Origin of the sequence: Arthrobacter sp. P2b, assembly GCF_900168295.1 — a bacterium.
Taxonomy (GTDB): Bacteria; Actinomycetota; Actinomycetes; order Actinomycetales; family Micrococcaceae; genus Arthrobacter.
In genome coordinates, this window is record NZ_FVZL01000007.1 from 1 (window position 1) to 55,746 (window position 55,746).

Consider the following 55,746-nt stretch of genomic DNA (forward strand, 5'->3'; position numbering starts at 1 on the left):
ATCCGGTGCCGCTCCCGAGAACCACGCCGCTACGCGGAGGTTTTCAAATGAGGCAACGAATCGGTCTACGCGGAGGTTTTCAACGAGTCAACGCGGGGGCTGGAGGATCATGCGGGCAAGGGCGTAGAATCCGTCCGCCCAGTAACTCCAAAGGAGACCTCCATGACGAACGAACAGTTGATCATTATCGGGTCCGGTCGGGCGGGGTACACCGCTGCCATCTATGCCGCCCGGGCGGGTTTGGAACCTTTGGTGCTGGCGGGTTCGGTGACCGCGGGCGGCGCACTGATGAACACCACCGAGGTGGAGAACTTTCCGGGGTTCCCGGGCGGGATCCAGGGGCCGGAGCTGATGGACGGGCTGCAGGAGCAGGCCGAGAAGTTCGGCGCGAAGGTAGTGTTCGACGACGTCACTTCCGTTGACCTGAAGGGTCACCTGAAGACCGTGGTCACCGGGGGCGGGGAAACCCACCAGGCGCCGACGGTGATCCTGGCTACCGGTTCGGCCTATAAGGAACTGGGTTTGCCGGAGGAGAAGAAGCTCAGCGGCCACGGGGTGTCCTGGTGCGCCACGTGTGACGGGTTCTTCTTCCGGGAACAGGACATCATCGTGGTCGGCGGCGGTGATTCGGCGATGGAGGAAGCGACGTTCCTGACCCGGTTCGCGAAGTCCGTGACCGTCGTCGTCCGCCGCGAGGAGCTCCGCGCCTCCCGCATCATGGCGCAGCGGGCCAAGGACAACCCGAAGATCAGCTTCGCCTGGAACTCCGCCGTCACCGCCATCCACGGCGACGGGAAGGTCACCGGCGTGACCCTCACTGACACCCGCTCCGGGGAAGCCCGCCAGCACGCCGCGACCGGGATCTTCGTGGCGATCGGCCACGTCCCCCGCACCGAACTGGTAGCCGGGCAGTTGGACCTGGACGCTGAGGGCTACATCATGGTGGATTCCCCCACCACGGTCACCAACATCTCCGGGGTCTTCGCCTGTGGGGACGCCGTGGACCACCGCTACCGCCAGGCCATCACCGCCGCGGGAACCGGCTGCGCCGCAGCCCTGGACGCCGAACGCTACCTCGCCGCCCTGGACGATGCGGACAGCATCGCCACGGCATTGGTCGAAGAACCGACCCACGCCTAAAAACCAGGAATACGGAAGGTTCGACCCGGCCAAAATGCTTGGCCCGCCCCACATTCATAAGTACACTTAGCATATTCACCGGGCGGGCTGGGGCCTGCAGTTTCGCTCCCCACGAGGGAGCCTGCGATGGCACGAAGGCGGCAACCATGCACGGAGACCGGCAGCCCACCCGCAACATCTGCGCTGAAGTGGCACATCTGGGCCTGCAGCTGCAGGCCATGGAAATTATTGACGAGATTCTCAGTGGAACCGAGCCCTGCGAAGCGGACGTCCGGAGCTCGCTGACCTGGCATGTGGAGCACAACCCCGGCCAGCCGCAACGGGCACTTCTGATGCACATGCTGAACCTACGGCGCAGCGGCCACAGCTGACACAGAAAAAACACCCTCCTGAAACACTCCGGCAACCTCGCCACGGCAAGCTGTGCCTACGGGGATACAACAGCAGGAGGCAGCCATGGAGGCACAACGAGTCAGTACCGGTCAGCTCCGCATCGGAGACCACATCGAGGCGTGGCACAGGGGCAAGCTGTTCCACCGGGGCCGGGTGACCGACGTCGTACCAGCCCTTGAACTGTTCTGGATACTGGACGCGAGGACCGGCACTCGGAAGCTGCTGGACCCCGAAGCCCTGGAGATCCGGCACGTGGAGGACCCGGCCCAGCCGCTTAACCGGCTCTCACCCGCATAAACCCGAGGCGGCCGGGGTACGGCCAGTGCTAGGAATGCTGCCGTTGCGGCAGCAACACCACGAAGGAGCACACCGTGATTGGATTCATCGTTGCCGGCCTGATCATTGGCGCACTGGCCCGCCTCATCAAACCCGGCAAGCAGAACCTTAGCCTGCTCGCCACCCTCCTGCTGGGCCTTGTGGGCTCGGTGATCGGCGGAGTGGTCGCGTCACTGCTGGGGACCGGGGACATCTTCGAGCTGAACTTCCTGGGCTTCATCGTGGCCGTCATCGCCTCGGTGCTCCTGGTGGGCACGGCAGAAGCAGTCGCCGGCCGCCGGAAGTCCGTGCGGCGCTGACTTATCCAGCGCGACTAGAGCAACGCGGGGTCACTCCCGGCCCAATCCGAAGCGAACATCGGGCAGGGAGTGACCTCGCGTTGCTGTTGTCAGGGGCGGTTTTGGTAGACGTCCGGGATTCCGTCCCGGTCCGCGTCCACCTTTTCCAGCTCCTCGGCGGCGCGGTACTGGCGGTTCCTTGTGCGCAGCACCACTGTGGCCAGCAGGGCGGCAAGCAGGGACGCCGTGAGGATTCCCACCTTGGCGTGGTCGTCATGCAGGCTTCCGTGGCCGAAGCTGAGCTCGGCCACCAGCAGTGACACCGTAAAGCCGATGCCTGCCAGGAGCGCCACACCAAACACGTCAATCCACTTGAATGAGCTGTCCAGGCTGGCCCTGGTGGCCTTCGTCAGGACCCACGTGGTGCCCAGGATGCCGATCGGTTTGCCCAGCACCAGGCCAACGATGATGCCCAGGGCCACAGGGTCCGCGAGTGCCGAGCGAAGTCCTTCCCAGCCGCCCACGGCCACGCCGGCGGAGAAGAACGCGAAAATGGGGACGGCAATGCCGGCGGAGATGGGCCGGAACCGGTGCTCGAAGATTTCAGCCAGTCCCGGGCCGGACCCGGGGCCGCCGCCCGCACGCGAGCGGATCACCGGGACGGCAAAGCCCAGCAGCACACCAGCCACCGTGGCGTGGATGCCCGAGGCATGCACCAACGCCCACACAACAACTCCCAGCGGCAGCAGGATGAACCAGGCCGCGGCCGCCTTGCGCCCGAAGAAATGCCGGTACTTCTGGGCCAGGAAGGTGTACAGCGCCAGAGGAACCAGGGCGAGGAGCAGGGGCGTGACCTGGATGTCGGTGGTGTAGAAGAACGCGATGATGCTGATGGCGATGAGGTCGTCCACCACGGCCAGTGTCAGCAGGAAGATCCGCAGTGCGCTGGGCAGGTGGGAACCGATGATGGCCAGCACGGCGACTGCAAAGGCGATGTCCGTGGCGGTGGGGATGGCCCAGCCGCGCAGCGTCTCCGGGCTGGTGAGATTCACGACGGCGTAGATCGCCGCCGGGACCACCACACCTCCCGCGGCGGCGGCCACGGGGACGATCGACTTGCTGATCTGCCGCAGGTCCCCGGCCACGAATTCGCGCTTGAGTTCCAGGCCAACGAGGAAGAAGAAGATGGCCAGCAGCCCGTCGGCCGCCCACGCACCCAGGCTCAGCTCAAGGTGCCAGGGCTCGTAACCCACCTTGAAGTCGCGAAGCGCGAAGTAGCTGTCCGATGCCGGGGAGTTGGCCCAAACCAGTGCGATCACCGCCGCGATCACCAGGAGGGCGCCGCCCACGGTTTCCTTGCGGAGGATCTCGCCGATGCGCAGCGCTTCGGCATAGGAGCCGCGGGACAGGATCGTGGATCCGCGGGGAGCGGCTGGCGGCGGTGTTGATGGCGGCGTGGAGCTCATGAAGGCGTCCTAACATGTGGAGTCGGCAAAATCATGCCGACCAGACTTCCCGGCGCACCTTCCGTCCATAGTACGGGCCCTGCCGCCAGCATGAAAATGCCGGATCACGGAAGCGCCGCGGGGGGCAGTGCCGACGGTTCCGGCTAGCTCGCCCGGCGCCGGCCCGCTAGAGAGACCCGGCCCTCGGCCTGGATGGCCCTGACGGCGGTGTCCAGATAGGTCCGGGTTTCCGTGGAGTTGGCCAGCTGTACCAGCTCCGCGGCCACCACAACCAGCTTGACGTTCCTGTGGCTGCTGGTGCTCACGAGCATCTTGAAAGCGTCGTCGGCGCCCATCTTCAGCTGGCCCATCAAGATGCCGCGGGCCTGGTCGATGATGCTGCGGGTGGACGTGGCACCGAGGACGGCGTCCCGGGCGATCTGCTCCGTTTCGCGCTGCAAGGTGGTGGTGAGGTCCACCATGACCCCTTCGATCACGGTGACCACGCCTTTATCGTTCATGATTCCGTCGCCGGATGTGAGTACCCGACGGGTCCGTCCGCGGGCGTCAATGATGCGGTGGTACATGCAGAAGTAGCCGCCGGTCTGCGCCACCTGGGCGACGATGGCCTCGCACCTGGGCCGGTCCTCCGGGTGCTTGTGGGCGTACAGCAGGTCCAGGGTGGGGACCACCTCGCCCCGCTGGTATCCGTGCAGCTGGTACATGCCGTCGGACCAGTGGATCTTCATCCCGTCCATGTCCACATGAAAAGTCCCCGCGACGCATTCGTTGTCACCAAGGGCACTCGAAAACGTATAAGGGCCGTTCAGGTCAGTCACGGGGCCACCTCCATGTAGCATCCAGCGCGCCCGCAGCAGGCCTGGTGGCTCCGTGGGCGTTCCTACCAGTATGGCCGGAGCGGGCCACAGTGGATAGGGCCGGACGCCCGCATGACGGGAACACCCGCCAGAAGCACGCCAATCAGAGCCTTGACTCAGATACCCCCCGGGGGTATATTCATGGTGTTGTCAGTGAAGTGGTATGTCCCGGCCGGTGCCCAGCACCGCCTTCACAGCCGTTCAACCCCAGCACCCATTAATCCTGCTCTAAGGAATGGAACTGACATGAACATCGAGAACCGCATCACCCTCCCCCTGGCTTCCTCCTCCGGTTGCAGCTGCTGTTCACCCGCAGCCCACGCACTCAAGCCGCCGGCCGCCGTCGGGATCCCCCGCGCCGCCGCCGAAACGCCCGACGCCGACACCCCCGCCCCGACGCTCTCTCACCTTTCGCAATAATCCGGGCGGCCCTCTCTCACTTTTCGCAGTGATCCGGCCGACGCTCTCTCACCTTCCGCGTCGCTTCTGACAGCCGCGGCTGTCCTCCGAGGAGGAAACCATGCAAGACCATACGCAGCACCACCATCACGACGACGGCAGCCGGGAAAGCCGTACGCTCACCGAAGCGCGCGTGTCGTCAGTCCCTGCCGGACACATGCACGGCAGTCACCCACAGCACAACGGCGATGACCACACCGTCCACACCCATGGCCAGCACGCCGGCCACAGCACCGCGATGTTCAAGAACCGGTTCTGGCTCACGCTGGCACTGTCCGTCCCCGTGGTCTACTTCAGCCCCATGGTGGGCCACATCTTCGGCTACATGGCCCCGATGTTCCCCGGCTCCGCCTGGATCCCGCCCGTCCTGGGCACCGTGATTTTCCTGTACGGCGGGCAGCCGTTCCTGAAAGGCGGGCTGCAGGAGCTCAGGGACCGCCGGCCGGGCATGATGCTCCTGATCGGCATGGCCATCACCGTGGCGTTCGTGGCCTCGTGGATCACCAGCCTGGGTATCGGCGGCTTCGATCTCGATTTCTGGTGGGAGCTCGCCCTGCTGGTGGCCATCATGCTGCTGGGCCACTGGATCGAGATGCGGGCCCTGGGTTCGGCGCAGGGTGCTTTGGACGCCCTGGCCGCGCTGTTGCCGGATGAAGCGGAACGGATCACCGAAGGCGGCACGGAAACCGTCGCTGTCTCCGTGCTCCGGCCCGATGACCTTGTCCTGGTCCGCTCCGGTGCACGGATGCCGGCCGACGGGACCGTGGTTGAAGGACAGGCCGAGTTCGACGAGTCAATGATCACCGGCGAGTCCAAAACGGTCGCCCGCGGCCCCGGCGACACGGTTGTGGCTGGTACGGTGGCCACGGATACCAGTGTCCGCGTGCGGGTGACCGCCGTGGGCGATGACACTGCACTGGCCGGGATCCAGCGCCTCGTGGCGGAAGCCCAGGCCTCGTCCTCGCGGGCCCAGGCCCTGGCTGACAGGGCCGCAGCTTTCCTCTTCTACTTCGCCACCGTGGCCGGCGTCCTGACCTTCATCGCCTGGACCCTGCTGGGCAGTGTCCCGGAGGCCGTCACCCGCGCCGTCACCGTGCTGGTCATTGCCTGCCCGCACGCCCTGGGCCTGGCCATTCCGCTGGTGATCGCGATCTCCACCGAACAGGCAGCCCGGGCGGGCGTGCTGATCAAGAACCGGATGGCGCTGGAGCGGATGCGGACCATTGACGTTGTCCTCTTCGACAAGACCGGCACCCTCACCACGGGCGAACCGGAACTTGTGGACATCGCCACTGCAGAGGGTGTGGATGCCGACCAGCTGCTGGCACTGGCCGCCGCCGTCGAATCCGACAGTGAGCATCCCGTGGCCCGGGCCATCGTGCGGGCCGCCGCCGCCCGCGGCCTTGAACTCCCCGCCGCCAGCGGCTTCAGCTCACTGACCGGTCGTGGAGTCCGGGCCGTGGTGGACGGCCGGACCGTGCACGTCGGCGGGCCCGCGCTCCTGCGCGAGCTTGCCGCCGTCGAACCCGCTGCCCTGGCCGCCACCACCCGCGGGTGGATGGACCGCGGTGCCGCCGTCCTGCACGTGATGGACGACGGCGGCCGCGTGCTGGGGGCGGTCAGCCTGGAGGATGCGGTGCGGGCGGAGTCGCGGCAGGCGGTTGCGGCGCTGCAGAACCGCGGCATCAAGGTGGCCATGGTCACCGGCGATGCCCGGCAGGTGGCAGAGGCCGTGGCTGCGGACCTGAAGATCGACGAGGTGTTCGCCGAGGTCCTGCCTGCGGACAAGGACAAGAAGGTGGCTGAACTCCAGGCCCGCGGCCTGAAGGTTGCCATGGTGGGCGACGGCGTAAATGACTCCCCGGCGCTGGCACGGGCCGAGGTGGGCATCGCGATCGGCGCCGGCACGGATGTGGCCATGGAGTCCGCCGGCGTGGTGCTGGCCGGCAACGACCCGCGGGCCGTGCTGTCCATGGTGGACCTGTCCCGGGCGAGCTACCGGAAGATGTGGCAGAACCTGGTGTGGGCCACCGGCTACAACGTGCTGTCCGTGCCGTTGGCCGCGGGCGTCCTGGCTTTCGCCGGGGTGGTCCTCTCCCCCGCGGCCGGTGCCGTGCTGATGTCCGCGTCCACCATCGTGGTGGCGCTGAACGCCCAGCTGCTCCGGCGCCTGAAACTGAACCCCGCGGCGGTACGTTAGACACAACGCCCCATCACCTTCCGCCGCTATTCACACAACGCCCCATCACCCGTGGTCACCAGACCCGCCCCTGCCGAAAGGAGGAACCGCCAATGCCTGGATCCATGCACGGCCTGGCGGCCCTCCTGGGCAGGGCCGCACTGCTGGCAGGTCTTTTGGTGATCGTGGCCGGAATCCTCGGCATGCACGTCATGACGGCCAGCCATTCTGCGCACGCGTCGCACCCCGTTACTCACGGAACAGTGCTGCAGGATGCCGCCGTCCTGCATGACCACAGCTCTGCACCGCGGCACACCTCTGCACACCACTCCACGGCCGGGCACTCTGCTGCGGACCGCCCGGGGCACGCGACGCAACCAAGCCTTGCACCGCCGTCGTGCGAAGGTTCCTGCCCGGGAATGCAAACCTCCGGTACGTCCTGCGTCCCGCTGGCCAAGGCCGGATCGCTCACCGTCGCTCCGCCCGAGCGATCCGCCGCCGCCAGTCCGGTCCTTGCGGGTCGCCTCGGTGGGGCAGGCATCTACTCCTATGTCCCGGCGAGCCCCACGCCCTGCGAACTGTCCATCAGCCGGACGTAAACGGGACTGCAGCGTGCTCCCGCACGCATTAACGACCCAGTCCAGTTACTTTCCTGAAGGACATTTCACGTGAACACGAAGATCAAAACCCTGTCCATTGCTGCCGCCCTGGCAGCCTCGCTCGGCCTTGCCGGGTGCGCCGCCAACTCCGGAAATCCCGGCAGCAACGGCATGCACGGCAGCGGCCATGCCAGCTCCAGCCCGATGTCCAGCATGATGCCGGATGCCGGCGCCGAGCATAACCAGGCGGACATCATGTTCGCCCAGATGATGATTCCGCACCACGCCCAGGCCGTGGAGATGAGCGACATCGTCCTGGCCAAGCCTGGCCTGCCTGCCGAGATCACGGCCCTGGCAACCAAGATCAAGGATGCCCAGGCCCCGGAAATCGAGACCATGACCGGCTGGCTCAAAAGCTGGAACGCGCCCGTGATGGGTGACCACTCCGGGCACGGGATGTCCGGCATGGTGGACGACGACGGTATCGATAAGCTCAAAGCCGCGTCGGGAGCGGACGCTGTCCGGCTGTTCCTGGAGCAGATGATCGGGCACCACGAAGGAGCCGTTGACATGGCACAACAGGAGATCGGCGCCGGCAAGTACCCCGAATCCATCCAGCTCGCCCGCGATATTGTCGCGGCCCAGGAATCCGAGATCGCCGAGATGAAGCAGCTCCTGGCCGGCCTCTGACCGGCCCTACCCCCGGACGCTCTCTCACCTTTTGCATCATTCCGGGCGACGCTCTCTCACTTTCGAGAAGAAAGCGAGAGAGCGTCGCTGCTTAACCTGCGAAAGGTGAGAGAGCGTCGCAGCGGCGCAAACAGGGTCAGGCGTCCCGGCTTTTGACGTGTTCGGGGAGGACGCCGATGCCGATGAAGCGGGCGGTGAAGCGGCGCAGCAGTGGTGAGGCGGCCCGGAGAAGCCGAACCGCCCAGCGGGGCGCGATCCGGCTGCCGGTGGTTGCCCTGACGATCACTCTGTGGGCGTTGCGTTGCAGCCGCTGCATGACCTTCACTGGCCATTCCCGCCGCCGTTGCACCCGGGCGAGTGTCGCCGTCGGGGCAGCTCCGGCCGCGAGGTCTGCCGCGATGGCGTTGGATAGGGCCACCGCGTCCTGGATCGCGAAGTTCACACCGACGCCGAACACTGGGGACATCGCGTGGGCGGCATCGCCGATCGCGATGAACCCGGGACGGTACCAGCCCCGGAGCCGGTTAATCTGGACGGTCAGCAGCTTGACCTGCTCCCAGTCGGTGAGGCTGCCGACCACCGGCCGCAGTACGGGCGCAGCGTGGGTGATCTGCTCGCGAAGGCCTTCAATTCCCGCGCCGCGAAGCTTGTCAAAACCGCCTTTCCGAATGACCATGCCCGACTGGTATCTGTCGCCGCGGTCAATCGTCAGGACCATCCCCCGCCGGGACAGGTATCCCAGGGTTGGGGGCGGCGCCTCCGGCGGTTTGGGAAGGCCGAACCACAGCACATCGATGGGCACCCCGAACTCCTCCGGAACCAGTCCGGCGGCGGCACGGAGGGCCGAAGCGCGTCCGTCGGCGGCAACGGTGAGCGTTGCGCGGATTTCAAGCGGACCGCCAGGTGACGTGGCCCGCACCCCGCGCACCTGGCCGTCCTCGATGATCAGTCCGGTGGCCTCGGTGAGCATGCGCAGCTCGAAGTTGGGAAACACCGCCACCTCGCGGGCCAGGAAGTTCAGGAAGTCCCACTGGGGCGCGAGGACCAGGAAGTTGTCAGGCGCCGGAAGGGTGGAGAAGTCCACGATGGTGAGGCGCTGGCCGTCAATCACAGCGTCCATGGTCGGCAGGCGGGTGAGCGGCAGTTCCAGGAACTTTTCCCTGAGCCCGAGTTCGCCGAGAAGGGTCACGGTGGACGGGTGCACGGTATCGCCCCGGAAGTCCCGCAAAAAGTCCGCATGCTTCTCAAGCACGGTGACACGCAGGCCGGCGCGCGCGAGCAGGTAACCGAGCACCATGCCCGCCGGCCCGCCGCCGGAAATTACGCAGTCGCGTTCGATACGGCTTGCAGTCATGTCATGGTGCCTTTCTCCGCATACTCCATGGTGGTGGGAGAGGAAATGAATTGGTAGTGCGAGAGGATCCGGGAAAACGCTGCGAAAGATGATAGAGCGTCGCTGGTTTAGCCGCAGGAGGTGATAGAGCGTCCCGGGTTTGGCCGCGAGAGGTGATGGGGCGCAGGGGTGCGGGCCGCAGGATATGAGGGGGCGTTGGGGCGGGGCGTGTTAAGTTGAAATGCACGGGCTGAACGGTCCGTGCACCGGCTGGGAAAAGAGAAATCTCCTTGGATACATCCGCACCAGTAAGAATCCTGACCGTCTGCACCGGCAACATCTGCCGCTCCCCCGTGGCCGAACGGCTGCTGCAGGCAGGGCTCAACCAGGTGGTGCCGGGCGGCTTCCAGGTGACCAGCGCGGGCACGCGGGCCATGGTGGGTGACCCCATGCAGCCCATCTCGGCCGACATCGTGCGCACCTTCGGCGGCGACCCGGAGAACTTCGTGGCCCGCCAGCTGAGCCCGAAGATCCTGCGAGGGGTGGACCTGGTGCTCACCATGACCTCCGGGCACCGCGGCGAAGTGCTGCAGCTGGACGCGTCGCTGCTGAAGCGGACGTTCACCATCCGGGAGTTCGCCCGCATGCTCGACGTCCTGGACGCCCGCGCGGAGACCAGCGCAGGCGGCCCGCCCGTTGTGGAGGAGTACGACGACGGCGACTGGCTGGGTGCCAACGCCGCCTTCTGGCGGGGCTTGCCGGCCCGGGCCGCCGGAGTACGGCACCTCGCCCTGCCGGCCGACGCAGCCGAGAACGACATCGTGGACCCCTACCGGCGCGCGCCGGAGGTTTACCGGCAGATGGAGGACGAGATGGCGCCCGCCATTGTTTCCATCCTCCGCCACGCCCGCCTCAACGCCCCGGTTCGCGGGAACGCGTCCACCACGCTGTAACGTTCCGGCGTCCACGCTCCGTTCCCGCGTCCCCGGCGGCACCCCGGCGGACGGGAAGACATCGTGTTGGCTGCCCACCATGACGTGGCGGGAATCTCCCTGGCATTCACAGGTGACAGTTTGGATAAGTCTGTAGCCAACGGGGGGTTGGTGGGCGGACACTGATCCCACCCAACACGATGAGGTGACGGCACCATGAGCATGCCAGGCGGCTCTGACCCATCCGGGGCCACGGGACCCGGCCCTTCCGACACGCATCCGCACGGCCTCGCATGGGTGGCCCACGGCCGGCGGCGCTGGATCGCGGCACTGCTGGCGCTGGTGCTGGCGGCAGCGGCCGTCGTCGCCGTCGTCAGCCTGAACCGCACCGGGTCCGAAGCCCAGCCGGCGGCCACCCAAACGCAAAGCGAAACACCCAGCCCCACGCCGTCGGAGACGCAGACGGAAACCACCCCCGCGCCTCCGCCGCCTCCACCGCCGCCGCCACCCATCCCGGAGCTGCCCGCTGCACCCATGAACGTGCTGGTGATCGGCAGCGACATGCGTGGAAATGCGAGAGAGGCAGCAGCCCACACGGCGGCAACCGGCCAGCCCCAGGACCAGCGCGCCGACACCCTGATGGTGGTCCACGTCCCGGCTGACCGGAGGGCACTCTATATCGTCTCGATCAACAGGGACACGTGGGTGGACATCCCCGGTTTCGGCGGGGCCAAGATCAATTCGGGCCTGCAGTACGGCGGCATTGACATGCAGACCGCCGCCGTCCAGTCGCTGCTGGGGATCGCCATCGACCACACCCTGATGATGGACTTCCACGGGCTCAAGGTCCTGATCGACGGGCTTGGTGGGATCGACGTCAACGTGCCCATCGCATTCCAGTCCACCCACGATACCGGGCACGTCTTCGCCGCCGGCGTGAACCATTTGGATGGGCAGTCCGCGCTGGAGTTCTCCCGGGAACGGTACGCGTTCGTGGACGGCGACTTCCAGCGGGTCCGCAACCAGCAGATCCTGCTCCGCGCCATCCTGGCCCGGCTCACGGCCGGCGGCGCCCTGAACGACGTCAACGCCGTCCGCGGGCTGGTGGATTTCGCCTCCTGCTGCCTTACCGTGGACAGGGCTTTTGACCCGGTCCAGGCCGCCATCCTCGCTTACAGCCTCCGCAACCTGGACGCGAATGCGATCGGCACCATGACCCTCCCGACGGCGGGTGCCGGGTTTGTTGCCGGGCAGTCCGTGCTGTTCCCCGATTACGGCGGCGTCGCAGCCGTCGGCGCGGCACTGCGGGAAGGCCGGATCGCAGAGTTCGCGAGGCCGTAAGACTATAGCCAGTGCAGTGAGCGCCGGGTTCAGTGCGCACGGACTGCCCCTGCGCACTGAACCCGGGCTTCACTGCGCACGGACGCCCGCTGTGGCGGGCCCGCGTCCTGTTCAACCCGGGCTTACCGGCCGTTCACCCGCGGGAAAGGATCCGTGCGCCGGGCGGCGACAGCCTGAGGGCATGACGTCGAACTCCCGTACTGAAATTTCCCGCCGCACCATCGTTAAGGGCTCCGTCCTCGCAGCCGCCCTGGCCTCCGTTCCGGCCGCCGCACAGGCCCAGACCACCCGCCAGTCCCCCGCCGGCGTGGCCCTGGTCCGCAACCGGCTCACCCTTCCCAGCGGCATCGCCACCGGGGACGTGACGTCGGATTCGGCCGTGCTGTGGTCGCGTGCGTCGGGCGCCGGCAGGATGACCGCCGTCCTGCGGGCAGTGAACGACGGCGGGGAGATCCTGCGCGGGCGAGGCGCCTTTGAGCGCACCCTCCGCGGCCCGCGGGCCACCCAGGCGTCCGACTTCACCGCCAAGATCCACGCCGGGAACCTGCCGTCCAACACCCGGTTCGCGCTCGAGATCAGCTTCGAGGACGACGGCGGCGCGGCCGGCGAGACGGTCCGCGGCACCTTCCGCACGGCCCCCGACGCCGGGACGTACAACGGCAAGGGCCGCACCGGCGGGACGAGCGCTGGCGGCGACGTCCCGCCGTCGTCCGCCCAAAGCTTTGTGTGGACCGGCGACACCGCCGGCCAAGGCTGGGGCATCAACGAGGACATCGGCGGGATGCGCGGCTACCGCGCCATGCACCAGACGCGGCCGGACTTCTTCATCCACTCGGGCGACACCGTCTATGCTGACGGGCCGCTGGCGGAGACTGTGGTGGAGAAGGACGGGCAGGTGTGGCGGAACCTGGTCACCGAGGAGGTGTCCAAGGTGGCCGAAACGCTCACCGAATACCGCGGCCGGCACCGTTACAACTCGATGGACGCCAACATGCGCGCGATGTTCGCCGACGTGCCCGTCATCGCCAACTGGGACGACCACGAGACCACCAACAACTGGTACCCCGGCGAAATCCTGGACGACCCCCGGTATACCGTCCGCGACGTCAACACCCTCGCCGCCCGCGGCCGGCAGGCCTGGCAGGAGAACATGCCGATCGCGGACTCCGCCGCGCTGTGGCGGCCGGGAACGTTCGACGACGCCGGCCAGTACCATCCCGCCCGCATCTACCGGAAGATTTCCCGCGGCCCGCAGCTCGACATCTTCTGCCTGGACATGCGCACGTTCAAATCCCCCAACACGGACGGCAAGGAGCCGTACGCCACGTCCGTCCTGGGGCAGGAGCAGGTGGACTGGCTGATCCGTGAGGTGTCGGCGTCGAAGGCCACCTGGAAGGTCATCGCCGCGGACCTGCCGCTGGGCATCATCGTTCCAGACGGTGCCGTCAACCAGGAGAGCCTGGCGAACCGCGACGCCGGTGCGCCGCTGGGCCGTGAGCTGGAGATCGCCGGGGTGCTCAGCGCGTTCCAGCGGAACCGGGTGAAGAACGTGGTGTGGCTGACCGCCGACGTCCACTACTGCGCCGCCCACCACTACTCGCCCGAGCGCGCTGCGTTCACCGACTTCGACCCGTTCTGGGAGTTTGTGGCCGGCCCCATCGCGGCCGGGTCCTTCGGCCCGAACGCCATGGACGGCACGTTCGGTCCCGAGGTGGTGTTCTCCAAGGCCGGCCGTTTCCCGGGCGAATCACCGCGCGACGGCGAGAACCAGTTCTTCGGGCACGTCCAGCTGGATGACGACACCTTTACCGTGAGCCTGCACAACGCCAACGGAGCCACGGTGTTCTCCAAGGTGCTGACGCCGGAACGGTAGCCGCGGCAGGACGCCGTCGTCCGTTTATTTTTCCGGCCCCGTGGGTACGCCGCTGGTAGTGTTCCTGCATTCGGCAAGGCAAGCGGACGGGGTGGTTTTTCGTGAACGACGACGGGCTGACACAGGCAGTGCAGGAGGCCGGCGCAGTGGAACTGCTGCTGATCCGGCACGGCGAGAGCGAAGGCAACGTTGCCGCCACGGAGGCGCGGCTGGCCGGGGCTGAGGTCATCGATGTGCCCGCCCGGGATGCGGACGTGGACCTGTCCGATACCGGGCGGGACCAGGCCAAGGCGCTGGGGACGGCGCTGGCCCGGATCGCCGAGGAGTTCCGGCCGGATGCTGTGTTTTCCTCCCCTTATGCACGGGCACTGCAGACGGCGGAGATCGCGGTGGAAACTGCGGGCTGGCGTGCAAAAGTGCGGACCGACGAACGGCTGCGGGACCGTGAACTGGGCATCCTGGACCGGCTCACCCGGCGGGGCGTCGAGGCGCGTTACCCGGAGGAAGCCGAGCGCCGGGAGTGGCTGGGCAAGCTGTACTACCGGCCGCCAGGCGGTGAGTCCTGGGCTGACGTGGCACTTCGGCTGCGCTCGGTCCTGGACGAACTGAACAACCTCGGCACCGGGCACCGGGTCATGCTGGTGTGCCACGACGCCGTGATCCTGCTGTTCCGGTACGTCCTGGAGGGCATGACCGAACGGGAAATCCTTGACCTCGCGGCCAGCACCTCGGTCCTCAACGCGTCCCTGACACGGTACGTGCGACCGTCCGGCGAGGGACCATGGACGCTTGAGAGCTTCAACGTGGCGGACCACCTGGCCGAACAGGGTGTCACAGTCACCGAGCATGCGGGGGACGCCAGTGTCCACCCGAAGTGATTCCGGTTCCCCTACCCTTGTGACCCCCTCGCTGCTGCGGGACTGGCCGCTGCCTGCGCCGGGCGAGGACAAGTACTCGCGCGGTTCGGTGCTGGTGGTCGGCGGGGCCCGGGCAACGCCGGGGGCTGCCCTGCTCGCCGGTACCGCAGCCCTGCGTGCGGGTGCCGGAAAGCTGACACTGGCCGTTGCGGAATCCGTGGCGGCGCAGGTGGGGGTTGCGCTGCCCGAATGCGGGGCCATGGGACTGCCGGAAACTGCCGATGGGTCCGTGACGGGTGAGGGCCTGGACCGCATCTCGTCCTACCTTGAGCGTGCCGATGCAATTCTTATTGGCCCGGGGCTGGACGACCCGGACCTCGCGGAGGAGATGCTGCGGTTGCTCTTGGAGCGGGAGGAATCCGACGGCGGGCCGGACGGCTCAGGAGGCCCCGCCGTCGTACTCGATGCCTACGCCCTGGGCGGCCTGGTCAAGCTCGAAGATCAACTGGAGCCGTGGCGGGGCCGGCTGATCCTGACGCCGAACCCCAAAGAGGCGGCGGTCCTGCTGGGGCGGGACATCGAGGACCTGGAAGCTGATGTGGCGTCGGTGGCCCGCCGCTTCGACGCCGTGGTGAGCTGCCAGGGCCTGATTGCGCGGCCGCCCGGTGACGCTCCCGAGGAGTCCGAAATGTGGAAGATCACCACCGGGTACGGCGGGCTGGGGACGTCCGGCAGCGGCGATGTTCTGGCCGGTGCCATCGCCGGATTGCGGGCCCGCGGAACCAGCGGCGCCCAGGCCGCGTGCTGGGGGACGCATCTGCATGCCGCGGCCGCCGACCGCCTGGCCAGTCGCCTGGGACCGCTCGGCTTCCTGGCCCGCGAACTCGCCGACGAACTTCCCGCACTGATGCTCGAACTCAACACCTGACGCCCCCTCACGAAAGCAACGCGGAGTCACTTTTGGCCCAATATCCCGACCGTATTGGGCCGGGTCTGACTCCGCGTTGCGTTCTCCAGCGGGGCTTCACATGGGATGGCCCCCGGACGGATCCGGGGGCCACCGTATCGGGAAGTTCAGGCGTAACCTGCCGGTGCGCATAAGCGCTGTGGCGTGCTCAGAATGGCAATCCGCCCAAAGAGGCAGTCAACAATCAGTACCCGACGTCCCGATCCTGGGGTCGAAACTAGGCGGCGATCTCTTGCTTTGCCCCCTTCGTTTCGATCTCGATCTTGCGCGGCTTGGCCTTCTCGGCGACAGGAATCCGCAGCGTCAGGACACCGGCGTCGTAGCTGGCCTTGACGTTGTCCGTATCCAGGGTGTCCCCGAGGATCAGCTGGCGGCTGAACACGCCGCGCGGCCGCTCGGAGGCGATCAACTCGGTGTCCTTGCCCGCGGGGTCCGGACGCTCGGCCCGCACCGTCAGGACATTCCGTTCCACATCCAGATCCACTGAATCCGCTGCGACGCCGGGCAGATCAAAGGCGACAACAAATTCCTGGCCCTCACGCCATGCGTCCATCGGCATGGCTGCCGGACGCGCTGCCGTACCGAGGACCTGCTGGGCCAGCCTGTCCAGCTCGCGGAACGGATCGGTTCGCATCAACATGGCTTCCCTCCTCGTAAGAGACGGTCCAACACATTTTTGGTTACCAGCCGATCTGTATTGGCTGATATAGATTTTTTAGCACCGCAGAAGGAGATCCGCAAGCGGTCCGGCAGGGAATTTTGGAAGATTTTTCGGCTGCTGCAGACGTGGCTGAGGGGCCCTTCACTGAGAGTGAAAGGCCCCTCAAAAGGTGCGCTTCTAGCTCCTGGTGGGGTCCGGGCGGAGCGGTGCAGGACCTGGGTCCGGCACCGGCAACGGGCCCGGCGGCTCAGGAGTGGGGAACGGATTCGGAGCCGGCGGCCCGGGATGGCCAGGCTGGGTGGGATCAGGAGATGGCCCGGGCTCGGGCGGGAACGGCTCGGGTTCATGCACTGGCGGGATGGTCATAAACTTCCCCTCTCACGCTGGGCGGATGTGCCTTGGCGTGAACAGGATACGCCTGCCGCCTGAACCCCACTAGGGCAGGTACGACGGCGGCGTGTTGTGGGATCCGCTGTCACTTATCGTCGTTCACGGCGCCGGGAACGACGATAAGTGACAGGGCAATGGGGCGTGGGAGGGTTTGGTGCCGCTCCCCCGGTAGCGAACGGCCCCGCCCATTGTCCGGGCTGGTGGCTATATTGAAGGAATGACCCAGACTCCGCTGCAGGATTCCGCCAGCACCCCCGCGTCCGCCACGGCCACGCCGCCGGTGGCCAAGAGAGTTCCCCTCGAACGGACGCATCACGGGGACACCTTCGTGGACAACTACGAGTGGCTGCGGGACAAGGAATCGGCCGAGGTAGTGGAGCACCTGAAGGCTGAGAACGCCTACCAGGAAGCCGTCACCGCGCACCAGGAACCGCTCCGCGAGGCCATCTTCCAGGAGATCAAGGGCCGCACCCAGGAGACCGATCTTTCCGTGCCGCACCGCAAGGACGGCTGGTGGTACTTCAGCCGGTCCGTCGAAGGCAAGGAATACGGGATCCAGTGCCGGGTCAGGGCCGCCGACACCGACGACAAAATCGCCGATTGGACCCCGCCCGCCGTCGAGCCCGGTGTGGAGATCCCGGGCGAGGAAGTCCTCCTGGACGGGAACGTGGAAGCGGAAGGCAAGCCGTTCTTCTCGGTGGGCGGCACGGCCGTGACCGTGGACGGCAACCTGTACGCCTACGCCGTGGACAACTCGGGGGACGAGCGTTTCACGCTCCGGATCAAGGACCTCCGCACGGGCGAACTGCTGCCGGATGTCATCGAGAACGTGTTCTACGGCGTCTCCTTCGCCCCCGACGGCACACGCATCTTCTACACCGTGGTTGATGATTCCTGGCGGCCGTACCAGGTGAAGGCCCACGTTTTGGGCACGCCCGTCACCGATGACGTGGTGGTCTACCAGGAGGACGACGCCGCCATGTGGCTGGGCTTCGAACTTTCCGCCGACCGCCGGTACCTGGTGCTGGGGATCGGCTGCTCCGAATACAGCGAGACCCGCCTGCTCCGGTTCGACGATCCCACGGGCACTGTCACCACCGTCATCTCCCGCAACGAACGGGTCCTCTACGAGGCCGAGCCGTTCCTGCTCGACGGCCCGGACGGCCAAACAACAGAGCGCATCCTCCTCACTCACAACCGCGGCGCCATTAACTCCATGGTCTCCCTGACGGACCCGGCCGAGCTGCAGAAGCCGCTGTCCGAGCAGCAGTGGCAGACCGTCGTCGAGCATTCCGACGATGTCCGCGTCAACGGCGCCGGCGTCACCTCCACGCACCTCATCGTCTCCATCCGCAAGGACACCATCGAGCGGGTCCAGGTCATGGGGCTGGCCGGGCTGGGCACGCCGGCCCAGCAGGCACCGGTGGAACCGGCATTTGACGAGGAGCTGTACACCGCCGGCGTGGGCGGTTCCGACTACGAAGCGCCGGTTATCCGGCTGGGCTACACCTCCTACTTCACGCCGTCCCGGGTGTATGACTTCGTGCTGCCCACCGCGGAGCGGCCCGCCGGCGAGCTGCTGCTGCGCAAGGAGAGCCCGGTCCTGGGCGGCTACGACGGCAGCGACTACGTGGCCACCCGCGAATGGGCGGTGGCCGGGGACGGCACCCGCATCCCGCTGTCGGTACTGCGCCACAAGGCCGTACAACAGGACTCGACGGCGGCCGGCCTGGTCTACGGGTACGGCTCCTACGAGCTGAGCATGGACCCCGGCTTCGGCATCGCCCGGCTGTCCCTGCTGGACCGCGGCGTGGTGTTCGTGATCGCACACATCCGCGGCGGCGGCGAACTGGGCCGGCACTGGTACGAGGACGGGAAGAAGCTAACCAAGAAGAACACCTTCACGGATTTCGTGGACGCCACCGACTGGCTGGCGAACTCTGGCTGGGTGCATCCTGCCCGGATTGCAGCCCTTGGCGGCTCCGCGGGCGGGCTTTTGATGGGTGCAGTGGCGAACATGGCCCCGGAAAAGTACGCCGCAATCGTGGCGCAGGTGCCCTTCGTGGACCCGCTCACCAGCATCCTTGACCCGGACCTGCCGCTGTCCGCACTGGAGTGGGAGGAGTGGGGCAACCCGATCACGGACCCCCAGGCCTACTCCTACATGAAGTCCTACTCCCCCTACGAGAACGTGCGGGAGGTGGCCTACCCCAAGATCGCCGCGGTCACGTCCTTCAACGACACCCGGGTGCTGTACGTGGAGCCGGCCAAATGGGTCCAGGAGCTGCGGAACAGGACCACCGGTTCCGAGCCCATCCTCATGAAGATTGAGATGGACGGCGGCCACGGCGGCGCCTCAGGCAGGTACGTGCAGTGGCGCGAACGGGCATGGGACTATGCCTTCATCGCCGACTCGCTGGGCGCCACCGAGCTGCTGCCTGGCGCGGGCCTGAAGTAGGCACCGGCCTGCCGGTCAGGCGTCCGGGTGCTCCTCCAACAGCTCGGCCAGGTTCTCGAGGTTGGCCCGGACCGTCCGGCCCTGTGCCCGCTCCACCAGGGGATCGGCCAGCTTTCCAAAGATGCCGCCAAGGCCGGACGCGGCTTCGATCCGCTGCGTGAGGCGGGTGCCGCCGTCGGACGGTTCCATGGTCAAGGAAACGGTGAAGTCCAGCTTTCCCTCGACGGATCGTGACACCAGGCGTCTGGGCCGATCGAACTCGATGATCTCGGTGGTCCAGTCAAAAGTCCGTCCCATGACCTTGCTGGTGCCGCGGCCCCTGGACCCCATCCCGACGGGACCGTCGCCCACCTGTTCGGAGGACGTGACGGAAGCGTCAAAGACGGCGGTATTTTCAAACTTGGCGAGGAAATCAAAGACCTCCTGCGGCGGACGGGCGATGACGACGGATTCCTCTACTACAGGCATCGGATTCTCCTCAAACAGTGCCTGATGCCGGCGCGGTTCTGCGGGCATGGGGGCGGGCACAGCGACAGCTTGGACCCCGGGCCAGCCACTGTCAATGCCCTGTTGTTAGTGGCCGTGGCCCCAGCCGGCGGAACCACAAAAGGGCCTCCGCGGCAATGCTGAAACGATCTTGACCTGCGGTAACACTCCCTTCCTGGCAAGCGGGTTCGGTTCCGAAAAAAAGCTAATCATGCTTACTATTGGCTGGTGCCGGGCTGCCCGCTGGGGGCAGACCAACCCGTGCCGGACCCGGAGGTTGCATCAGCATGGAACATGACATGCGTCCCCTGACGGACGACGAACTGATGTCGGAGCAGGCCACAGCTTTGCCGGACAAGGAAGTCGCGTCCGTCCTCGACCTGAACGCGGACCTGGACCTGGGGATTGATGCCGCGGCACCCATCGATTTGGCGGTTGCCGCCAACGCCAACGTAGCTGCCCCGATCGACGCGGCCGCCTCGGCGAACATCCTTTCCTTTGGCTCGGAGGCCCAGGCATTGGCGGACCAGGGCGTGGTCATCGAGCAGGGCATCGAGGCTGACGCGAACGCGGAATCCACCCAGGACAGCACCATCGACCAGGCTAATGACACGGTCGACGACGGCGATACCGCGGCAGACACCGGAACCACTGAGGCGGGCAGCGCAGCAGGAACGGCCGACGGCGGGAGCCTCCTTCCTGACGGCACCCTTCCCGATGGCACGCTTCCGGACGGCGTCCTTCCCGAAGAGAGCCTGCCCGACGTCGGTGCGCTGCCGGTGGACCCGGCGGCCGCCCTCGACGGGGACCTGCTCAACGTCAACGTGGACCTGGCCGCGGACGCGGACATCGCCGCCCCGATCAACGGCGCCGTGGCAGCAAATGCCAACGTGGCCGCCCCGATCGACGCCGCCGTGGCAGCGAACATCGGCTCCATCGACAGCCAGGCCTACGCCGTGGCCGAGCAGGACGCCATCATTTCGCAGCACATCGAGGGCCAGGCCAACGCCTCTGCCGACCAGCAGTCCAACCTCGAACAGTAAGCACGGATGAGCCACGCCACCGGCGGGCCGCGCCCCGAGGCCGGCCCGCCGTCGTCCCATGCCTCCCTCGCCGAGCGCCCGCTGCAGGTCCCCGTGCGCGCCGACGGCGTCCAGTTGCTGGGCCAGTCCGAGGGATCCGGTTACCGGGAAGCTCCCTCGCTGGTCCGCCGGGCCGACGGCCAGACCCTGCAGCTCACCCGGCTGCTTTATCTGGTGCTGGAAGGTGCTGACGGAACCCGGGACGTGGAGGAGATCGCACAGCACGCCACCCAAGGGTCGGGGCGGCTGGTCAGCGCGGAGAACGTGCGCACGCTGATGGACTCCCAGCTGCTGCCGATGGGACTGCTCCGCCTGGCGGACGGCTCCCAGCCGGAGGTGAAGAAAGCAGACCCGCTCCTCGGTATGCGGTTCCGGTACACCGTGACGGACCCCGAACGCACCAGGAAAATCACGGCCCCCTTCGCGGCACTGTTCAACCCGCTGATCGTGGTGGCCGTTACTGCCGCATTCCTGGCTGCCTGCTGGTGGGTGCTGATGGTGAAGGGCCTGGGCTCCGCCACGCATGAGGCGTTCGCCAATCCAGCGCTGCTGCTGCTGATTTTTGCCATCACCGTCCTATCGGCCGGCTTCCACGAGTTCGGCCATGCCGCGGCCGCGCGCAAGGGCGGCGCAACGCCGGGCGCCATGGGTGCGGGCCTGTACCTCGTGTGGCCTGCCTTTTTCACGGACGTCACTGACTCGTACCGGCTGAGCAGGGGCGGCCGCCTCCGCACGGACCTCGGCGGCCTGTACTTCAACGCGATTGTGGCTGTGGCCATCATGGGGCTGTGGTGGGCCACCGGCTTTGATGCGCTGCTGCTGGTGGTGGTCACCCAGATCCTGCAAATGGTCCGGCAGTTGCTCCCGCTGGTGCGGTTCGACGGGTACCACATCCTGGCGGACACCACCGGAGTGCCCGACCTCTTCCAGCGCATCAAACCCACCCTCCTGGGCCTGCTGCCCTGGCATTGGGGGAGGCCCGAAAACAAGGTGCTCAAGCCGTGGGCCCGAGCCGTGGTGACTGTATGGGTGCTGGTCACCGTGCCGCTGCTGCTGTTCAGCCTGGCCATGATGGTGCTCGCCCTGCCGCGGCTGCTGGCCACCGCCTGGGATAGCGCCAGCAGACAGCAGGACATGCTCGCTGCCAGCCTCTCCGACGGGGATCTGGCCGGCGCTGCCGTGCGCGCATTGGCGATCGCCGCCGTCGCGCTGCCCATGCTCGGGATGCTGTACATCCTGTTCCGGCTGCTGCGGCAGCTGGTGACCGGCCTCTGGAAGAAGACCCGGGGCAAGGTCCTCCAGCGGACCGCCGCCATGGCCGCCGTGGCGGCACTGCTGGCCGGGCTCGGCTGGGCATGGTGGCCCGACGGCGGCACGTACCGTCCCGTGCAGCCTTACGAACGCGGCACGCTGGCTGACGCCACCTCGTCAATCGTTCCGCAGGGCAGCACCGTGCTGCGTGAAGGCCGCAGCGGCACAACCGTTGCACTCTGGCCGGAAGACGCCGCCAAGCCGACCCGGGAGAACCCCCAGCTGAGCATGGTGCTGGTGCCGGCGGAGAAGAGCGGCTCCGGCACCGCGTCCGCTGCAACTGCTGCGGGCACCGCGGCACCGTCCTGGGTGTTCCCGTTCGACCGGCCGGCCGCGCCGGAGGAGGACGGGAACCAGGCGCTGGCGGTGAACACCACCGACGGTTCGGTGACGTACAGTGTGGCTTTTGCGCTGGTGTGGGCCGAGGACGGCGAACCCGTAGATACCCGGAACGAGGCCTACGCCTTCGCCAACTGCACCGGGTGTGCCGCCGTGGCGGTGGGTTTCCAGGTGGTGCTCATCGTTGGCGAGGCGGACGTCATCGTCCCGGAAAACCTGTCGGCCGCGGCAAATTACAACTGCGTGGACTGCCTCACGTATGCGCTGGCCAGCCAGCTGGTCCTCACCATGGACGGGCCGCTGGGCACGAGCAGCCTTGAACAGCTCAATGCCTTGTGGGCCGAGATCGCTGAATACGGCCGGAACATCCAGAACGTTCCCCTCTCGGAAATCCAGGCCCGGATCGCCGCGTACAAGGAGCAGATCACCGCAATCATCAAGGCGGATCCCAGCGCCACCAGGACCACAGGGACGCCAGCTCCCACGGGAACAGCCGCACCTACCGGAACTAACGCCCCGGGCGGCGCGCCCACAGGTCCCGCTTTCCAGGCGCCGGGCGGAGGGGCACCGGCAACACAGCCCTCCGTGGGTGACCCGCCGCCGTCGTACGCCCCCATTGAGACGCCGCTGCCAACGGCGGATACTGGGGGCACGGCCCCCGCCGTGGAGCCCCAACCCACCGCCAACCCCAGCTAGGAGAACACATGTCATTGAGCAAGGGAACATCCGTGGAGTGGAATACGTCGCAGGGCAAGACGCACGGCAAGATCATCGAGAAGAAAACCGCCGACTTCGAACTGGACGGCCACACGCACCGGGCCAGCGAGGATGAGCCGCAGTACGTTGTGGAATCCGCCAAGACCGGCGCCCGTGCCGCACACAAGGCCTCCGCCCTGACAGAGAAGAAGTAGCGGCATGGCCACCCAGCACGAGGTCCTCATCATCGGCGGCGGGAATGCCGGCGTCTCCCTCGCCGCCCGGCTGGAACGCTACGGCGTCAAGGATGTGGCGTTGATCGAACCCAGGGACCACCACCTTTACCAGCCGCTGTTCTCCCACATCGCAGGTGGCCGGGCGCAGGCCAAGGAAGCAGTCCGGACCCAGCAGTCGGTAACCCCCAAAGGCGTGACCTGGATCCGCGACGCGGCAGTGGACGTCGACGCGAATGCCAACACCGTCACCCTCGCCTCGGGAGGCACGGTGGCCTACGGGCAGCTGGTGGTATGCCCGGGGCTGCAGTACGACTGGGACGCCGTGCCCGGGCTGGCCGCGGCCGTGCACTCCCCGCACGGCGCCTCGCACTACGAGTTCGAACTGGCGCCCAAGGCCTGGACCCTGCTCAGCGGACTGACGTCCGGCACCGCCGTGTTCACCATGCCTGCCGGGCCCATCAAGTGCGGCGGGGCCAGCCAGAAGCCCATGTACCTGGCTTGCGACTACTGGAAGGAACAGGGTGTCCTGGACAAGATCCGCGTGGTGATGGTCCAGCCCTACCCCACCGTGTTCGGCGTGCCGGAAGTGGACCGGGAGCTGGACCGCAAGATCGCCGAGTACGGGATCGAACTGTGGACCAACAGCGAGCTGGTCTCGGTGGATGCCGCCGGCCAGGCCGCCACTATCCGGAACACCGAAACCGGCGCCGAGGAAGTTCTGCACTACGACGTGCTCAACGGCGTCCCGCCGCAGTCGGCCCCGGACTGGCTCAAGGCCACGGACCTGCCTGCCGCCAGCGACAAAGGCGGTTTTGTGGAGGTGGACCGGCAGACGCTGCGGCACCTCCGGTTCTCCAACGTCTGGTCGCTTGGCGATGCCGCCGGCACCACCAACTCCAAGTCGGGCGGGGCACTGCGCAAGCAGACCAAGGTGCTGGCGAAAAACCTGGTGGCGGCGCGGAAGGGCAAGCCGTTGCCCGAGAAGTACAACGGCTACTCGGTGTGCCCGTTTACGGTGTCGCGCGACACGGTGGTGTTCGCCGAGTTCGACGACCGCTATCGGCCCATGCCCACCATCCCCCGGGTGCCCACGTGGAACGAGAGCCGGCTGTCCTGGGTGGTGGACCGGGACATGTTCCCGCAGGTGTACTGGAACCTGATCCTCAAGGGGCGCGCCTAGGGGTACCGGGGGTCCTGGGTTTCGACGGGCTCAACCACCGGCGCGCCTAGGGGTTCCGGCTGTCCAGTTCCCTGCCCACGTGCCACTCATCGGCGAGGATCGCGTAGATCAACTCCGTGGCCCACTGGCCCTTGTAGTGCCACTTATCAACGTGGCGTGCCTCCAGCCGCATGCCCAGGCGGCAGCACAGGGACGCCGACGCCGTGTTGAGTTCGTCCAGGCGCGCCTCGATCCGGTGCAGGCCGAGCTCCCCGAAGCCCAGTTCGAGCATCGCCGCCGCGGCTTCGGTGGCATAGCCCTTGCCGCGGGCCACGGGCGCCAGCGTCCAGCCCACTTCGCCCTGCAGGTGCCCGGGCAGCCACTTGAGCACCACCTCGCCCTGGAGCCCGGGCTCGTCGTCGGCCTCGATGGCCAGGGCCACCCAGTCCCCCGCTTTCTCGAAAACGAAGTTGGCGTACCGGCCTACGCGTTCCATGGACTGCGTGTACGTCTTCGCAGGCCCGGGCAGGAAGCGCGCAGTTTCCGGGAGCGAATGGTACGCATGGAACGCGTCCAGGTCGCCGCCGTCGAAGCGGCGCAGGACCAGCCGTTTGGTACGGATGGGCAGGCGGATGTCAGGCACTGACCGCGCCCGGGCTACTGGGCGGAACCGACGACGGCGGCCGTCGCCTCCGCGATGGCGCGTTCCTCGTCAGTGGGCACCACCAGGACAGGGATGGCTGACTGCGGCCTGGAAATAACGCGCGGTTCCTTGGACCGCTCGGCGTTCAGGCCGCCGTCGAGCTCGATGCCCAGGGCGCCCAGCCTGTCGGCCACCAGCGCGCGGAACTGGTGCGAGTTCTCGCCGATCCCCGCCGTGAACACCAGTGCCTTGGCCCCGCCGACGGCCACGTGGTAACCGCCGATGTACTTGGCCAGCCGGTAGGAGGTGACAGCGAGCGCGGTGGCCGCCTTGGTATTGCCGTCCTCGGATGCTTCCACCACGGAGCGCATGTCGTTGTTGCCGGCCAGGCCCTTCAGCCCGGACTCCCTGTTGAGCATGGTGTCGATGTCCTCCGGGGTCCAGCCGGCACGGCCCAGGAACACCAGGATGGAGGGGTCCAGGTCACCGGAGCGGGTGCCCATCACCAGGCCCTCGAGCGGCGTGAAGCCCATGGAGGTGTCCACCGACTGGCCGCCCCGGATCGCCGTCACGGAGGCGCCGTTGCCCAGGTGGGCGATGACGCCGTCGAACTCCCCTACCGGGAGGTCCAGCAGGGCGGCGGCCCGCCGGGTGACGTACTCGTGCGAGGTGCCGTGGAAGCCGTAACGGCGGATGCCGTGGTTGGTGTACAGCTCGTCGGGGACGGCGTAGCGCCAGGCGTGCTCCGGAAGGGTGCGGTGGAAGGCGGTATCGAAGACGGCCACCTGCGGCATGTCCGGCCACTTCTTGGTGATGGCCCTAATGCCCAGGACATTGGCCGGGTTGTGCAGGGGCGCCAGCGGGTTGAGCCGCTCGATGGCGCGGGTGATTTCATTGTCGATCAGCACCGGCTCGGCGAACCGTTCCCCACCGTGCACAACGCGGTGCCCCACGGCGCCGAGCTCCAGGTCGCCCAGCTCCCGGTGGATGGCCGCGTCCACCTGCTCCAGCGCCGCTGCATGGTCCCGCGGGCCCTCGATCTCGCCGTCGCCGTCGCCCCCGTTGCCCATGCCGATCTTCTCGATCAGCCCCTCCGTCAGGACGGTCCCGGCGGCAACGTCGCGCACCTGGTACTTGAGCGAGGACGAGCCGGAGTTGATGACGAGCACGAGCATGTGGGGCCTCCTGAGCCTTGCGTCTGCGGTTCAAACCCCACTATATGTGCCGCGGCGCGGCGCCCAATTCCTTGCGGATGCGGACCGTCTGTGCCTAGAGTCGGCGGACAGGCTGGACCACGCCCGAGAGGACATTCCAATGACGAACGAGACCACGTCGATCGACGAGAACGACCCCACCAACACCGGCTCCAGCAGCACCGCGCCCCTTAATGCGCAGGCGGACAGCGACGCCGGCGCCGGATCCGGAAGCAAGGACCCCACCGGTGTGGAGGGCGCGAACCCGGCCCTTGACGACACCGGCAACGTCAAGGCCGCCGAAGCGGGAGAGGCCCCGCAGGCCCCCGAGAACACCGAGGATCTCGACCTCACGCCGCAGGGCCTGTCCGACGAGCCCGCCAAGCAGGAGGACAAGGAAAGCCTGGCCAAGCCGGACAACAGCTGACGGGGCCACTCAGAAGCAACGCGGGGTCACTAAATGCCCAATCTGGCGCCGTTATTGGGCCGGGAGTGACCACGCGTTGCTTAGGAAGCCGGCACCTGCGCCTGGATCGCGGTGATGGCCACCGTGTTGACGATGTCCTCCACCGTGCAGCCGCGGGAGAGGTCGTTGACCGGCTTCCGAAGCCCCTGCAGGACGGGCCCGACGGCGACTGCACCGGAGCTTTGCTGCACCGCCTTGTACGTGTTGTTGCCGGTGTTCAGGTCCGGGAAGATGAACACCGTCGCCTGCCCCGCCACTGAAGAGCCCGGCATCTTGGACTCGGCGATGGAGGCGTCCACGGCGGCGTCGTACTGGATGGGGCCTTCGACGGCGAGGTCGGGGCGGCGCTCCCGCACCAGTTCGGTGGCCTGCCGCACTTCGTCCACGGCCTCCCCCGAGCCCGAGCCGCCGGTGGAGTAGGACAGCATGGCAACCCGCGGCTCCACGCCGAACTGCGCGGCAGTTTCGGCTGAGGCGAGCGCGATGTCCGCCAGCTGCTCCACGTTGGGGTCCGGGTTCACAGCGCAGTCGCCGTACACCAGCACCCGGTCCGGCATCAGCATCAGGAACACCGAGGACACGATCTTCACGCCCTCGCGGGTCTTCACGAACTCCAGGGCAGGGCGAATGGTGTGCGCGGTGGTGTGGGCGGCCCCGGACACCATGCCGTCCACCACGCCCAGCTGGACCATCATGGTGCCGAAGTAGCTGACATCCTGCATGATCTCCAGCGCCTTGGGCAGGTCAACGCCCTTGTGCGCCCGCAGCTCCGCGTACTGCTCTGCGAACTTCTGCCGCAGGTCCGAGGTGGCAGGGTCCACCACGTTGATGCCGGTGAGGTCGATGCCCCGGGCGGCGGCCAGTTCGCGGACGTCGGATTCGGGTCCCAGGACGGTCAGGTCGCAGACGTCTCGGCGGTGCAGGATTTCCGCAGCGCGGAGGATCCGGACGTCGGTCCCCTCGGGCAGCACCACGTGCCGGCGCTGCGCGCGGGCCCGCTCGATGAGGTCATGCAGGAACCGCAGGGGCGTCATCCGCTCGGCCCGGGGCAAGTGCAGGCGCTCCATGAGCTCGGCCTCGTCCACCTGCCGCGACCACAGGCCCAGGGCCGAGGCAACCTTCCGACGGTGCCCGGACCAGATCTCGCTCCGGACCTCCGAGACGCGCCGGGCCGTGGTGTAGGTGTCCTCCCGCGCCGCGAACACAGGGAACGGCGCCTGCGCCAGGAGCGGGTAAATGTTGGCGTCCGGTGCCAGGCCGCCGGTCAGGATGAGGGCGGACGCCACCGGGAACTCGGGTGAGAAGGACGACGCAAGGCACGCGACCATCACGTCCGCGCGGTCCCCCGGCACGATCACCAGGGCGCCCTCGTCCAGCACGTTCAGGAAGTTACCCACGTTCATCGCGGCAACCTTGATGTCCCTGACGTCGCGCTCCATGTCCGCCCGGCCTGCAATCTGCCGCACGCCCAGGGCGGCGGCCACCTCGCCGGTGGTGGGGCGGGCGATCTCCTCAAGCTCGGCGAGGACATACACGGGCCGTCCGGAGGCGCCCGGCTTCACGGCGGCGGCGATAGCCTCGACGTCGTCCGGGTCAGCGCGGTTGACCATGATGGCCAGCAGCGAGCACTTCTCCGCGGACAGTTCCTTGCGGGCTACCTCGACGGCGGCCGCGGCCTCGGCGACGGTGCGCCCCTTGGCGCCCACCACCGCCACCACGGGGGCGGCCAGGTTGTTGGCAAGGCGGGCGTTGAGGTCGAATTCGACGGCGGCGTCCTGGCCGGTGAGGTCCGTTCCCTCCACGATCACCACGTCGCAGTGGCGGGAGATTTCGGCGAAGATCTCCACGCAGCGGGCGTCGATGTCGGCGCGTTTTCCCTCGGCCAGCAGGGTCCGGACCTCTTCATGGGTGAGGCCGCCGCGGCAGCGCTCATCCTCCAGCGCGAAGCGGGATTTCATCAGGGCAACCATGGGGTCGTCATTCGCGTCCGGGCCGTGGACCACGGGTTTGAAGAAGCCGATCCTGTCCGCATGGCGGTGCAGGGTGTCCGCCAGGCCCAGGGCCACAAGCGACTTGCCCGATCCGGGGGTGGTTGCGCTGACGTAGATGCCTTTGGCCATGGGTCTGCCCTTTGCTGTCTGCTGGTGCCGGTCCTCCCATCCTTGCACTTCCCACCCCGCGAGATGGCACTTCGCGGCAGTATCCACCCCCGGGACTGCCGTGAAGTGCCATCTCGCGAAGCCCGCATGGCCTTGACACCGGACCCCCTGATGGGATTACCTAATGAACATTCGGTAAATAAAGCTGGAGGCAATGACGCATGGCTGAAACAACCCTTTCCGGGCCCCATCACCAGATCCTGGAGAACGACTACGCCTCCGAGTGGATGGGCATCGAGGTCCTCTCGCTGAGCGACGGCCACGCCACCATCCGGATGACCCTCCGGCAGGAAATGCTCAACGGCTTCGGCATGGCCCACGGTGGAATGATCTTCGCCTTCGGGGATACGGCGTTTGCGCTCGCATGCAACCCGGCCGTCCCGGCACCCGGTGAGGAAAACAACATCACCGTGGCCTCCGGCGTGGACATCAACTTCCTCAAGCCCGCCTTCCGCGGCCAGGTGCTGACCGCCGTCGCGGACCGCCGTTCCAGCGCCGGGCGCAGCGGCCTGTACGACATCCAGATCTTCGCCGCCGACTCCCCCCAGGCAGAAGCCACCTCCGGCACCCCCGGCGAACTCATTGCCGAGTTCCGCGGACGCAGCCGCACCATCCCCAAGAAGTAGGTAGACCATGACCCTGCACGCCCCCGAAACCCCCGCCGCCGCAACCTCCGCCGCAACTTCCACGCAGACGGACGCCGTCCTGGACCGCGAGGAGACCATCTCCCGCGACGAACTCGAGGCGCTCCAGCTCAGCCGCCTGCAGCACACGGTGGCCTACGCCTACGAGCGCGTGCCGCTGTACAAGCGCAAGTTCGACGACGCCGGTATCCACCCCTCCGACCTGCGCGAACTCAGCGACCTGGGCAGCTTTCCCTTCACCACCAAGGAGGACCTGCGCGCGGAATACCCGTTCGGCATGTTCGCCGTGCCGCAGCACGAGGTGGCCCGCGTCCACGCCAGCTCCGGCACCACCGGCCGGCCCACCGTCGTCGGGTACACCAAGCAGGACCTGGCCGACTGGGCCAAGCTCGTGGCCCGCTGCTTCCGCGCCTCCGGTATCCGCCCCGGCATGAAAGTCCACAACGCCTACGGCTACGGCCTGTTCACCGGCGGCCTGGGCGCGCACGCCGGCGCCGAGGCACTGGGCTGCACTGTCATCCCCATGTCCGGCGGGCAGACCGAACGCCAGATCCAGCTGATCCAGGACTTCCAGCCGGACGCCATCCTGGCCACGCCCACCTACCTGCTGACCATCGCCGACGCCATGGCGCACATGGGCATCGACCCCACCTCCACGTCCCTGAAATACGCGGTGCTGGGCGCCGAGCCCTGGACGCAGGAGATGCGGCACGAGCTCGAAGTCACCATGAACATCAAGGCCTGCGACATCTACGGCCTGTCCGAAGTGATGGGCCCGGGCGTCGCCGGCGAGTGCGTGGAGACGCAGGACGGCAGCCACATCTGGGAGGACCATTTCCGCCCCGAGATCATCGATCCCTTCAACCCCGTGGCGGGCAAGGAAAACGTGCTGGGCGACGGCGAGCACGGCGAACTCGTCTTCACCTCGCTCACCAAGGAAGCACTGCCGATCATCCGCTACCGCACCAAGGACCTCACCCGCCTCCTCCCGGGCACAGCCCGCCCCGCGCACCGCCGGATGGGACGCATCACCGGCCGCAGCGACGACATGATCATCCTGCGCGGCGTGAACCTGTTCCCGTCGCAGATTGAGGAAATTGCCCTGCGGATCCCGGAGCTCAGCCCGCACTTTCAGCTCGAGCTCACCCGGCCGGAGGGCCAGCGGATGGACCAGTTGACCGTCCGGATCGAGCGCCGGGACAACGTTACCCCCGAGCAGAGCACGACGGCGGCGCGCGCCTTGAAGGAGCAGATCAAGATCCACGTGGGTTCTTCGTGCGCGGTGGACGTGGTGGAGCCGGGCTCGCTTGAGCGGTCCAACGGCAAGCTGCGCCGGATCTACGACCTTCGGCCGAAGGGATAGCAGGACCGATGGTGCGGGGCCGTCCCGGACTTACCGACCGTTCGTGAGAAACTAGCCACTATGCCCAGCACCACTGAAACCTCCAGCCCCGGCAGTCCAGCGAGCAGCGCCGGCACCAAGCGCGGGCGCCCCGGCTATGACCAGCAGTCAGTGCTGCGCATCGCCGTGGACGTCTTCAACCGGCACGGCTACGACGCCACCTCCATGGGGATCCTGGCCGAAAACCTGGGCATCTCCAAGTCCGCCATCTACCACCACGTGCCGTCCAAGGGTGATCTCCTCAAGCTCGCCCTGGACCACGCACTGGGCGGCCTCGAGGCGATTCTGGAGGAGCCGGAGGCGACGTCCGGAGCCGCCGACGCACGGCTGGAGTTCGTCCTCCGGCAGACCGTGGCCGTGCTGGTGGACCGGCTGCCCTTCGTCACGCTGCTGCTGCGCCTGCGCGGCAACACCGAGATCGAACGTGACGCGCTGGAGCGGCGGCGCACGTTCGACCACAAGGTGGCCGGACTGATTTCCGCGGCCCGCGACGAGGGCTCGCTGCGCCAGGACATCGATCCGCGGACCGTCACCCGGCTCCTGTTCGGCATGATCAACTCGATTGTGGAGTGGTACAAGCCCGGCGGTCCGCTCTCGCCCACAAGGCTTGCCGACGACGTGATCACCATGGCGTTCGACGGCCTCCACGGCCACTCCTAGGCTCTCCGAACCAAGTAGCGCCAATTGTCGTTATGGAGCCGCATAACGACAGTTGGCGCTATCCAGTTGGGCTGCCGCCCCCCCTTCGGCTGCCCCGCGCGCTGCCAGGCACGACCCAGTTCCGCAGATACTAAGTGTGCTTGGTATTTCAGCCGCTCCCCGGCTACGGTGGTAGGAAAGCCACCATCTGCAGGGAGGTTGAGAATGAGCCCGGACACACGTCCAACGCGTCCCGGCCGATGCAGGACCGCCGCCGCAGCGGCTGCCGTAAGTGCCGCCGTCGTTCTTTCCGCCTGCACCGGCGGCTCTCCTCCTCCCCCGGCCCCGAGCGAAACCGCCGCGACAGCCACGAACACCGGGACTGCCGGCCCGGCGGCATCAGCCCCGGCAACCGGCGCGCCGGCAACGGACAGCGGCGCGGATGCGGCCGGAAACATCCCCCAGCTGGTGGAGAATCTTTCGCCATCGGTGGTCACCATCTTCACTGACGGCGGGCTGGGCAGCGGTGTGGTCTACTCCGAGGACGGCCTCATCCTGACCAACGAGCACGTGATCCGCGGCAACACCACGGTGGAAGTGGCATTCGCCGACGGCCAGCGGGTGGAGGGCACGGTCCGGGCCACCGACGCCGTGACGGACCTCGCCCTGGTCCAGGCCAACCGCACCGGCCTGCCGAAGCCGACGTACCAGACCAACCTGCCGAAAGTCGGCGAGGGCGCACTGGTGCTGGGCTCCCCGCTCGGCTTCGAAAACACCGCCACCGCCGGCATCATTTCCGGGCTCCACCGCTCCATCCCGGGCTCAGCCTCCAACAGCCTGTCCCTGGTGGACCTGATCCAGACCGACGCGCCCATCAGCCCGGGCAACTCGGGCGGTGCCGTGATCAACATGCGCGGCGAGATCATCGGGATCAGTGAGGCCTACCTCCCGCCGTCCACCGGCGCGGTGGCGCTGGGCTTTGCCATCCCCGCGGCCACGGCAGTGGAAGTCGCGGAGGAGCTTTTGGCCGACGGCACCGCCGAGCACGCCTATGTGGGACTGACGCCGGGCGAACTCACGCGGCAGATCGCCGAGCAGCTGGGCATCGACGCAAGCACCGGCGTCGTGGTTCTGAACGTTGACGAGGACGGCCCGGCCGGACGTGCCGGCATCCGACCCGGCGACGTCCTGGAATCCATGGAAGGCGTGGAGCTGGACGCGCCGGAAAGGCTCCTGGCCGAACTACGCAACCGCAATCCCGGCGACTCGGTCGGGTTCAAGGTCAAGCGGGGAGACGAGAACCTGGACATCAAGGCGGAACTCACCGAACGGCCCGCAAGTTAGCACCACCCCGACAGGAAGGTAAGACAATGAGCCACCCCAAAGATGAAGCAGACGCAGGATTCATCATTCCGGACCCGTCCAAGGTCCGCGAGGACGTACCCGGCGACGCCGGCGACGAAGCGAACGTGATCCGCTTCAGCGAAGAGCAGGCCCTTATTGAGGAGCAGGCCCACGGCATCCGGCCGGACACGTACAGCGTGCCCTCGGGCGGACCCACCATGGACGAGGCCCGCGGCAACATGGACCTCTCGGACCAAAGCCAGGGCGGGCGCGGGACCGGCCCCGAGGACGACAGCAGTGACGACGGCCTGCACGGCGGCGCCGAGTCCTGACTTCTTAGCTCACCACACCGGCAGGGGCGCCCCGGATGATCCGGGGCGCCCCTGCCGTCTTTTTGTTCTGTTAGAGCTGGTACTCCATGGTGCTGCCCAGGCCTTCATGGACGCACAGGATGTTGTGCTCGGTGTCCATGAACCAGGCAGACTTCTCCGAGTCCCTGGTGCAGATGTGGTTTTCGGTCTTGAGGTTCGGCAGGTCGTAGTCCTGGAACTGCACCCCCATCGATTCCATGTCCCGCACCGTCTTCTCGATGTCCGTCACTTCGAAGCTCAGGGCGGTGTGCTCGGAGTGTTTGCCGTCCGAGACATGCATCAACTGCAGCATGGGGCCGCCGTTGCTGCCGAGTAGTTCGCTGCCATCGTCAGCCGTGCCGCAGTGCGGGAGTCCGAGCTTTTCCGTATAGAAACTGTGGGCGCGGGCGGGGTCATCGACTGGCAGGATGGTTGTGGCTGTGTTCATTTTAAGGCTCATGTGGCCACCTCCTACGGGCAGAATCTTACGCCTGCGGCACCGGGAAAGAACCCCGGATTTTCGGGCCGATTACTTCGGCTCTTTGGGGTTGTTGGCTTCCGCCAGTTCCACCTCGGCCGTGGCCTGGATGAGGGCCAGCAGTTCGGGGTCCAGGCCCGGGGCAAACTCCTCTTTCCGCTCCGGCGACATGGTCATGGGGAAACCTTCGGGCATGACCTCGGTGGTCAGCTCGGTTCCGTCGTTCGAGGGTGACGCCCCACGGAACAGCTTGCCCGCCTGGCTGAGGTTGTCCGCGCCAAAGGTGTACTGGATGCTCTGCAGCCCCGTATCCAGAAGCTTCTTCACCTCGGGGAACTGTTCGGCGTTGGTCTTGGGGATGGGCAGGACCTTGCCCCAGTTCACGCCCAGGCTTTCCAGTGCCTTCGCGAAGGCGTTCTCGTGGGCCTGGTCCCGGACAATGAGGTAGGCGATGGTGGAACGCGCTGTCTTGTTGTCCGTCATCTCGTAGATACGGCACTTCTGCAGGCGGCCGGTGGATTCGAGCATCAGGTTGTAGAGCAGGTCCAGGACCAGGTTGCCGCTGTTGTAGACGTAGGAGCCGCTCCACGGATTGCCCGCCGCGTCCACGGGCAGGGCACCCTGCGCGCCCACCAGGTAGTGGTGGATGTTGCTGGTGTCGAGCGCGATCTTGAGGGGCGTGGCACCCTTGGCGCCGGGCTCGTCCACGGGGTCGGTCTTTTTGCCCTGGTAGCGCGGGGATCCGTCCAGGAGCTGCGAAATGGTGGTGCCGATCAGTTCAACGTGGCTGATCTCCTCGGTTCCCACGCCCTGCAGGAGGTCCTTGTAGGGCTTGGACGAAGGGTCGCCACGGAAGTTCATGCTCTGGAAGAGGTACTGCATCATGGTGCGCATCTCGCCGAACTGGCCGCCCAGTCCTTCCTGCAGGGCGTTGGCTGCAGCCGGATCCGGCTCGTCGGCGGCAATTTCATTGATCAGAAGCTGGGTATGCAAGTACATGGGCCATTTCCTCGTTTCGCTGGTTTGCTCTCACCGAAGGTCCTGCTCAGGTGAATGGATGCCACCACCGTAAGCATGCTTAGCTTTAATCGCAAGGGTACTTACTACTTTTCGCCTCCCATTGTTAACCTGCCGTTTCTTTTGCAGTACGGCGTTCTCGTAATTTCCCGTTGTCTGGCGGAGTTTGGATATCGGTGTTCTCGATAATCCCCCTCATCTTCCGCGAAGGACATCATGCGTTATCCCACTCCTCCTGCCCTTGGCATCCTGGCTGTCAGCACCCTCCTTGCACTCACGGGCTGCCAGGCAGCCGCTTCCGAGCCTGCGGACCCTGCAAGCGCCCCGATCACCATCGCCACCATTCCCCTCGGCGATGACCCCACCCAGGCGAACCCCATCGAGGCTTTCGCGGAACTGCTGGAGGCCGAAACCGGCCGCGAGGTGGAGGTCACGGACGTTCCCGACTACCTCAGCGTTGTGGAAGCCATCCGTGGCGACCACGTGGACATCGGCATCATGAGCGGTTTCCCGTCGGCCCTGGCTGTGAACACCGGCGAGGTCGACTCCCTGATGGCGTGGGCCGGCAGCGACGACCCCGTCTCCACCTGCGTGGTGCTGGACGGCTCCCCGGTCGAGAAGCTTGAAGACCTGCGGGGCAAGACCGTCGCCTTCGCAGACCAGGCGTCGAGTTCCGGCTACTTCATGCCGGTCTACATGCTGCACGAGGCAGGACTGAAGAAGGGCCAGGATTACGAGGCCATCTTTGCCGGCGGGCACGAGGGCAGCTTCGCCGCACTGAAGCAGGGCCAGGTGGACGCCGCCTGCACCTCCGTTATGCTCACCGAGCTCGGCGCACCCATGTTCCCCTTCGCGGAGGGTGAGTGGCGCGGCATTGGCAAGAGCCCCGCGATGGACGTCATGGGCAGCGTGCTTGCCCGCCAGTCGCTGGACAACGAGACCCGGCTGCAGCTGCAGGAGGCGCTGCCCAAGGTGTTCTCTGAGAACAACGCCGAGGCGCTGGGTGCACTCGGCAAGGGCTTCATCGGTCTCGAGGAAGTCATGGATCCGGAACCGGCCATCTTCGACTCCTTCGCCGAGATCGCCGCGGTGGCCGACGTGAAGCTTGAGGACCTGGGCTGATGAACGCGACGATTTCTGCAGCAGCCCTTACTCCCGAGGCACGACTGCTGCAGGCACTCCCGCTCATCTCGGTCCGGAACCTCACGGTGGCCTACGGCGACCAGCCGGTGCTGGACGGCGTCGACCTGGACGTCCGCCCGGGCGAAATGGTGGCCCTCCTGGGCGCCTCGGGCTCCGGCAAGTCCACCCTCATGAAGAGCCTTACCGGCTTCGCGCCGATCACGGCGGGAACCGCCAGGGTGGCCGGCTATGACGCCACGAACCTTCGACGCGGCGACCTGCGGAAGCTGCGCTCCGACGTCGGGCAGGTCTTTCAGCAGTTCAACCTGATTCCGCGCCTGAGCGTCCTCACGAACGTCCTCACCGGCGCCCTGCACAATGCCGGGCCCGGCAACCTCGTGGGCGGGTTCAGCAGTGCACACCGCCGCCTGGCCATGCATTACCTGGACCGGGTAGGCATCGCGCATAAGGCGAAGGAGCCTGCCCGTTCCCTGAGCGGCGGCCAGCAGCAGCGCGTGGCCATCGCCCGGGCGCTGATGCAGCAGCCCCGCGTCATTCTCGCCGACGAGCCGGTGGCCTCCCTCGACCCGAAACTCGCCGGCTCCGTGCTGGGCCTGCTGCGTGAAATCGCCACGGAAGACGGCATCCCCGTTCTCGTAAGCCTCCATGTCCTTCCCCTCGCCCTCGATTACAGCGACCGCATCCTGGGGCTCCGGCAGGGCCGGATGCTCATCTCGGCGCCCACCCACGGGCTTGATGCCCAGAAGCTGTCATCGCTCTACGACGACGAAGGAGAGCACGTTGACCACCACCCCTGAAACCACGGCGTCCCGCGGAGCCTCATCAGCGGCCCCGCCCCTGGACCCGGCAGAACGGCTGCGCCTCGAGCGTGCTTTCCGGGTGCCCCGCGCACGGTTCCTTACGGGCATTCCGCTGGCGCTCATCGTGCTGGCCTGGTCCTTCTGGGGCGCCGAATTCAACTTCGCCAAACTCGGCGAAGGAACGGTCAACATGGGCGAGTTCCTGTCGCGGCTCTTCCCGCCTGACTTTTCGAAATTCGGCACCATCGTGGCGTTGCTGGTTGAAACGCTGCAGATGGCCATCGTCGGAACCGTGCTCGGCGCGGTGCTGTCCCTGCTGGTCGCCTTTACCGCGGCGTCCAACATCGCCCCGCCCTGGCTCTACTACCCGGCGCGCTGGGTCATGAACATCATCCGGTCGGTGCCCGACCTGGTGTTCGCGCTCTTGTTCGTCTCCGCCGTCGGCCTGGGACCGTTCGCTGGAATCCTCGCCATGACACTGGGCTCCCTCGGCTCGATTGGCAAGATTTTCGCCGAGGCGATGGAGTCGGTGGACCGCGGGCCGGTCACCGCCATGGAGGCGGTGGGCGCGTCGAAGCGCCAGGTCATCCACTACGGCATCGTCCCGCAGGCAGCACCGCTGCTGGTCTCGTACACGCTCCTGCTGTTCGAGGGCAATGTTCGCGGAGCCACCATCCTGGGCCTCGTGGGCGCCGGCGGCATTGGCCTCGAACTCACCACGGCGATGCGGATGTACGACTACGGACACCTCAGCGCCATCATCATCTGCATCATCGCGCTCGTCACGGTCATCGACCAGGGCAGCGCACTCATCCGAAGGAGAATCACATGACAGCCCCCATCATCGACATCGAGCTCAGCGCTCCGGTCAACCTCCGGGACCTCGGCGGCATCCCCATCGAGGGCGGTGTCCTGCGGGAGGGTCTGGCACTGCGCGCCGACGACCTCTCCGTCATCACCGACGGGGACGCACGCCTGCTCGTGGACAACGGGCTCGCCGCCGTCATCGACCTGCGCACCGCTGACGAGGCCGCGCTCACGGGCCGGGGCCCGCTCGCCAACTATGCGGTGGCCTACCATCACCTGCCCCTGATGGAGAGCATCAGAGCGGGAATGCCCGACGGCGGCACTCCAGTGATCGAGCACGTCGCCATGGGCGAGATGTACGCCCGGATGGTGGAAACCGCGGCGCCGCAGCTCGCCAGCGCCCTGGGAATCATCGCCCTTGCCCCCGGGGCCACCGCCTTCCATTGCGCCGCAGGCAGGGACCGGACGGGCGTCCTGGCCGCGGCGCTGCTGCTGGCACTGGGTGCCGGCGATGACGCCATCGTCGCCGACTACGCCCGCACCCACTCCAACATGGCCGCCATCCTGCAGCGCCTGCGGCCCACCATGGGTGCGCTGATGGCCCGCCTCGGTTTCGACCTGGACGCGATGACCGCGGTGACCTTCTCCGACGAACCCATGGACATCTCGATGCTGACGATGCTCGCCAGACTCCGGGAACGCCACGGAGACGCACTGGCTCCCCTCCGCGCCGCCGGGCTAAGCAACGGGACCATCACCCGCCTCCGCCAACGGGCCCTTGCATGACCGCTCTTGCCACCGGGACTCCTGCCACCGGGACTCTGGCCATCGGGACGGAGGAGGCCCCGGCGCGTACCCCGCGCCGGGGCCCCGGCCGGCCACGCAACGAGGACATCGACGCCCAGGTCCTGGCAGCCGTCCTGGAACTCATTGACGACAAGCAGGACGTGACCGCGGCGCGGATCGTGGAGCGCAGCGGAGTCAGCCGTGCCGCCCTGTACCGGCGGTGGCCCTCGCTGACCACCCTCATCGCTGCCGCACTCGACGTGGGGCGTGAAATGCCTCCCGCGATACCTGCTGACGGAAACCTGCGGGACGCCATCCTCGAAACCCTGCTGGGCGCCACGGCCGGGACCGGGCCGGTGGACTACCCCGACGAGCGGTTCCGGCAGAGGATCCGGCTGGCCTTGGCGGACCGTGAACTGCAGAAGGCGTACTGGACATCCCACGTATCCCGGCGGCGGGCGCCCATCGAGAATGCGCTCCGGACAGGCATCGAGCGGGGCGAACTCCGGGCCGACCTCGATCCGGAAGCCTGTTTCGACCTCATCGCCGGCGTGTTCTACTACCAGCTGGTGGTCCGCGGCGATCACCTCGACGACGGGCATACCAGGGCCCGCTGCCGGTCCGCCCTGGACGTGGCTTGGCGGGGCATGGTGTCCGGCGGCCAGCCGGGCACCTCCCCCTTCGGCGGCTAGATCGGGTTGTTGCTGTCGTCCCGCTTGTCGGGGTCCTGGCCGTCCCCGTAGCCGGTGGCCGAGGCCAGTCCGCCAACCTGCTGGCCGGCATTGGTCTGGCCGGGCAGGAAGTGTCCGTCCGGGGAGGCTGCCTGTTCCTCCCCGGACCCCGGTGCGATGTCCTCGCGCAGATGCTCGTCAGTGGGAAGATCCTGGTTGCCGGGGGTTTCCTTGTCGCTCATCCCTCCAGCGAATCATCCTCTTGCGGCGACGGCAACCGCCGGCCCTGGTGCCTCGGCTACTTTTCCACGAGGGTGAGGACATCGTAGGTGGCCACGATCTCGTCGTTCTGGTTGGTGAGGACGGCATCCCAGGACACCTCGCCGTACTCGTCGGTCTCGCGCGGCGTGATTTTTTTGGCGGTGAGGGTCACCCGGATCGAATCGCCTGCGGCAACAGGGGTGATGAAGCGCAGGTTTTCCAGCCCGTAGTTGGCCAGAACGGGGCCCGGCGCGGGCTCCACGAACAGGCCGGCCGCCCAGCTCAGCAGCAGGTAGCCGTGCGCCACGATGCCCGGGAAGAACGGGTTGGCCTCGGCGGCTTCCTGGTTGGTGTGGGCGTAGAAGGTGTCGCCGGTTGAGTTGGCGAACGCCGTGATGTCCTCCAGCGTGACCTGCCGCAGGTCGGAGCGGACGGCGTCGCCGATGCGCAGCGTCTCCAGGGTTTTCCGGAACGGGTGCGTTCCTTCCGTCTCAACGGTGAAGTTCCGGTCTGCCCCGGCATGCCAGACGCCGGTGATTGCGGTGAGCATGTTCGGCGAACCCTGGATGGCGGTGCGCTGCATGTGGTGCATGACGGACCGGATGCCGCCCAGCTCCTCGCCGCCGCCGGCCCGTCCGGGACCGCCGTGGACCAGGTGCGGGACAGGTGAGCCGTGGCCGGTGGAGCTCCTGGCGTCCTCGCGATTGAGCATCAGGACGCGTCCGTGGTGCGCGGCGATGCCGGTCACGAGTTCGCGGGCAACGTCAGGATCGTTGGTGCACACCGTGGCCACCAGGGAGCCGCTGCCGCGGGCGGCGAGGCGGACGGCGTCGGCGGTGTCTTTGTACCCGATCACGGACGAGACCGGCCCGAACGCCTCCAGCGAGTGGACTTCCTCCGCCTCGGGGTTGTTCCAGTTCAGGAGGACCGGCGCCATGAAGGCGCCGCCGTCCACCACCCCGGTGGAACCGTTCGCGGAGGTGACCGACGGCGAATCAAGCGTTCCGTACGCAAGCTCACCGCCGGCGTCGAGCATTGACTGCACGGCCGCGCGGACGTCCTTAAGCTGTTCCACGGAGGCCAAGGCGCCCATGGTGACGCCGTCCGCGCGGGGATCACCCAGCACCACTCGTTCGGTGAGCCGCTGGCCGATGGCCTTGCTGACCGCGGAAACCAGCGCTTCGGGAACGATGGCCCGGCGGATGGCGGTGCATTTCTGGCCCGCCTTGGCCGTCATTTCGGTGACAACAGACCGGACAAAAGCATCGAATTCGGGCGTGCCTTCCACGGCGTCGGGGCCCAGGATGGCCGCGTTCAGGGAGTCGGTTTCCGAGGTGAAGCGGACGCCGCCCTGGACCACGTTGGGGTGGGACTTCAGGGACAGGGCCGTGGACGCAGAACCGGTGAAGGCCACCAGGTCGCGGTAGTCCAGCACGTCCAGCAGGCCGCGGACGGAACCGGAGATCAGCTGCAGCGAGCCCTTGGGCAGGATGTTGGATTCAACGATGGCCTTGACCACGGCCGCGGCGACATAGCCGGTGGGTGTTGCAGGCTTGACGATGGTGGGTACGCCGGCCAGGAACGCGGGCGCGAATTTCTCCAGCATGCCCCAGACCGGGAAGTTGAAGGCGTTGATCTGCACGGCCACGCCGGGAATGCGGGTGTAGATGTGCTCGCCGGCGAAGGAGCCGTCCTTGGACAACACCTCCATGGGCCCGTCCACCACAACCTGCGAGTTGGGCAGTTCGCGCCGGCCCTTGGAACCGAAGGTGAAGAGGACGCCGATGCCGCCGTCGATATCGATCAGGTTGTCGATTTTGGTGGCGCCGGTCTGTGCAGAGAAAGCGTAGAAGTGTTCCCGCCGGGCGTGCAGGTACTGCGCCAGTTCCTTGAGCTTCAGGGCGCGCTGGTGGAAGGTGAATTGCCCCAGTTCCGCCTGGCCCGTGGTGCGGCCGTACTCCACGACGGCGGCCAGGTCCAGCCCTTCCGTGCTCACCTTGGCCAGGATCTCCCCGGTGCTGGCGTCACGGACAGGCACGGCTGACGCCGTTGATCCGGCGTCGGGCGTCCACCAGGAATCCATGATGAAGCTGGGCACCGTTTCCACGGTGTCGAGCGTGGCGTGGGGAGCTGTGGCAGTGGTGGTCATCGTTGACGGTCCTTCCAACAAGGGGGCAGGAAACGGCATCCGATCATTACTGACCGTCCGTTCGGTAATATAAGTACCTTACATGAATGTGCCGCCGTGCACACTAGAACGGACCACACCATCACGCTGCACACTGGAAGCACATCAGCCCCGAAGGAGAGCACATGAACGCCGCATCCCCGAACGAATCAGCCACCCAGGCAAGTCCCGCCGCCGAGCATGAGCTGTGGAAGATCCACCTCGGCGAGCTGGACGAGAAGATGGGCGTCAAGATCGTCGAAGAGTCGGTGGAGCGCGTGGTGGCTACCATGCCTGTGGAGGGGAACAGGCAGTCCTTCGGGCTGCTGCACGGCGGGGCGTCGCTGGCTGTCGGCGAGGCTGTGGGTTCGTGGGCGGCGGTCATCCATGCGAGCACCATGGGCAAGACCGCCGTGGGAGTGGACGTTTCCGCCACCCACCACCGCTCCGCGCGCGAGGGCCAGGTGACCATCACGGCCACGCCCATCCACCTGGGCGGCACGCTCACCACGCACGAGGTGGTCATCGCCAACGAAGCCGGGCAGCGGCTTTGCACCATGCGCATCACCAACCTGCTGATGCGGCGCCATAAGTAGCCGCACCGGGGTTAAGCCTGTCGAGACCTACCCGTTGCGCTTCCTGCGCCTGACCAGCGCCATCAGGACTCCCCCGACGGCGATCGCTGCCGCGGCAGCGATCGCAGTCGGCAGCAGCACCGACGAACCGGTGAAGGCCAGGTAGCCGGCACCCGCCGGGGCACGTGAGCCGTTCCCTGTGTTGGCGAGATCAGCCGGAGGCGTGCTGGCAGCGGGCGGTACGACGACGGCGGGGGCGCCGTCCGAAGGATCTGCCGGCGCCGCCGGGGCCGGGTCAGCCCGGGCAGGGTCAGCCGGAACGGATGCGGGGTTTGTCGGCGCTGAGTCGGCGGGAGCAGGTGCCGGATCAGCCGGAGCGGGTGCGGGGTCAGTCGGCGCCGCCGGGGCCGGGTCAGCCGGAACGGGAGCCGGGTCAGCCGGAACGGGAGCCGGGTCAGCGGGAGCAGGCGGTCCCGGATCAACTGGCGCCGGCGGCTTAGGATCGGACGGTTCAGCCAGCGCAAACTCAAAGCTGCTTATCCCGGAAACACTGAACCCATTCACAGTTTCCGCGGTAAACCGAAGCGCCTTATCGCCGTCAGGCGCCGGGAAGCTCCAGTTTCCCTCGGTATCAACCTGGACTTCGAAAGGATCCTCTCCGTCCAGCCTGATCCGGACTTTCGACCCCGCGGCGACGGCGGACGCGGGAGCCGCAGGAACCGTCCCGGCGACACGCTGCCCCGGCTCATAAGTAGCGCCAGGCGCAGGCGTGGTGACGGTGGGCTTGTTGAGGAAGAGTTCCAGCTCATAGCCGGGCAGGACGGCCAGGCTGTCCCTGAGGGTTGCGGCGATAGCCATGTTTTGGATGACATTGCCGTTCTCGTCAGGGGTATCCCCTGCCGCATGTGTCCCCACCGCGTAGTTGCCGCTGATGTAGGGGCCGCCGGAGTCACCACCGCTGGACTGCACGGCGTAGGAGAGGAAGCCGCGGAAGGCGCGAAGGTCTGTGGGGTCGGCCGCGTAGCCGGGGCCTGGAACAACAAAGATGCCCACCGCGTCGATCGTCCCGCAGGACCAGAAGGACGACCGCCCGGACCGGCACACCGGCATTCCCGCCACTGGATCCGCGCTGCCGATGATCTTCACGTCGGGACCGGGCTCGGACTGGTTGCCCCAGGTACTGGCCGCCGGCAGCGGGTCAATGTCCGGTCGCAGGGACTCGATCACGGAGATGTCGGTGCCCACGTTCCCGGGATTATCCGGGTCCAGCGGATTTTCGATGATGCGGGAATTGCCCGGGCCACCGTACTGGCTGAACCCAAACCTGCCCAGCAGCCCTACCTGGTTGAACTGGAATTCCAGGGTCGCCGTTTCGGCTGCACCATCCGACGCGCAGTGTCCCGCAGAGAGGACGGCGGGCAGGCCGGCGGGGTCGAAGGCAGAGAAGCCGGTGGAGCAGATCCAGCCGGTGTCGGCAATGTAGCCGACTCCCCCGGGAACGTCAGCTTCAGGCGCAAGGGAAGCGCCGCCGTCGAGCTCCACGTTGGCGTACCGTGCCACGAACTCCGCGGGCGACACCTTTCCGGAACCGGCGGCCGGAGCACTGGCGCGCGCGTCCGACGTCGATTCCGGTGTGTTGATGCCGCCGGTCCGGATGACAAATTTGCCGTCGGAGGCCACCACGGACTGCAGGCCTTGGGGGCCCACCTCGCGCAGGTACGCCTGGAACAGTTGGTCGGCGCTCACCGCGAGCTCTGCACCTTCGGTGGAGCGGGACTCCGGTGAAACGCCAGCACCGGATCGCCCAGCCTCCGCTGACGACGCAGGAGCCGGCGCAGGGGGCGACGCTTCAAGGGCCAGCTCAGGCATCGTGACGGCAAGGGCCGCCACCTTCTCGAGCAGCTCTGCTCCCGACCCCGAGACCACAATCTGCCCGGCTTCCAGCCTGATGCCGGTGTATCCCGCCACGCTACGCAACTGGCTTGCCGCATCGGCGGCTTTGGCGCCCAGCGCTCCGGCAGCAGCGAACTCCTCCGGGGTAAGCCCGAGGTCGCGCTGCACCGCTCCCGCAAGCGCACGCTCGGACAGGCCGGAGCCCGAGGCATCCGGACCTTCGGTGTTGGCACCGGCAGGCTGGCCGGTTGCGGGTTCGCCCGTTCCCCACGCCGGCGGGGCCACATATGCGGACGACGCCAAAACCCCGGCGACGGCGCCCAGCGAGAGGAACCGCCGGAGGTTGCGTGCCCTCATCGGGCAACTCCCGCTCCGCACAGTGACAGGACGGCGTCCAGCTCATGGGAAGCCAGGCCGTTCCGCAGGAGGAAGTTCCGCGTATCAAGGGTGCGTACGAAGTCCACCACCGCCAGGCCACGCTGCTCCAGTAGGGGTTCAAGCTCGGCGTCCTCCACGTACCGTTCCCGATCGTGTGGCGGGCCGTGGGTGCGGTAGCGCTCGTTGATGCCGCGGGCCGCCCGACGGTAGCCCTCCGCGATATCCTGGTCGGAGTCCCCTGCCAGGTCCTGCACCATGGCGGCGACCATGCCGCTGCGGTCGCGGCCGGCCGCGCAGTGCAGCACTACGTCGCCACGGCTTGCTGCCGCGGCCAAGGCCTGGAAGACGCCGACGAGCTTTTCCGGGAAGATCCGGGCATTGTCGGCATAGTACGCGGGGTCGTTGAGGTAGGGGCCAGTGACGGCGGTCAGGCGAGGATCGCCGGGCTCCTCGGTGGGCGCTGCGACCACTGCCATGCCCTGAAAGGCCGCCCGGGAGACGACGGGATCCGTGTCCCGGCGCCGCGCTTCCGCTGCGTTCCTAAGGTCAAGAACGGTGCGGATGCCGGCGTTGTACGCCTGTTGCCATCCCGCCTCCGTCAGCCATTCCCGGCGTCCCATCCGATAGACACCGCCGGCCACATGCCAAGCGTTGACAGCACCATCCCAGTCCATGGACCTGCCCGGTTTGCTCATTCGGACAGCTAATCACATCAGTCACAGGAGCCGCACGTCACAAACAGGTACAGGTTCGCAAAGATGAGTACGTGAGGCCGGTGACCGGCGCGGAGGGTAAGCGTACTCTGGCTCCTAGATGATGCCTGAGCCCACAGTTGATGTTCAAAGGAGAACCCCAATGGGAAACACAGCAGTACGACGGCGTCACGCAGGTTTTGCCGCCGGCCTCGCCAGCCTGGCAATGGCACTTGGCTTTACCGCCGTTCCCGCAGACGCGGCGCCGCGGCCGAAGGTTGATTACGTGGCGGTAGGTGATTCGTACACTGCGGGCACCGGGGCGGGCCCCTTCCAATTTTCATTCCCTTGCGATCAGACGCCAGGAGGTTATGTTGACCTGGTGGGCGCAATGGGCCGGGTGACGCTTATAGCGAACGCTGCCTGTCACGGTGCCCTTTTGAGCCACGAGAGTACAGTTCCCCATTCGCTGGACATCCCAAGTGTGCAGGAGCAGATCCAGCGACTCACTGACTCGCTAGCTCTATCAGAAGGCACGGAATTGGTAAGCATTACGGCCGGTGCTAATGACGTTGGAGTCACCGGTGTCCTCATTGCCTGCCTAACACAACTGCCTGAAGTCTGCCTCTTGCAGGTAAAGGAAGCCGAAACCAGGTTCCTTGAGCTTTATCTAAATCTCAAGGAAGCCTACGTCGACATCCAAGGCTCTGCTCCCGAAGCTACTATTGCCGTCCTTGGCTACCCCAGACTGTTCGACCCGAGCAGACCGTTTGCTGGCGTAGACCCTGCGATATTAAGGACAATCAACGCAGCGATCGATGGTTTGAACACCACCATCGCGAGGGCCGTAGAGGATTCAGAAACTAACGCAGTATTTATCGATGTGAACCGGCGTTTCGCCGGACATGAGGTGAATTCCGAAGAGCCGTGGATTTTCTTTTCACCTCCGACCATATCCGACGGAAATCTCGTATTCGATGATCGCAACTTCCACCCCACGCCCGCAGGACATCAGGCCTATGCGTCCGCTCTTATCAGCACGATCAAACCGGCGCAATTGGTTCGGCCGTAATCACTACCCCCGCTTAGCCAGCCGGTACTCCAGCCCGGCGCGGACCATTGGCCACTCGTGCTCTGGGATCGAGAACACCACAGTGTCCCGCAGGAGTCCGTCGCGGGTTCGGGAGTGGTTGCGCAGGATGCCGTCCTGCTTGGCCCCGAGCCGCGCGATGGCCTCACGTGACTGGTGGTTGAGCCAGTGCGTGCGGAACTCGACCGCCGGGCAGCCGATGGTTTCGAACGCGTGCCGCAGCAGCAGAAGCTTCGAGTCCGGGTTGGTCCCGGTCCCCTGCACGGACGCGGCGTTCCAGGTGGAGCCGATCTCCACGCGTGGCGTGCCGGCGTCGATGTTCATATAGGTGGTCATGCCGATGATCCTGCCCGGGCCGCCGGTGGCCGGGTCGATCAGCCTCGTAGTAAAGGGCAGCATGGAGCCCTCCTCCTGCAGGGCGAGCCGCCGCCGGATTTCGGCAGCCATCTCTTCCGGCGCTGGAACGGACGTGTACCAAAGCTTCCACAGTTCGCCGTCCTTGGCGGCCTCGACCAGGCCGTCGTGGTGTCCGGCGGCCAGAGGCTCGAGGATTACATGGCGCCCGGTCAGGGTAAGGGGTTCAAGGAAAGTCACTGCACCAGCCTAGGCCCCGCAATCATGGCCGGTTACGCTGGGGGCAGCACCAGGACGACGAGCAAGGGAGTTGACGTGTCAGGAACCAACCCGGATCCGGAGGACGACAAGATCACAGGCCTGGAACCGGGCGGCGGAGTCCCTCCCGGCGAAACTCCTCCAGGTGAAGGTTCGGTGGCAGGCACCCGGGAGCCCAGGCAGTCGGGATCGGGGAAGGCCCAGCAGGTCTTCTGGATCGGTGCCATCGGAGCCGGTGTGCTGCTCTTCCTCCTGTACTTCATCGGTTACATCGTGGGCTTCTTCGACTAGAAACTGCTCAGCCGCGGGAGTACAGGATTTGTTCCAAGGCGTCTTCTCCCGGGGACAGCCCAAGGTGCACCAAGTCCGGGTAGCCGCCCACGGCATCACGCAGCGTTTCCGGCCAGTGTGGTGGTTCCCAGTCCTGGTGTTCGCTTTTGTATCTTCTGCCTGAGGGTGAGATCCAGCCGGGTGGTTCGTGTTTCGTGGCCGGGGTGGGTGTCCAGCCGCTGGTGTGCCTGAGGCGGTGGTGTTTGCGGCAGGGCTGGCCCAGGTTGCTGATCCCGGTGGTCCCGCCGTGATGCCAGGCCAACAGGTGGTCTGCTTCGTTGTCCAGGGAGTTGTTGGAACAGCCGGGGAAGGGGCACTTCCCGTCCCTCAAGCGCAGCCACCGCCGGATAGCTTTGGTGACCCGGTAGCTGGTGCGGCCGATTTCCAGGGGCGCCCCGTCCCGCGGGTCCACCAGCACCCGGTAAAACGAGCCAGCCCCGTCCGCGACCAGCTTCCGCGCCATCGATGCGGGGATGGGGCCGTAGCCGTCAAGCATCGCCGGTTCATCCGTCAGCCCCATGAGCGAGAACACGGGCACCGTAACCAGGACCTCCGCGTGCGGAGTGCGGACCTCCGCAACCATACCGGGGCTCTGCCCGTGCTGCCCGTCCTGTCCGTTGCTGAGGACGGCGTCGGCGAAGATGTCGGCGCAGAGCTGGGGCAGGGTGCGGGACTCGTCCGGGCCTTGCAGTCCCCGGGCGAGGGCGGTAGTGCGGTTCCACATCGCCGACGCGGTATCGGCAGGGAGGTAGGCGTGGAACCAGGCCATCCCGTCCATGTCCGGGCGGTGTTCGACCCGCCGCTCCGCAACACTCCTGGCGTGGCGCTTTTCAAGGGATTCGGGGTGGTGGCGTTCCCGCCAGATCCGGGCCTTGTGCCGGAACCGGTGCGGCACCAACTCCCCCGGCCCCGCACACCCGCGGGCCGGCCCCGGTGCCTCCGGCCCCAGAAAGTGCGCCTCCAACGCCGCGGCCCCGGCCCGATCCAGGGTGGCGGTTTCCTCCACCATGGCCTTCGCGTGCGCCCACGACAGGCTCCCGTCCTGCAACCCCGCCAAGGTCAACGGCAAAACATCGGCCAGCACCTGCGACTGCTCCAGCAGCACACCGGCAGCCCGCGCACCAATAGTCAACACACCCGCGACCTCGGCGACCATCGACGCTTCCTGCGCCATCGCCCCGCACGGCACCATGGCCCGTGCCGCCACAGCCTTGGCCGCTTCTGCATACCCTGCGGCCAGATGCACCTTCAACGCAGCGGTCCCGGCCTCAAGCCGGGCGACCCCGGCGAGCCCGTCCAGACTCCGATCAGCCTGCTCCCGCAACGGATCAAAACCCTCACAGGTCCCACGCAGCACAACACCCAGCTCAGCAAGGGACGCCTCAAGGACCTCCAACGCTTCCAATGCCGCCCTGCCCGCCATACCCACATCATGACAGGGGGGTCTGACAATGTGCGGCCGAGGGTCAGGCCACGGCGACGGACAGCCTAGCTGGGCCAGTCAAAAAAGCCCTTGCCGGTCTTACGGCCCAGCTCGCCCCGGGCCACCTTGTCCTTGAGGATCTGCGGCGGGGCGAAGCGCTCCCCCAGGGTGGAGTGCAGGTATTCCGCGATCCCCAGCCGTACGTCCAGCCCCACAATGTCGGTGGTCTTGAGCGGCCCGGTGGGGTGCTTGTAGCCCAGGACCATGGCGGCATCGATGTCCTCCGCAGACGCCACGCCCTCCTCCACCATGCGCATCGCCTCCAGGGCGATGGCCACGCCGAGCCGTGAGGAGGCGAATCCGGGGGCGTCATTAACGACGACGGCGGTCTTGCCAAGTGCCTCAACCCACCCCTTTGCCGCGGTGGCGAGCGCGGGGGATGTCCGTTCGCCGAGCACCACTTCGATGAGCGTGGACGCCGGAACCGGGTTGAAGAAATGCAGGCCCAGGAAGTTCTCCGGCCGCTTCAGCTCCCGGGCCAGGCCATTAACGGACAGCGATGACGTGTTGGACGCCAGGTACGCATCGTCGGCCAGCCGCTCCTCGATGCCGCGCAGGGCAGTGACTTTGAGGTCCCAGTCCTCCGGCACGGCCTCGACCACGAGCTGGCGCCCGGCAAAGGCGTCATAATCCACACCCACGGTCAGCCGCGAGACCATTTCATCCAGGTTGGCGTCCACCACGCCGCGCTCAATGCTCTTCACAGCCGCCGATTCAACCCGTTCACGCGCGGCTTCGGCAGACTGTTCGTCGCGCTCGATGACCAGAACGTCGGCGCCCTTGACCAGGAAGGCGTGGGCGATACCGGCACCCATGCGGCCGCCGCCCAGGACGCCCACCGCTGCGGGCAATCCGGAATCTGCGGGCAGGCCGGAAGGAGGGAAGGAGTCGTTCATCAGTTCTTCTTTCCAGGCGTCTTGTCGGCTTTTTTGTCCAGGAATTTCTGCATCCGGTCGAACTTGGCCTGTGACTCGAAGAGGATGCCTTGGGCCAGCTGGTCGATCAGGGGGTGGGCCTCCGCCGGGGCATGGAACACGGACTTGGTGATCCGGACAGCCAGCGGGTCCTGCCGGCCAATGCGGTCCGCCAGGCTGTGTGCTGCGTCCAGGAGGCCAGCCGCGTCATGGATTTCGGTGATGAGGTTGACCGCCAGCGCTTCGTCGGCGCCAAGTACCCGCCCGGCCAGGAGGATCTGTTTGGCCACGGGTTCCCCCACCAGTTCCTTGAGCCGCCAGCTGGCACCGGCGGCCGCGAGAATGCCAAGTCCGGTTTCCGGGTTGCCGATCCGGACGTCCGGCGTGCCGATCCGAAAATCCGCGGCGTACGCGAGTTCCGCTCCGCCGCCCAGGCAGTACCCGTCCAAGGCGGCGATCACCGGCATGGGCAGTTTGGCGATCCGCACGAAGATGGTGGAGTTAATGCCCTGGAGGGCGTCATCCCTGCGCCGCTCGCGCAGCTGGGCGATGTCGGCACCGGACGCGAAAACGCCGTCGACGCCCGCCAGGATCAGCACCTTGGGGTTCTGTTCCAGGGCGGCGCACACGGTATGCAGTTCATCCACCATCTGCTGGTCGATCGCGTTGCGCACCTCGGGCCGGTTGAGCAGCACCACCACGCGGTCGCCGCGTTCCTCCACCAGGAGGGCGTGGAACTTCTCCGCCGCCAGGTCCACGGCGCCCGGCATCAGACTTTCTCCAGCAGCATTGCGGTGCCTTGGCCCACACCAATGCACATGGTGGCGAGGCCCACCTTGGCGTCCTCGCGCTCCATGCGGCCCAGCAGGGTGATGGCGATCCGTGCCCCGCTGGAACCCAGCGGGTGTCCCAAAGCGATGGCGCCGCCGTCGAGGTTAACAATGTCCGGTTCCAGTCCAAGCCGGCGGATGCACGCCAGGGACTGAGTGGCAAAGGCTTCGTTAAGTTCGACGGCGGCAAGGTCGCCTACGCTGAGTCCGCTCCGCTTGAGGACTTTCTGGGTGGCGGGCACCGGGCCGATGCCCATGATTTCCGGTTCGCAACCGGCCGACGCGCCGTCAATGATGCGCGCGCGGGGTGTCAGGCCGAGCCGCTCAATGGCCGCTTCGGACGCGACGATGATGGCTGAGGCGCCGTCATTGAGGGACGAGGAATTCCCGGCGGTCACCACAGACCCGCCGTGCGCCACGGGCTTCAGCCCGGCGAGGACGTCCATGGTGGTCCCGGGCCGTGGGCCCTCGTCGGTATCCACTACGGTTTCCGACTTGCGGCCCTTAACGGTCACGGGCACGATCTCGTCCTTGAACCGGCCTGCTTCAATAGCCGCCAGGGAACGTTCATGCGAGCGGACCGCGAAAGCGTCGGCGTCCTCCCGGGAGATGTTGTCAACGCGGGCCACTTCCTCCGCGGTTTCCGGCATGGAGTACGTCATCTTGCCGTCGCGCGACAGCCCGCCGTGCTGGAACTGGGGATTGGTGAAGCGCCAGCCGATGGAGGTGTCGAAAATATGGCCGGGCTTGGCGAAGGCGCTGGTGGGCTTTTCCTGTACCCAGGGGGCACGGCTCATGGATTCCACCCCGCCTGCGATCACGATGTCCGCGGCGCCGGCTTTGATCATGTGGCTGGCCTGGATGATGGCGCTGAGCCCAGAGGAACAGAGCCTGTTGACGGTGATGCCGGGGATGTGAAGCGGCAGCCCGGCCAGCAGGGTGGCCATGCGTGCCACATTGCGGTTCTCCTCGCCGGCACCGTTGGCGTTGCCCAGGATGACTTCATCGATACTGTCCGGATCAAGGCCCGCACGCTGCACTGCCTCCCTGACCACCAGGGCCGCAAGGTCGTCGGGGCGGACTGACGACAGCGCGCCGCCGTATTTGCCCACCGGCGTTCGGACCCCGCCAACAAGGAAAGCCTGCGGACCTGCGGTTGCAGCCATGGAAACACCCTTCACGGATAAACAGCACTGTCATCGGCGCCCGGCACAGCGGATTCCTCCACTTACCGACCGTTCGTTCTGTAAATAGTACACGGCAGGGCTGCCGTTGCGTACCTCCGGGCGAAGGCCGGTTACAGGACCGTCACGCCAAGGTGAGCTGCGAGCAGGGGTGCCAGAAGGCCCAGCTGGTAGTCGTCAATGACGATTCCGGCCATGCTGCCGAGTCCGCTGATGGTGCGGAAATCGGTGCCGCGAACGTCGAAATCCTTGAGCTTGGCTCCGTTCAGGTCCAGCGTGCCGATGGTGCAGTTCTTCAGGGCCACCCGCGTTCCGGCCGCCGAGCCGAGGTCCAGTTCGTTGATGATGCAGTCGCTGATCAGGACGTCCGTCAGCTTGGCGCCGCGGAGGTTGAGGAAGTCGAGCTTGCCGCCGTCGATCCGGACAGACTGCCAGCCGCTCTCGTAAAGTTCGGCAGATCCCAGCCGGGGATTGCGGAATTCGACGTCCCGCCACGCGGTCCTGGCTGCCCGAAAAACCGGGGCATACAGCTCACCCAGGATGCAGTCGCGGAAACCTGCCCCGCGCAGTTGGGTGTCATTAAAGGACACGCCCGCAAACTCACACTCGGCGAAATCTGCGCCGCTCAACTCCAAACCGTCGGCGGCCGCACGGCTGTACCGCCCGCCGTCGTACTTTCCACCACGCTCGAAGTCAGGAGCCGGCCGGTCCGCCAAGTCCTCCAGCACCACCGGCGAAAGCCGGGGCGCGGCCACTTTCAGGCCGGCACTTTTCCCCGTCCCCGCCCGCGCGCCCGCCACTACAGCGATTCCGCTTTGGCAGCGATTTCCGAAAGGTCCTTCGCGAGTGCTTTGCGCGTGGCCGCCATGCCCAACTTTCCGAAAAGCGCCATCATGATGCGGCTCGCGGCGTTGGGTTTAGTAACCTCAGCCCCGAACGTGAGGGTCAGATCGGTTCCGTCGCCGCGCGGGGCAAGGCTAAAGCGCGCACTGTAATCCGCGCCGCCCTGGACTGCCTTCACTGTGGTGCTCAGCGGCGGGTCAGCCTGGGCCACCCACATCTCCACGGTCTCTGACCGGCCCAGCATTTTCCGGGTCTCCTTCCACCGCGTGCCCTCCCCGTACGGGCCGTCCGTGAGGAGCTGCACCGCCTGCACACCGGACAATGTTGCGGCCGAACCGGGGATGTCGGTGATCACGGACCAGACCTTTTCGGGCGGAGCCTGGACGTGCTGGGTGAGGCTTGTGCTGTTCTCCATGAATTCGAGCCTAGCCGCGGGCAACGACATTCAACAGGCGCCCGCCCGCCAACCGCCAGCCCCACCTGCCGGATCAGTTGGACTTGAAATAGTAAGCAAGCTTCGTGTTAGGGTGAAAAGGCATTGTTTGATCAACGGAAACGAAAGGAGGCCACCACCATGGGCCTCGGAGACAAGATCAGTAACGCAGCAGAAGATATGGGCGGCAAGGCCAAGGAAGCTGCGGGCAACGCAACCGACAACGACCGCCTGAAGGCAGAAGGCCAGACCGACCAGGTCAAGGCAGACGCCAAGAAGGTCGGCGAAAGTGTCAAGGACGAGTTCAAGCGCGACTAGTCCTTCCTGATGCAGCCGCAGCGAACGGCGTGCTGCAGCAGTCAGAAATGGCGGTGGATCCCACGGGATCCGCCGCCATTCTGGTATCCAACCACTTCACCATCCGCTGCGGGTGGGCGTATGCCCTTCCCGGGAGTCTGCGGGCATGGTCATTTCTGCCCGCAGCCCAAGGAGCCGGATGGGACGGTCCGGCTCGATTTTCGCCATCAGGTCGAGGGTGCGGGCCAGCACTTCCGCGGGATCGGACGTCTCGGGGATCTTCCGGGCGTACGTCTTGGTGATGAACGGGACGTAGCGGACCTTGAGTGTCAGCCCGATGACCGGCCGGCCCTCGCCCGCGACATCCTCCAGGACGTGCGCTGCCAACTCCCGGACGGCGTCGTCAATCTGCCCGGGCTCCGTCAGATCGTGCTGGAAGGTGGTTTCCCGGCTGTGCCCGCGTGCCACCCAGGGCGTGTCATCGACTGTCCGTGAACCGTCGCCCCGTCCGAGCTGCGCGTACCAGGGGCCCATCTTCGGGCCGAACTCGGGAACCAGGTCATCAGGATTGGACGCCGCAAGCTGGGCAACAGTCTTGATGCCGAGCGTGGCCAGGCGGCGCGACACCTTGGTTCCCACACCCCACAGCTCAATGGTGAGCCTGCTCCCCATGACGTCCAGCCAGTTGTCTTCGGTAAGCCGGAAGACACCGGCAGGCTTGCCGAACGTGGTGGCTACCTTGGCGCGGACCAGAGTGTCACCGATGCCAACGCTGCAGTGCAGCCGGGTTTCCTCGAGGACGGCCTGCTGCAGTTGCCGGGCGTAGGCCTCCGGATCCGTTGCCTGCACGCCAATGAACGCTTCATCCCAGCCGAGCACCTGGACCGTGGCGCCCGGCTGCGAGCGCAGCACCGCCATGACCTGTTCGGATGCAGCGAGGTAGGCGTCCTGGTCGACGGGCAGGATGATGGCGTCGGGTACTTTCCGCGCGGCGATGCGCAGCGGCATTCCCGAGCCGACGCCGTACGCCCTGGCTTCATAGGACGCCGTGGACACAACTGCCCGCTCGGTGGGATCCCCGCGGCCGCCAACGATCACCGCTTTGCCCGCGAGCTCGGGCCGCCGGAGCACTTCGACGGCCGCAATGAACTGGTCAAGGTCCACATGGAGCACCCAGGGTTCGGTCACATGCCCCAGTCTGCCCCGGCGGGCCGCTGCGCACCACCGCTGAATGCAAGGAAACGCCAACGGCGGGCCACCCCCTCGAGGGTGACCCGCCGCCGTCGTACTGGCAAGGAGCCTAGCTGTACAGCACGTTCTTGGGCTCGTTGTTCTTGACCTTCTGCCAGCCCAGCCACAGGACCACAGCGAAGAACGGGATGGTGGCCAGGGTCCACAGGCCCAGGTAGAACACCTCACCGCTCTTGCTGGTCATGGTGTCGAAACCGATGAGCACGGTGATGGCCAGCAGCCCGATCAGTCCCGCCCAGCTGGTCCACGGCGAACCGGGCATCGGCAGGCTGGAGGTGACGCCCTTGCGGTGGCGCAGCGCGATCTGGCTGGCGAAGATGGCACCCCAGGTGAAGATCACGCCGATGGAGGCCGTGTTGAGCGCCAGGTCGAACGCGTGGGAGCCGCCCAGCCAGATGTTGAGCAGGATGCCCACCAGGTAGAAGGCTGCGATGGCGAGGATGGCCGCGTACGGGACGTGCCGCTTGGACATCCGGGTGAGCCACTGGGGTGCGTGGCCGTTGTTGGCCATGGTGCGGAACACGCGGCCGATCGAGTACAGGCCCGAGTTGCAGGAGGACAGGGCTGCGGTGATAACGATCATGTTCATCACGTCGCCCACCCAGGCCAGGCCCATCTGGCCGAAGACCGTGACGAACGGCGAGGTTCCCGCCACGTACTGGTCGGACGGCAGCAGCATGGCCAGCAGGGTGACCGAACCAACGTAGAACACCACGATGCGGAGGACGACGGCGCGGATCGCCTTGGGCACTTCGCGTTCCGGGTTCTGCATCTCGCCGGCGGTGATGCCCACCAGTTCGATGCCGTTGTAGGCGAAGATCACGGCGTTGAGGACCAGGACCATCACCAGGGCACCCTTGGGGAACATGCCACCTTCCGCGGCGAACAGGTTCGCCACCGATGCGTTGCCGTCGCCCACCTGGGCGTTGGTGATGACCATGAACGTGCCCACGGCCAGGAAGATGAGGATGGCGCCCACCTTGAGGCAGGAGGCCCAGAATTCGAATTCACCGAATGCCTTGACGCTCAGCAGGTTCACTGCCACCAGGAGCGCCAGCGCTGCGATGGCGGAGGCTTCCACCGGGACGTTGGGGAAGAAGAACTGGAAGTACAGGCCGATCGCGATGAGTTCGGCGATGCCGGTCATGCCCCAGTTAATGAAGTACATCCAGCCGGACAGGAACGCACCCTTCTTGCCGAACATTTCGCCTGCGTAGCTGACGAAGGAGCCGGAGGTCTGGCGGTACATGATGAGCTCGCCCAGGGCCCGCATGAGGAGGTAGGCGATGACGCCGGCAATGGCGTAGGAGAAAATCAGGGCCGGGCCGGTGGAGGCAAGGCGGCCGCCGGCACCCATGAAGAGGCCGACGCCGATGGCGCCACCCATGGCGATCATGGTGACATGGCGCCTGCCCAGCGTCTTGCTGTAGCCCTCGGCGCTGAGGGAGGAGTC

General features: G+C 66.8%; 56 protein-coding genes (1 of these 56 only partly in view). 33 read left to right on the forward strand and 23 right to left on the reverse strand.

Translation table 11 applies throughout. The annotated features are described in order from the left end of the window. Positions 1-162 precede the first annotated feature (162 nt). From trxB to B5520_RS12710, 4 genes are all read left to right on the forward strand, one after another. On the forward strand, positions 163-1,140 hold the full coding sequence (gene trxB, locus B5520_RS12695; protein WP_079597435.1) for a thioredoxin-disulfide reductase: 978 nt from the start codon (positions 163-165) through the stop codon (positions 1,138-1,140). Between the two features lie 146 nt (positions 1,141-1,286). Next, positions 1,287-1,511, forward strand: a complete 225-nt coding sequence (locus B5520_RS12700; RefSeq protein WP_079597436.1) for a hypothetical protein — start codon at positions 1,287-1,289, stop codon at positions 1,509-1,511. 85 nt (positions 1,512-1,596) lie between these two features. Further along, the gene (locus B5520_RS12705; protein WP_079597437.1) at positions 1,597-1,830 is read left to right on the forward strand and encodes a hypothetical protein; all 234 of its coding nucleotides are present in this window, start codon (positions 1,597-1,599) and stop codon (positions 1,828-1,830) included. A gap of 74 nt (positions 1,831-1,904) precedes the next feature. Further along, the gene (locus B5520_RS12710) at positions 1,905-2,168 is read left to right on the forward strand and encodes a GlsB/YeaQ/YmgE family stress response membrane protein (protein ID WP_079597438.1); all 264 of its coding nucleotides are present in this window, start codon (positions 1,905-1,907) and stop codon (positions 2,166-2,168) included. An 89-nt stretch (positions 2,169-2,257) separates the two neighbouring features. Here the strand turns inward: B5520_RS12710 and nhaA are convergent, their stop codons facing one another. Continuing rightward, positions 2,258-3,613, reverse strand: coding sequence for a Na+/H+ antiporter NhaA (gene nhaA, locus B5520_RS12715; RefSeq protein ID WP_079597439.1), 1,356 nt, complete (start codon positions 3,611-3,613; stop codon positions 2,258-2,260). 143 nt (positions 3,614-3,756) lie between these two features. Then, entirely contained in the window at positions 3,757-4,431 is a 675-nt protein-coding gene (locus B5520_RS12720; protein ID WP_254865563.1) for a PAS and ANTAR domain-containing protein, read from the reverse strand. A gap of 285 nt (positions 4,432-4,716) precedes the next feature. Between B5520_RS12720 and B5520_RS22760 the strand changes: the two genes are divergently transcribed. The 4 genes from B5520_RS22760 to B5520_RS12735 all read left to right on the forward strand — a co-directional run bounded on the left by B5520_RS22760 (position 4,717) and on the right by B5520_RS12735 (position 8,397). Continuing rightward, the gene (locus tag B5520_RS22760) at positions 4,717-4,890 is read left to right on the forward strand and encodes a hypothetical protein (RefSeq protein ID WP_176156857.1); all 174 of its coding nucleotides are present in this window, start codon (positions 4,717-4,719) and stop codon (positions 4,888-4,890) included. Positions 4,891-4,990: 100 nt separating this feature from the next. Next, the gene (locus B5520_RS12725; protein WP_079597441.1) at positions 4,991-7,129 is read left to right on the forward strand and encodes a heavy metal translocating P-type ATPase; all 2,139 of its coding nucleotides are present in this window, start codon (positions 4,991-4,993) and stop codon (positions 7,127-7,129) included. 92 nt (positions 7,130-7,221) lie between these two features. After that, the gene (locus tag B5520_RS12730) at positions 7,222-7,707 is read left to right on the forward strand and encodes a hypothetical protein (RefSeq protein ID WP_079597442.1); all 486 of its coding nucleotides are present in this window, start codon (positions 7,222-7,224) and stop codon (positions 7,705-7,707) included. Between the two features lie 69 nt (positions 7,708-7,776). After that, on the forward strand, positions 7,777-8,397 hold the full coding sequence (locus B5520_RS12735; RefSeq protein WP_079597443.1) for a DUF305 domain-containing protein: 621 nt from the start codon (positions 7,777-7,779) through the stop codon (positions 8,395-8,397). Between the two features lie 136 nt (positions 8,398-8,533). On the opposite strand, the gene B5520_RS12740 is transcribed toward B5520_RS12735, so the two are convergent. Next, the gene (locus B5520_RS12740) at positions 8,534-9,751 is read right to left on the reverse strand and encodes an FAD-dependent oxidoreductase (RefSeq protein ID WP_079597444.1); all 1,218 of its coding nucleotides are present in this window, start codon (positions 9,749-9,751) and stop codon (positions 8,534-8,536) included. A gap of 269 nt (positions 9,752-10,020) precedes the next feature. On the opposite strand from B5520_RS12740, the gene B5520_RS12745 reads away from it, so the two are divergent. The 5 genes from B5520_RS12745 to B5520_RS12765 all read left to right on the forward strand — a co-directional run bounded on the left by B5520_RS12745 (position 10,021) and on the right by B5520_RS12765 (position 15,661). Next, positions 10,021-10,683: an arsenate reductase/protein-tyrosine-phosphatase family protein gene (locus B5520_RS12745; protein WP_079597445.1), complete on the forward strand. Its 663-nt coding sequence runs from the start codon at positions 10,021-10,023 to the stop codon at positions 10,681-10,683. Positions 10,684-10,878: 195 nt separating this feature from the next. Then, positions 10,879-12,003: an LCP family protein gene (locus B5520_RS12750; RefSeq protein ID WP_079597446.1), complete on the forward strand. Its 1,125-nt coding sequence runs from the start codon at positions 10,879-10,881 to the stop codon at positions 12,001-12,003. A 181-nt stretch (positions 12,004-12,184) separates the two neighbouring features. Further along, positions 12,185-13,876 carry an alkaline phosphatase D family protein gene (locus B5520_RS12755; protein ID WP_079597447.1) on the forward strand — a complete coding sequence of 564 codons (1,692 nt, stop codon included), beginning with the start codon at positions 12,185-12,187 and terminating at the stop codon, positions 13,874-13,876. 101 nt (positions 13,877-13,977) lie between these two features. Next, entirely contained in the window at positions 13,978-14,754 is a 777-nt protein-coding gene (locus tag B5520_RS12760) for a histidine phosphatase family protein (protein ID WP_079597448.1), read from the forward strand. Beyond that, positions 14,738-15,661, forward strand: coding sequence for an NAD(P)H-hydrate dehydratase (locus B5520_RS12765; RefSeq protein ID WP_176156858.1), 924 nt, complete (start codon positions 14,738-14,740; stop codon positions 15,659-15,661). The genes B5520_RS12760 and B5520_RS12765 overlap by 17 nt, the downstream gene beginning before the upstream one ends. Before the next feature lie 256 nt (positions 15,662-15,917). Here the strand turns inward: B5520_RS12765 and B5520_RS12770 are convergent, their stop codons facing one another. Beyond that, positions 15,918-16,340: an Hsp20/alpha crystallin family protein gene (locus B5520_RS12770; RefSeq protein WP_079597450.1), complete on the reverse strand. Its 423-nt coding sequence runs from the start codon at positions 16,338-16,340 to the stop codon at positions 15,918-15,920. Between the two features lie 628 nt (positions 16,341-16,968). Between B5520_RS12770 and B5520_RS12780 the strand changes: the two genes are divergently transcribed. Beyond that, entirely contained in the window at positions 16,969-19,209 is a 2,241-nt protein-coding gene (locus B5520_RS12780) for a S9 family peptidase (RefSeq protein ID WP_079597452.1), read from the forward strand. Positions 19,210-19,224: 15 nt separating this feature from the next. On the opposite strand, the gene B5520_RS12785 is transcribed toward B5520_RS12780, so the two are convergent. Then, positions 19,225-19,677, reverse strand: coding sequence for an SRPBCC family protein (locus B5520_RS12785; protein WP_079597453.1), 453 nt, complete (start codon positions 19,675-19,677; stop codon positions 19,225-19,227). A gap of 317 nt (positions 19,678-19,994) precedes the next feature. Here B5520_RS12785 and B5520_RS12790 point away from each other — a divergent pair, with 317 nt between their 5' ends. From B5520_RS12790 to B5520_RS12805, 4 genes are read left to right on the forward strand one after another with little or no spacing between them, the layout of a single operon-like run. Then, positions 19,995-20,738 (forward strand): peptidoglycan-binding protein, encoded by a 744-nt coding sequence (locus B5520_RS12790; protein WP_079597454.1) that lies wholly within the window; start codon positions 19,995-19,997, stop codon positions 20,736-20,738. A gap of 6 nt (positions 20,739-20,744) precedes the next feature. Then, a complete protein-coding gene (locus B5520_RS12795) occupies positions 20,745-23,123 on the forward strand; it encodes a M50 family metallopeptidase (RefSeq protein WP_079597455.1) in 2,379 nt (792 codons plus the stop codon). An 8-nt stretch (positions 23,124-23,131) separates the two neighbouring features. Further along, complete coding sequence (locus B5520_RS12800) at positions 23,132-23,338, forward strand: DUF2945 domain-containing protein (RefSeq protein ID WP_079597456.1); 207 nt, start codon at positions 23,132-23,134, stop codon at positions 23,336-23,338. 4 nt (positions 23,339-23,342) lie between these two features. Then, positions 23,343-24,539 carry an NAD(P)/FAD-dependent oxidoreductase gene (locus tag B5520_RS12805; RefSeq protein WP_079597457.1) on the forward strand — a complete coding sequence of 399 codons (1,197 nt, stop codon included), beginning with the start codon at positions 23,343-23,345 and terminating at the stop codon, positions 24,537-24,539. A 46-nt stretch (positions 24,540-24,585) separates the two neighbouring features. On the opposite strand, the gene B5520_RS12810 is transcribed toward B5520_RS12805, so the two are convergent. Together B5520_RS12810 and B5520_RS12815 are read right to left on the reverse strand one after the other, a co-directional pair. Next, entirely contained in the window at positions 24,586-25,161 is a 576-nt protein-coding gene (locus B5520_RS12810; RefSeq protein WP_079597458.1) for a GNAT family N-acetyltransferase, read from the reverse strand. 14 nt (positions 25,162-25,175) lie between these two features. Next, the gene (locus B5520_RS12815; protein WP_079597459.1) at positions 25,176-26,336 is read right to left on the reverse strand and encodes an acetate kinase; all 1,161 of its coding nucleotides are present in this window, start codon (positions 26,334-26,336) and stop codon (positions 25,176-25,178) included. A 139-nt stretch (positions 26,337-26,475) separates the two neighbouring features. Here B5520_RS12815 and B5520_RS12820 point away from each other — a divergent pair, with 139 nt between their 5' ends. Next, on the forward strand, positions 26,476-26,781 hold the full coding sequence (locus B5520_RS12820) for a hypothetical protein (RefSeq protein WP_079597460.1): 306 nt from the start codon (positions 26,476-26,478) through the stop codon (positions 26,779-26,781). A gap of 80 nt (positions 26,782-26,861) precedes the next feature. Here B5520_RS12820 and pta read toward each other — a convergent pair whose 3' ends face one another. Next, positions 26,862-28,940, reverse strand: coding sequence for a phosphate acetyltransferase (gene pta / locus B5520_RS12825; RefSeq protein WP_079597461.1), 2,079 nt, complete (start codon positions 28,938-28,940; stop codon positions 26,862-26,864). Positions 28,941-29,140: 200 nt separating this feature from the next. On the opposite strand from pta, the gene B5520_RS12830 reads away from it, so the two are divergent. From B5520_RS12830 to B5520_RS12850, 5 genes are all read left to right on the forward strand, one after another. Next, positions 29,141-29,605: a hotdog fold thioesterase gene (locus B5520_RS12830; RefSeq protein ID WP_079597462.1), complete on the forward strand. Its 465-nt coding sequence runs from the start codon at positions 29,141-29,143 to the stop codon at positions 29,603-29,605. Between the two features lie 7 nt (positions 29,606-29,612). Then, complete coding sequence (gene paaK / locus B5520_RS12835; protein WP_079597463.1) at positions 29,613-30,986, forward strand: phenylacetate--CoA ligase PaaK; 1,374 nt, start codon at positions 29,613-29,615, stop codon at positions 30,984-30,986. A 60-nt stretch (positions 30,987-31,046) separates the two neighbouring features. Then, the gene (locus B5520_RS12840) at positions 31,047-31,685 is read left to right on the forward strand and encodes a TetR/AcrR family transcriptional regulator (protein WP_079597464.1); all 639 of its coding nucleotides are present in this window, start codon (positions 31,047-31,049) and stop codon (positions 31,683-31,685) included. A 204-nt stretch (positions 31,686-31,889) separates the two neighbouring features. Beyond that, positions 31,890-33,008 (forward strand): S1C family serine protease, encoded by a 1,119-nt coding sequence (locus B5520_RS12845; RefSeq protein WP_079597465.1) that lies wholly within the window; start codon positions 31,890-31,892, stop codon positions 33,006-33,008. A gap of 26 nt (positions 33,009-33,034) precedes the next feature. Beyond that, the gene (locus B5520_RS12850) at positions 33,035-33,340 is read left to right on the forward strand and encodes a hypothetical protein (RefSeq protein WP_079597466.1); all 306 of its coding nucleotides are present in this window, start codon (positions 33,035-33,037) and stop codon (positions 33,338-33,340) included. Between the two features lie 70 nt (positions 33,341-33,410). On the opposite strand, the gene B5520_RS12855 is transcribed toward B5520_RS12850, so the two are convergent. Both B5520_RS12855 and B5520_RS12860 read right to left on the reverse strand, forming a co-directional pair. Continuing rightward, positions 33,411-33,818 (reverse strand): VOC family protein, encoded by a 408-nt coding sequence (locus B5520_RS12855; protein ID WP_176156859.1) that lies wholly within the window; start codon positions 33,816-33,818, stop codon positions 33,411-33,413. A 69-nt stretch (positions 33,819-33,887) separates the two neighbouring features. Continuing rightward, on the reverse strand, positions 33,888-34,835 hold the full coding sequence (locus B5520_RS12860; protein WP_079597467.1) for a manganese catalase family protein: 948 nt from the start codon (positions 34,833-34,835) through the stop codon (positions 33,888-33,890). A 234-nt stretch (positions 34,836-35,069) separates the two neighbouring features. On the opposite strand from B5520_RS12860, the gene phnD reads away from it, so the two are divergent. Genes phnD through B5520_RS12885 form a run of 5 tightly spaced genes read left to right on the forward strand, consistent with a single transcriptional unit; the run spans position 35,070 to position 39,081 of the window. Continuing rightward, positions 35,070-35,975, forward strand: a complete 906-nt coding sequence (phnD, locus tag B5520_RS12865; protein ID WP_079597468.1) for a phosphate/phosphite/phosphonate ABC transporter substrate-binding protein — start codon at positions 35,070-35,072, stop codon at positions 35,973-35,975. Next, a complete protein-coding gene (locus tag B5520_RS12870) occupies positions 35,975-36,793 on the forward strand; it encodes a phosphonate ABC transporter ATP-binding protein (RefSeq protein WP_104443495.1) in 819 nt (272 codons plus the stop codon). The genes phnD and B5520_RS12870 overlap by 1 nt, the downstream gene beginning before the upstream one ends. Further along, the gene (gene phnE / locus B5520_RS12875) at positions 36,777-37,628 is read left to right on the forward strand and encodes a phosphonate ABC transporter, permease protein PhnE (RefSeq protein ID WP_079597469.1); all 852 of its coding nucleotides are present in this window, start codon (positions 36,777-36,779) and stop codon (positions 37,626-37,628) included. Before B5520_RS12870 ends, phnE begins: the two co-directional genes overlap by 17 nt. Next, on the forward strand, positions 37,625-38,389 hold the full coding sequence (locus B5520_RS12880; protein WP_079597470.1) for a tyrosine-protein phosphatase: 765 nt from the start codon (positions 37,625-37,627) through the stop codon (positions 38,387-38,389). The genes phnE and B5520_RS12880 overlap by 4 nt, the downstream gene beginning before the upstream one ends. Beyond that, the gene (locus B5520_RS12885) at positions 38,386-39,081 is read left to right on the forward strand and encodes a TetR/AcrR family transcriptional regulator (RefSeq protein ID WP_079597471.1); all 696 of its coding nucleotides are present in this window, start codon (positions 38,386-38,388) and stop codon (positions 39,079-39,081) included. The genes B5520_RS12880 and B5520_RS12885 overlap by 4 nt, the downstream gene beginning before the upstream one ends. Here B5520_RS12885 and B5520_RS12890 read toward each other — a convergent pair. Both B5520_RS12890 and paaZ read right to left on the reverse strand, forming a co-directional pair. Next, positions 39,078-39,302: a hypothetical protein gene (locus tag B5520_RS12890; protein ID WP_079597472.1), complete on the reverse strand. Its 225-nt coding sequence runs from the start codon at positions 39,300-39,302 to the stop codon at positions 39,078-39,080. The two genes, B5520_RS12885 and B5520_RS12890, sit on opposite strands and share 4 nt — an antisense overlap. Before the next feature lie 56 nt (positions 39,303-39,358). Continuing rightward, entirely contained in the window at positions 39,359-41,470 is a 2,112-nt protein-coding gene (paaZ, locus tag B5520_RS12895) for a phenylacetic acid degradation bifunctional protein PaaZ (RefSeq protein WP_079597473.1), read from the reverse strand. 164 nt (positions 41,471-41,634) lie between these two features. Between paaZ and B5520_RS12900 the strand changes: the two genes are divergently transcribed. Next, positions 41,635-42,084 (forward strand): PaaI family thioesterase, encoded by a 450-nt coding sequence (locus B5520_RS12900; RefSeq protein ID WP_079597474.1) that lies wholly within the window; start codon positions 41,635-41,637, stop codon positions 42,082-42,084. 27 nt (positions 42,085-42,111) lie between these two features. Here the strand turns inward: B5520_RS12900 and B5520_RS12905 are convergent, their stop codons facing one another. Both B5520_RS12905 and B5520_RS12910 read right to left on the reverse strand, forming a co-directional pair. Then, complete coding sequence (locus B5520_RS12905; RefSeq protein WP_079597475.1) at positions 42,112-44,313, reverse strand: S1 family peptidase; 2,202 nt, start codon at positions 44,311-44,313, stop codon at positions 42,112-42,114. After that, a complete protein-coding gene (locus B5520_RS12910; RefSeq protein WP_254865564.1) occupies positions 44,310-45,029 on the reverse strand; it encodes a tyrosine-protein phosphatase in 720 nt (239 codons plus the stop codon). The genes B5520_RS12905 and B5520_RS12910 overlap by 4 nt, the downstream gene beginning before the upstream one ends. Before the next feature lie 160 nt (positions 45,030-45,189). Here B5520_RS12910 and B5520_RS12915 point away from each other — a divergent pair, with 160 nt between their 5' ends. Further along, positions 45,190-46,098 carry an SGNH/GDSL hydrolase family protein gene (locus B5520_RS12915; protein ID WP_079597477.1) on the forward strand — a complete coding sequence of 303 codons (909 nt, stop codon included), beginning with the start codon at positions 45,190-45,192 and terminating at the stop codon, positions 46,096-46,098. A 3-nt stretch (positions 46,099-46,101) separates the two neighbouring features. On the opposite strand, the gene B5520_RS12920 is transcribed toward B5520_RS12915, so the two are convergent. Next, a complete protein-coding gene (locus B5520_RS12920; RefSeq protein WP_079597478.1) occupies positions 46,102-46,710 on the reverse strand; it encodes a GNAT family N-acetyltransferase in 609 nt (202 codons plus the stop codon). A 75-nt stretch (positions 46,711-46,785) separates the two neighbouring features. On the opposite strand from B5520_RS12920, the gene B5520_RS12925 reads away from it, so the two are divergent. Then, complete coding sequence (locus B5520_RS12925; RefSeq protein WP_079597601.1) at positions 46,786-47,019, forward strand: DUF6480 family protein; 234 nt, start codon at positions 46,786-46,788, stop codon at positions 47,017-47,019. 7 nt (positions 47,020-47,026) lie between these two features. On the opposite strand, the gene B5520_RS12930 is transcribed toward B5520_RS12925, so the two are convergent. The 6 genes from B5520_RS12930 to B5520_RS12955 form a co-directional block, all read right to left on the reverse strand. Next, entirely contained in the window at positions 47,027-48,481 is a 1,455-nt protein-coding gene (locus tag B5520_RS12930; RefSeq protein ID WP_079597479.1) for an HNH endonuclease signature motif containing protein, read from the reverse strand. Positions 48,482-48,546: 65 nt separating this feature from the next. Next, entirely contained in the window at positions 48,547-49,437 is an 891-nt protein-coding gene (locus tag B5520_RS12935) for a 3-hydroxyacyl-CoA dehydrogenase family protein (protein ID WP_079597480.1), read from the reverse strand. Further along, entirely contained in the window at positions 49,437-50,225 is a 789-nt protein-coding gene (locus B5520_RS12940; protein WP_104443496.1) for an enoyl-CoA hydratase/isomerase family protein, read from the reverse strand. Before B5520_RS12940 ends, B5520_RS12935 begins: the two co-directional genes overlap by 1 nt. Further along, positions 50,225-51,451: a thiolase family protein gene (locus B5520_RS12945; protein WP_079597481.1), complete on the reverse strand. Its 1,227-nt coding sequence runs from the start codon at positions 51,449-51,451 to the stop codon at positions 50,225-50,227. The genes B5520_RS12940 and B5520_RS12945 overlap by 1 nt, the downstream gene beginning before the upstream one ends. Positions 51,452-51,582: 131 nt before the next feature. Beyond that, on the reverse strand, positions 51,583-52,269 hold the full coding sequence (locus tag B5520_RS12950) for a pentapeptide repeat-containing protein (RefSeq protein WP_079597482.1): 687 nt from the start codon (positions 52,267-52,269) through the stop codon (positions 51,583-51,585). Next, positions 52,269-52,727 carry an SRPBCC family protein gene (locus B5520_RS12955; protein WP_079597483.1) on the reverse strand — a complete coding sequence of 153 codons (459 nt, stop codon included), beginning with the start codon at positions 52,725-52,727 and terminating at the stop codon, positions 52,269-52,271. The genes B5520_RS12950 and B5520_RS12955 overlap by 1 nt, the downstream gene beginning before the upstream one ends. Positions 52,728-52,886: 159 nt before the next feature. On the opposite strand from B5520_RS12955, the gene B5520_RS12960 reads away from it, so the two are divergent. Continuing rightward, positions 52,887-53,063 carry a CsbD family protein gene (locus tag B5520_RS12960; protein WP_079597484.1) on the forward strand — a complete coding sequence of 59 codons (177 nt, stop codon included), beginning with the start codon at positions 52,887-52,889 and terminating at the stop codon, positions 53,061-53,063. A gap of 96 nt (positions 53,064-53,159) precedes the next feature. Here B5520_RS12960 and B5520_RS12965 read toward each other — a convergent pair whose 3' ends face one another. Both B5520_RS12965 and B5520_RS12970 read right to left on the reverse strand, forming a co-directional pair. Next, positions 53,160-54,215 (reverse strand): DNA polymerase IV, encoded by a 1,056-nt coding sequence (locus tag B5520_RS12965; protein WP_079597603.1) that lies wholly within the window; start codon positions 54,213-54,215, stop codon positions 53,160-53,162. Positions 54,216-54,342: 127 nt separating this feature from the next. Further along, positions 54,343-55,746 carry the 3' portion of an amino acid permease gene (locus B5520_RS12970; protein WP_079597485.1) on the reverse strand. 57 nt of this gene lie beyond the right edge of the window, so the window shows 1,404 of its 1,461 coding nt (coding positions 58-1,461); its start codon lies off the right edge, out of view; its stop codon occupies positions 54,343-54,345.

What these genes read in the sequence shown, in the direction of transcription:
- B5520_RS12905 (WP_079597475.1), bottom strand. Translation starts at nt 44,313, where the DNA reads ATGAGGGCACGCAACCTCCGGCGGTTCCTCTCGCTGGGCGCCGTCGCC.
- B5520_RS12845 (WP_079597465.1), top strand. Translation starts at nt 31,890, where the DNA reads ATGAGCCCGGACACACGTCCAACGCGTCCCGGCCGATGCAGGACCGCC.
- B5520_RS12940 (WP_104443496.1), bottom strand. Translation starts at nt 50,225, where the DNA reads ATGCCGGGCGCCGTGGACCTGGCGGCGGAGAAGTTCCACGCCCTCCTG.
- B5520_RS12880 (WP_079597470.1), top strand. Translation starts at nt 37,625, where the DNA reads ATGACAGCCCCCATCATCGACATCGAGCTCAGCGCTCCGGTCAACCTC.
- B5520_RS12935 (WP_079597480.1), bottom strand. Translation starts at nt 49,437, where the DNA reads ATGAACGACTCCTTCCCTCCTTCCGGCCTGCCCGCAGATTCCGGATTG.
- B5520_RS12910 (WP_254865564.1), bottom strand. Translation starts at nt 45,029, where the DNA reads ATGAGCAAACCGGGCAGGTCCATGGACTGGGATGGTGCTGTCAACGCT.
- B5520_RS12915 (WP_079597477.1), top strand. Translation starts at nt 45,190, where the DNA reads ATGGGAAACACAGCAGTACGACGGCGTCACGCAGGTTTTGCCGCCGGC.
- pta (WP_079597461.1), bottom strand. Translation starts at nt 28,940, where the DNA reads ATGGCCAAAGGCATCTACGTCAGCGCAACCACCCCCGGATCGGGCAAG.
- B5520_RS12795 (WP_079597455.1), top strand. Translation starts at nt 20,745, where the DNA reads ATGAGCCACGCCACCGGCGGGCCGCGCCCCGAGGCCGGCCCGCCGTCG.
- B5520_RS12725 (WP_079597441.1), top strand. Translation starts at nt 4,991, where the DNA reads ATGCAAGACCATACGCAGCACCACCATCACGACGACGGCAGCCGGGAA.
- B5520_RS12855 (WP_176156859.1), bottom strand. Translation starts at nt 33,818, where the DNA reads ATGAGCCTTAAAATGAACACAGCCACAACCATCCTGCCAGTCGATGAC.
- B5520_RS12790 (WP_079597454.1), top strand. Translation starts at nt 19,995, where the DNA reads ATGCGTCCCCTGACGGACGACGAACTGATGTCGGAGCAGGCCACAGCT.
- trxB (WP_079597435.1), top strand. Translation starts at nt 163, where the DNA reads ATGACGAACGAACAGTTGATCATTATCGGGTCCGGTCGGGCGGGGTAC.
- B5520_RS12785 (WP_079597453.1), bottom strand. Translation starts at nt 19,677, where the DNA reads ATGCCTGTAGTAGAGGAATCCGTCGTCATCGCCCGTCCGCCGCAGGAG.
- B5520_RS12700 (WP_079597436.1), top strand. Translation starts at nt 1,287, where the DNA reads ATGCACGGAGACCGGCAGCCCACCCGCAACATCTGCGCTGAAGTGGCA.
- B5520_RS12730 (WP_079597442.1), top strand. Translation starts at nt 7,222, where the DNA reads ATGCCTGGATCCATGCACGGCCTGGCGGCCCTCCTGGGCAGGGCCGCA.
- B5520_RS12750 (WP_079597446.1), top strand. Translation starts at nt 10,879, where the DNA reads ATGAGCATGCCAGGCGGCTCTGACCCATCCGGGGCCACGGGACCCGGC.
- B5520_RS12870 (WP_104443495.1), top strand. Translation starts at nt 35,975, where the DNA reads ATGAACGCGACGATTTCTGCAGCAGCCCTTACTCCCGAGGCACGACTG.
- paaZ (WP_079597473.1), bottom strand. Translation starts at nt 41,470, where the DNA reads ATGACCACCACTGCCACAGCTCCCCACGCCACGCTCGACACCGTGGAA.
- B5520_RS12900 (WP_079597474.1), top strand. Translation starts at nt 41,635, where the DNA reads ATGAACGCCGCATCCCCGAACGAATCAGCCACCCAGGCAAGTCCCGCC.
- B5520_RS12840 (WP_079597464.1), top strand. Translation starts at nt 31,047, where the DNA reads ATGCCCAGCACCACTGAAACCTCCAGCCCCGGCAGTCCAGCGAGCAGC.
- B5520_RS12770 (WP_079597450.1), bottom strand. Translation starts at nt 16,340, where the DNA reads ATGTTGATGCGAACCGATCCGTTCCGCGAGCTGGACAGGCTGGCCCAG.
- B5520_RS12830 (WP_079597462.1), top strand. Translation starts at nt 29,141, where the DNA reads ATGGCTGAAACAACCCTTTCCGGGCCCCATCACCAGATCCTGGAGAAC.
- phnD (WP_079597468.1), top strand. Translation starts at nt 35,070, where the DNA reads ATGCGTTATCCCACTCCTCCTGCCCTTGGCATCCTGGCTGTCAGCACC.
- B5520_RS12705 (WP_079597437.1), top strand. Translation starts at nt 1,597, where the DNA reads ATGGAGGCACAACGAGTCAGTACCGGTCAGCTCCGCATCGGAGACCAC.
- B5520_RS12740 (WP_079597444.1), bottom strand. Translation starts at nt 9,751, where the DNA reads ATGACTGCAAGCCGTATCGAACGCGACTGCGTAATTTCCGGCGGCGGG.
- B5520_RS12930 (WP_079597479.1), bottom strand. Translation starts at nt 48,481, where the DNA reads ATGGCGGGCAGGGCGGCATTGGAAGCGTTGGAGGTCCTTGAGGCGTCC.
- B5520_RS12805 (WP_079597457.1), top strand. Translation starts at nt 23,343, where the DNA reads ATGGCCACCCAGCACGAGGTCCTCATCATCGGCGGCGGGAATGCCGGC.
- B5520_RS12755 (WP_079597447.1), top strand. Translation starts at nt 12,185, where the DNA reads ATGACGTCGAACTCCCGTACTGAAATTTCCCGCCGCACCATCGTTAAG.
- B5520_RS12780 (WP_079597452.1), top strand. Translation starts at nt 16,969, where the DNA reads ATGACCCAGACTCCGCTGCAGGATTCCGCCAGCACCCCCGCGTCCGCC.
- B5520_RS12800 (WP_079597456.1), top strand. Translation starts at nt 23,132, where the DNA reads ATGTCATTGAGCAAGGGAACATCCGTGGAGTGGAATACGTCGCAGGGC.
- B5520_RS12955 (WP_079597483.1), bottom strand. Translation starts at nt 52,727, where the DNA reads ATGGAGAACAGCACAAGCCTCACCCAGCACGTCCAGGCTCCGCCCGAA.
- B5520_RS12860 (WP_079597467.1), bottom strand. Translation starts at nt 34,835, where the DNA reads ATGTACTTGCATACCCAGCTTCTGATCAATGAAATTGCCGCCGACGAG.
- B5520_RS12885 (WP_079597471.1), top strand. Translation starts at nt 38,386, where the DNA reads ATGACCGCTCTTGCCACCGGGACTCCTGCCACCGGGACTCTGGCCATC.
- B5520_RS12945 (WP_079597481.1), bottom strand. Translation starts at nt 51,451, where the DNA reads ATGGCTGCAACCGCAGGTCCGCAGGCTTTCCTTGTTGGCGGGGTCCGA.
- paaK (WP_079597463.1), top strand. Translation starts at nt 29,613, where the DNA reads ATGACCCTGCACGCCCCCGAAACCCCCGCCGCCGCAACCTCCGCCGCA.
- B5520_RS12850 (WP_079597466.1), top strand. Translation starts at nt 33,035, where the DNA reads ATGAGCCACCCCAAAGATGAAGCAGACGCAGGATTCATCATTCCGGAC.
- B5520_RS12820 (WP_079597460.1), top strand. Translation starts at nt 26,476, where the DNA reads ATGACGAACGAGACCACGTCGATCGACGAGAACGACCCCACCAACACC.
- B5520_RS12890 (WP_079597472.1), bottom strand. Translation starts at nt 39,302, where the DNA reads ATGAGCGACAAGGAAACCCCCGGCAACCAGGATCTTCCCACTGACGAG.
- B5520_RS12815 (WP_079597459.1), bottom strand. Translation starts at nt 26,336, where the DNA reads ATGCTCGTGCTCGTCATCAACTCCGGCTCGTCCTCGCTCAAGTACCAG.
- nhaA (WP_079597439.1), bottom strand. Translation starts at nt 3,613, where the DNA reads ATGAGCTCCACGCCGCCATCAACACCGCCGCCAGCCGCTCCCCGCGGA.
- B5520_RS22760 (WP_176156857.1), top strand. Translation starts at nt 4,717, where the DNA reads ATGAACATCGAGAACCGCATCACCCTCCCCCTGGCTTCCTCCTCCGGT.
- B5520_RS12960 (WP_079597484.1), top strand. Translation starts at nt 52,887, where the DNA reads ATGGGCCTCGGAGACAAGATCAGTAACGCAGCAGAAGATATGGGCGGC.